This is a genomic window from Rhizorhapis sp. (assembly GCF_035276005.1).
Lineage (GTDB): Bacteria > Pseudomonadota > Alphaproteobacteria > Sphingomonadales > Sphingomonadaceae > Rhizorhapis.
This window is the reverse complement of record NZ_DATEMB010000053.1, coordinates 1-57,671: the sequence shown is the minus strand read 5'-3', so window position 1 is coordinate 57,671 and position 57,671 is coordinate 1. Positions and strand designations below refer to the sequence as shown.

The 57,671-nt window shown below is 60.1% G+C and carries 52 protein-coding genes and 1 pseudogene (1 of these 53 running past the window's edge); 22 read left to right on the top strand and 31 right to left on the bottom strand.

Annotation, left to right across the window (positions count from 1 at the left end):
• The 6 genes from VJS46_RS11470 to VJS46_RS11445 all read left to right on the top strand — a co-directional run.
• On the top strand, positions 1–604 hold the 3' portion of the coding sequence (locus VJS46_RS11470) for a xanthine dehydrogenase family protein subunit M (RefSeq protein WP_324060190.1). It extends 275 nt beyond the left edge of the window; 604 of the gene's 879 nt are visible here — the last part of the coding sequence; its start codon lies beyond the left edge, outside the window; the stop codon is at positions 602–604.
• On the top strand, positions 601–1,083 hold the full coding sequence (locus tag VJS46_RS11465) for a (2Fe-2S)-binding protein (RefSeq protein ID WP_324060189.1): 483 nt from the start codon (positions 601–603) through the stop codon (positions 1,081–1,083). Before VJS46_RS11470 ends, VJS46_RS11465 begins: the two co-directional genes overlap by 4 nt.
• On the top strand, positions 1,080–1,844 hold the full coding sequence (locus tag VJS46_RS11460; RefSeq protein WP_324060188.1) for an N-acyl homoserine lactonase family protein: 765 nt from the start codon (positions 1,080–1,082) through the stop codon (positions 1,842–1,844). The genes VJS46_RS11465 and VJS46_RS11460 overlap by 4 nt, the downstream gene beginning before the upstream one ends.
• On the top strand, positions 1,841–4,237 hold the full coding sequence (locus VJS46_RS11455) for a xanthine dehydrogenase family protein molybdopterin-binding subunit (RefSeq protein WP_324060187.1): 2,397 nt from the start codon (positions 1,841–1,843) through the stop codon (positions 4,235–4,237). Before VJS46_RS11460 ends, VJS46_RS11455 begins: the two co-directional genes overlap by 4 nt.
• On the top strand, positions 4,238–4,996 hold the full coding sequence (locus VJS46_RS11450; RefSeq protein WP_324060186.1) for an SDR family NAD(P)-dependent oxidoreductase: 759 nt from the start codon (positions 4,238–4,240) through the stop codon (positions 4,994–4,996).
• A gap of 69 nt (positions 4,997–5,065) precedes the next feature.
• Entirely contained in the window at positions 5,066–6,607 is a 1,542-nt protein-coding gene (locus VJS46_RS11445) for a class I adenylate-forming enzyme family protein (protein WP_324060185.1), read from the top strand.
• Between the two features lie 28 nt (positions 6,608–6,635).
• Here VJS46_RS11445 and VJS46_RS11440 read toward each other — a convergent pair whose 3' ends face one another.
• The 4 genes from VJS46_RS11440 to VJS46_RS11425 form a co-directional block, all read right to left on the bottom strand.
• Positions 6,636–8,135, bottom strand: a complete 1,500-nt coding sequence (locus tag VJS46_RS11440) for a solute symporter family protein (RefSeq protein WP_324060184.1) — start codon at positions 8,133–8,135, stop codon at positions 6,636–6,638.
• Complete coding sequence (locus VJS46_RS11435) at positions 8,132–8,332, bottom strand: hypothetical protein (RefSeq protein WP_324060183.1); 201 nt, start codon at positions 8,330–8,332, stop codon at positions 8,132–8,134. The genes VJS46_RS11440 and VJS46_RS11435 overlap by 4 nt, the downstream gene beginning before the upstream one ends.
• A gap of 3 nt (positions 8,333–8,335) precedes the next feature.
• Entirely contained in the window at positions 8,336–9,439 is a 1,104-nt protein-coding gene (locus VJS46_RS11430; protein WP_324060182.1) for a CaiB/BaiF CoA-transferase family protein, read from the bottom strand.
• A gap of 182 nt (positions 9,440–9,621) precedes the next feature.
• Positions 9,622–12,282, bottom strand: coding sequence for a LuxR C-terminal-related transcriptional regulator (locus VJS46_RS11425; RefSeq protein ID WP_324060181.1), 2,661 nt, complete (start codon positions 12,280–12,282; stop codon positions 9,622–9,624).
• 313 nt (positions 12,283–12,595) lie between these two features.
• Between VJS46_RS11425 and VJS46_RS11420 the strand changes: the two genes are divergently transcribed.
• The 4 genes from VJS46_RS11420 to VJS46_RS11405 all read left to right on the top strand — a co-directional run bounded on the left by VJS46_RS11420 (position 12,596) and on the right by VJS46_RS11405 (position 15,664).
• The gene (locus VJS46_RS11420) at positions 12,596–13,372 is read left to right on the top strand and encodes an SDR family oxidoreductase (RefSeq protein WP_324060180.1); all 777 of its coding nucleotides are present in this window, start codon (positions 12,596–12,598) and stop codon (positions 13,370–13,372) included.
• A gap of 101 nt (positions 13,373–13,473) precedes the next feature.
• Complete coding sequence (locus VJS46_RS11415; protein WP_324060179.1) at positions 13,474–14,313, top strand: nuclear transport factor 2 family protein; 840 nt, start codon at positions 13,474–13,476, stop codon at positions 14,311–14,313.
• Positions 14,264–14,872 carry a hypothetical protein gene (locus VJS46_RS11410; RefSeq protein WP_324060178.1) on the top strand — a complete coding sequence of 203 codons (609 nt, stop codon included), beginning with the start codon at positions 14,264–14,266 and terminating at the stop codon, positions 14,870–14,872. The genes VJS46_RS11415 and VJS46_RS11410 overlap by 50 nt, the downstream gene beginning before the upstream one ends.
• A 39-nt stretch (positions 14,873–14,911) precedes the next feature.
• Positions 14,912–15,664, top strand: a complete 753-nt coding sequence (locus tag VJS46_RS11405; protein ID WP_324060177.1) for a hypothetical protein — start codon at positions 14,912–14,914, stop codon at positions 15,662–15,664.
• 27 nt (positions 15,665–15,691) lie between these two features.
• On the opposite strand, the gene VJS46_RS11400 is transcribed toward VJS46_RS11405, so the two are convergent.
• From VJS46_RS11400 to VJS46_RS11360, 9 genes are all read right to left on the bottom strand, one after another.
• Positions 15,692–16,558 (bottom strand): tyrosine-protein phosphatase, encoded by an 867-nt coding sequence (locus tag VJS46_RS11400; RefSeq protein ID WP_324060176.1) that lies wholly within the window; start codon positions 16,556–16,558, stop codon positions 15,692–15,694.
• Between the two features lie 41 nt (positions 16,559–16,599).
• Complete coding sequence (locus VJS46_RS11395) at positions 16,600–17,547, bottom strand: SMP-30/gluconolactonase/LRE family protein (RefSeq protein WP_324060175.1); 948 nt, start codon at positions 17,545–17,547, stop codon at positions 16,600–16,602.
• A gap of 462 nt (positions 17,548–18,009) precedes the next feature.
• A complete protein-coding gene (locus VJS46_RS11390) occupies positions 18,010–18,531 on the bottom strand; it encodes a hypothetical protein (protein WP_324060173.1) in 522 nt (173 codons plus the stop codon).
• A gap of 82 nt (positions 18,532–18,613) precedes the next feature.
• Complete coding sequence (locus tag VJS46_RS11385; protein WP_324060172.1) at positions 18,614–19,489, bottom strand: MaoC family dehydratase; 876 nt, start codon at positions 19,487–19,489, stop codon at positions 18,614–18,616.
• 20 nt (positions 19,490–19,509) lie between these two features.
• Positions 19,510–20,277 (bottom strand): SDR family NAD(P)-dependent oxidoreductase, encoded by a 768-nt coding sequence (locus VJS46_RS11380; protein WP_324060171.1) that lies wholly within the window; start codon positions 20,275–20,277, stop codon positions 19,510–19,512.
• A 34-nt stretch (positions 20,278–20,311) separates the two neighbouring features.
• The gene (locus VJS46_RS11375) at positions 20,312–21,106 is read right to left on the bottom strand and encodes an enoyl-CoA hydratase/isomerase family protein (protein ID WP_324060170.1); all 795 of its coding nucleotides are present in this window, start codon (positions 21,104–21,106) and stop codon (positions 20,312–20,314) included.
• Between the two features lie 149 nt (positions 21,107–21,255).
• A complete protein-coding gene (locus VJS46_RS11370) occupies positions 21,256–22,464 on the bottom strand; it encodes a CoA transferase (RefSeq protein WP_324060169.1) in 1,209 nt (402 codons plus the stop codon).
• 48 nt (positions 22,465–22,512) lie between these two features.
• A complete protein-coding gene (locus tag VJS46_RS11365) occupies positions 22,513–23,784 on the bottom strand; it encodes an acetyl-CoA hydrolase/transferase family protein (protein WP_324060168.1) in 1,272 nt (423 codons plus the stop codon).
• Positions 23,785–23,829: 45 nt separating this feature from the next.
• Positions 23,830–24,873, bottom strand: coding sequence for an NADP-dependent oxidoreductase (locus VJS46_RS11360; protein WP_324060167.1), 1,044 nt, complete (start codon positions 24,871–24,873; stop codon positions 23,830–23,832).
• Positions 24,874–25,073: 200 nt separating this feature from the next.
• Between VJS46_RS11360 and VJS46_RS11355 the strand changes: the two genes are divergently transcribed.
• Positions 25,074–25,964: a CoA ester lyase gene (locus VJS46_RS11355; protein ID WP_324060166.1), complete on the top strand. Its 891-nt coding sequence runs from the start codon at positions 25,074–25,076 to the stop codon at positions 25,962–25,964.
• A 5-nt stretch (positions 25,965–25,969) separates the two neighbouring features.
• On the opposite strand, the gene VJS46_RS11350 is transcribed toward VJS46_RS11355, so the two are convergent.
• Positions 25,970–26,764, bottom strand: a complete 795-nt coding sequence (locus VJS46_RS11350; RefSeq protein WP_324060165.1) for an enoyl-CoA hydratase-related protein — start codon at positions 26,762–26,764, stop codon at positions 25,970–25,972.
• A 160-nt stretch (positions 26,765–26,924) separates the two neighbouring features.
• Here VJS46_RS11350 and VJS46_RS11345 point away from each other — a divergent pair, with 160 nt between their 5' ends.
• Complete coding sequence (locus tag VJS46_RS11345; protein WP_324060164.1) at positions 26,925–27,701, top strand: IclR family transcriptional regulator; 777 nt, start codon at positions 26,925–26,927, stop codon at positions 27,699–27,701.
• Here VJS46_RS11345 and VJS46_RS11340 read toward each other — a convergent pair.
• The 5 genes from VJS46_RS11340 to VJS46_RS11320 all read right to left on the bottom strand — a co-directional run bounded on the left by VJS46_RS11340 (position 27,698) and on the right by VJS46_RS11320 (position 32,786).
• Positions 27,698–28,078 carry a Zn-ribbon domain-containing OB-fold protein gene (locus tag VJS46_RS11340; protein WP_324060163.1) on the bottom strand — a complete coding sequence of 127 codons (381 nt, stop codon included), beginning with the start codon at positions 28,076–28,078 and terminating at the stop codon, positions 27,698–27,700. The genes VJS46_RS11345 and VJS46_RS11340 overlap by 4 nt on opposite strands.
• Positions 28,079–28,096: 18 nt before the next feature.
• On the bottom strand, positions 28,097–29,251 hold the full coding sequence (locus VJS46_RS11335; RefSeq protein ID WP_324060162.1) for a thiolase: 1,155 nt from the start codon (positions 29,249–29,251) through the stop codon (positions 28,097–28,099).
• A gap of 95 nt (positions 29,252–29,346) precedes the next feature.
• A complete protein-coding gene (locus VJS46_RS11330) occupies positions 29,347–30,390 on the bottom strand; it encodes a hypothetical protein (protein WP_324060161.1) in 1,044 nt (347 codons plus the stop codon).
• An 82-nt stretch (positions 30,391–30,472) separates the two neighbouring features.
• Positions 30,473–31,414 carry a DUF7065 domain-containing protein gene (locus VJS46_RS11325; RefSeq protein ID WP_324060160.1) on the bottom strand — a complete coding sequence of 314 codons (942 nt, stop codon included), beginning with the start codon at positions 31,412–31,414 and terminating at the stop codon, positions 30,473–30,475.
• 7 nt (positions 31,415–31,421) lie between these two features.
• Positions 31,422–32,786: a phosphotransferase gene (locus VJS46_RS11320; RefSeq protein ID WP_324060159.1), complete on the bottom strand. Its 1,365-nt coding sequence runs from the start codon at positions 32,784–32,786 to the stop codon at positions 31,422–31,424.
• A 317-nt stretch (positions 32,787–33,103) separates the two neighbouring features.
• Between VJS46_RS11320 and VJS46_RS11315 the strand changes: the two genes are divergently transcribed.
• The 3 genes from VJS46_RS11315 to VJS46_RS11305 all read left to right on the top strand — a co-directional run bounded on the left by VJS46_RS11315 (position 33,104) and on the right by VJS46_RS11305 (position 36,846).
• The gene (locus VJS46_RS11315) at positions 33,104–34,270 is read left to right on the top strand and encodes an acyl-CoA dehydrogenase family protein (RefSeq protein WP_324060158.1); all 1,167 of its coding nucleotides are present in this window, start codon (positions 33,104–33,106) and stop codon (positions 34,268–34,270) included.
• Between the two features lie 131 nt (positions 34,271–34,401).
• Positions 34,402–35,580, top strand: a complete 1,179-nt coding sequence (locus tag VJS46_RS11310; protein WP_324060157.1) for a CoA transferase — start codon at positions 34,402–34,404, stop codon at positions 35,578–35,580.
• A gap of 42 nt (positions 35,581–35,622) precedes the next feature.
• A complete protein-coding gene (locus VJS46_RS11305) occupies positions 35,623–36,846 on the top strand; it encodes a CaiB/BaiF CoA-transferase family protein (protein ID WP_324060156.1) in 1,224 nt (407 codons plus the stop codon).
• A 26-nt stretch (positions 36,847–36,872) separates the two neighbouring features.
• On the opposite strand, the gene VJS46_RS11300 is transcribed toward VJS46_RS11305, so the two are convergent.
• Genes VJS46_RS11300 through VJS46_RS11290 form a run of 3 tightly spaced genes read right to left on the bottom strand, consistent with a single transcriptional unit; the run spans position 36,873 to position 41,406 of the window.
• A complete protein-coding gene (locus tag VJS46_RS11300; protein WP_324060155.1) occupies positions 36,873–38,030 on the bottom strand; it encodes an acyl-CoA dehydrogenase family protein in 1,158 nt (385 codons plus the stop codon).
• Positions 38,027–40,180: a 3-hydroxyacyl-CoA dehydrogenase NAD-binding domain-containing protein gene (locus tag VJS46_RS11295; protein ID WP_324060154.1), complete on the bottom strand. Its 2,154-nt coding sequence runs from the start codon at positions 40,178–40,180 to the stop codon at positions 38,027–38,029. Before VJS46_RS11295 ends, VJS46_RS11300 begins: the two co-directional genes overlap by 4 nt.
• A 23-nt stretch (positions 40,181–40,203) precedes the next feature.
• A complete protein-coding gene (locus tag VJS46_RS11290) occupies positions 40,204–41,406 on the bottom strand; it encodes an acetyl-CoA C-acetyltransferase (RefSeq protein ID WP_324060153.1) in 1,203 nt (400 codons plus the stop codon).
• A gap of 252 nt (positions 41,407–41,658) precedes the next feature.
• Here VJS46_RS11290 and VJS46_RS11285 point away from each other — a divergent pair, with 252 nt between their 5' ends.
• From VJS46_RS11285 to VJS46_RS11275, 3 genes are read left to right on the top strand one after another with little or no spacing between them, the layout of a single operon-like run.
• Positions 41,659–42,834 (top strand): acyl-CoA dehydrogenase family protein, encoded by a 1,176-nt coding sequence (locus VJS46_RS11285; RefSeq protein WP_324060152.1) that lies wholly within the window; start codon positions 41,659–41,661, stop codon positions 42,832–42,834.
• Positions 42,835–42,845: 11 nt separating this feature from the next.
• A complete protein-coding gene (locus VJS46_RS11280) occupies positions 42,846–43,301 on the top strand; it encodes a hypothetical protein (protein WP_324060151.1) in 456 nt (151 codons plus the stop codon).
• Positions 43,298–43,687 carry a hypothetical protein gene (locus tag VJS46_RS11275; protein WP_324060150.1) on the top strand — a complete coding sequence of 130 codons (390 nt, stop codon included), beginning with the start codon at positions 43,298–43,300 and terminating at the stop codon, positions 43,685–43,687. The genes VJS46_RS11280 and VJS46_RS11275 overlap by 4 nt, the downstream gene beginning before the upstream one ends.
• A gap of 83 nt (positions 43,688–43,770) precedes the next feature.
• On the opposite strand, the gene VJS46_RS11270 is transcribed toward VJS46_RS11275, so the two are convergent.
• From VJS46_RS11270 to VJS46_RS11250, 5 genes are read right to left on the bottom strand one after another with little or no spacing between them, the layout of a single operon-like run.
• The gene (locus VJS46_RS11270) at positions 43,771–44,673 is read right to left on the bottom strand and encodes a hypothetical protein (protein WP_324060149.1); all 903 of its coding nucleotides are present in this window, start codon (positions 44,671–44,673) and stop codon (positions 43,771–43,773) included.
• Positions 44,674–44,698: 25 nt separating this feature from the next.
• A complete protein-coding gene (locus tag VJS46_RS11265) occupies positions 44,699–45,244 on the bottom strand; it encodes a cupin domain-containing protein (RefSeq protein ID WP_324060148.1) in 546 nt (181 codons plus the stop codon).
• A 46-nt stretch (positions 45,245–45,290) separates the two neighbouring features.
• Entirely contained in the window at positions 45,291–46,967 is a 1,677-nt protein-coding gene (locus VJS46_RS11260) for a class I adenylate-forming enzyme family protein (protein WP_324060147.1), read from the bottom strand.
• Between the two features lie 3 nt (positions 46,968–46,970).
• Complete coding sequence (locus tag VJS46_RS11255) at positions 46,971–47,393, bottom strand: nuclear transport factor 2 family protein (RefSeq protein WP_324060146.1); 423 nt, start codon at positions 47,391–47,393, stop codon at positions 46,971–46,973.
• A gap of 36 nt (positions 47,394–47,429) precedes the next feature.
• Entirely contained in the window at positions 47,430–48,185 is a 756-nt protein-coding gene (locus VJS46_RS11250) for an SDR family NAD(P)-dependent oxidoreductase (protein WP_324060145.1), read from the bottom strand.
• A 263-nt stretch (positions 48,186–48,448) separates the two neighbouring features.
• Between VJS46_RS11250 and VJS46_RS11245 the strand changes: the two genes are divergently transcribed.
• Positions 48,449–49,207, top strand: coding sequence for a hypothetical protein (locus VJS46_RS11245; RefSeq protein ID WP_324060144.1), 759 nt, complete (start codon positions 48,449–48,451; stop codon positions 49,205–49,207).
• Between the two features lie 211 nt (positions 49,208–49,418).
• Positions 49,419–49,726, top strand: a pseudogene (locus VJS46_RS11240) (transposase); the annotation flags it as partial.
• Between the two features lie 128 nt (positions 49,727–49,854).
• Here VJS46_RS11240 and VJS46_RS11235 read toward each other — a convergent pair.
• From VJS46_RS11235 to VJS46_RS11220, 4 genes are all read right to left on the bottom strand, one after another.
• Positions 49,855–52,677: a xanthine dehydrogenase family protein molybdopterin-binding subunit gene (locus VJS46_RS11235; protein ID WP_324060143.1), complete on the bottom strand. Its 2,823-nt coding sequence runs from the start codon at positions 52,675–52,677 to the stop codon at positions 49,855–49,857.
• Positions 52,674–53,234 carry a (2Fe-2S)-binding protein gene (locus VJS46_RS11230; protein WP_324060141.1) on the bottom strand — a complete coding sequence of 187 codons (561 nt, stop codon included), beginning with the start codon at positions 53,232–53,234 and terminating at the stop codon, positions 52,674–52,676. The genes VJS46_RS11235 and VJS46_RS11230 overlap by 4 nt, the downstream gene beginning before the upstream one ends.
• Positions 53,222–54,124, bottom strand: a complete 903-nt coding sequence (locus tag VJS46_RS11225) for an FAD binding domain-containing protein (RefSeq protein WP_324060139.1) — start codon at positions 54,122–54,124, stop codon at positions 53,222–53,224. Before VJS46_RS11225 ends, VJS46_RS11230 begins: the two co-directional genes overlap by 13 nt.
• Before the next feature lie 70 nt (positions 54,125–54,194).
• Positions 54,195–56,210 carry a PQQ-binding-like beta-propeller repeat protein gene (locus VJS46_RS11220; protein WP_324060138.1) on the bottom strand — a complete coding sequence of 672 codons (2,016 nt, stop codon included), beginning with the start codon at positions 56,208–56,210 and terminating at the stop codon, positions 54,195–54,197.
• 348 nt (positions 56,211–56,558) lie between these two features.
• Here VJS46_RS11220 and VJS46_RS11215 point away from each other — a divergent pair, with 348 nt between their 5' ends.
• Both VJS46_RS11215 and VJS46_RS11210 read left to right on the top strand, forming a co-directional pair.
• On the top strand, positions 56,559–57,371 hold the full coding sequence (locus tag VJS46_RS11215) for a MucR family transcriptional regulator (RefSeq protein ID WP_324060137.1): 813 nt from the start codon (positions 56,559–56,561) through the stop codon (positions 57,369–57,371).
• A gap of 106 nt (positions 57,372–57,477) precedes the next feature.
• On the top strand, positions 57,478–57,671 hold a 194-nt coding region (locus VJS46_RS11210), incomplete at its 3' end, for a DUF4863 family protein (protein ID WP_324060136.1).

The following is a 57,671-nucleotide window of genomic DNA, read 5'->3' as shown; positions in this document are numbered from 1 at the left end:
GGTGCTGCATGAAGCCATGAAGAATGTCGCGCATCTCACCGTGCGCAATCGCGGCACCTATTGCGGCAGCGTCTGTCATGCCGATCCGGCGGCCGAACTGCCGATGATGACGCTGCTGCTGAATGGAACCGTCCATATCGCGTCACCCTCTGGCGAGCGCACCCTGCCCGCCCGCGAATTCCTGCTGTCCTCCCTCACGACAGCGTTGCAGCCGGACGAACTGGTGACCGGAATCGCGATCGACAAATTGCCCGCCGATACGGGATGGGGTTTTGAGGAATTTGCGCGCCGCCACGGCGATTATGCGCTGGCCGCCGTGGTCGCCACGGTCGAGCGCAGGCAGGGACGTGCAAAGAATGTGCGGGTGGCGGTCATGGGCGTTGGCGATACCGCCATGCGGCTTCCCGCCGTTGAAGCAGCACTGGAAGGCAGCGAAATGGATACGCCCGTAATAGCCGAAGCGGTGGCGCGGCTGCGCGAAGACATAGAGCCTAATTCCGATCTCAATGGCTCGGCCGCCTATCGCCGCCATCTGGCAGGAGTGTTGGCGGGGCGCGTGTTGAAGGCGGCCTGGGAGCGTGCAGAGGAGGAACCGGCCGCATGAACGCAAAGGTCGACGTCAACCTGGTCGTCAACGGCGTTTCCCATAGCCGAAGCGTCGAGCCGCGCATGCTGCTCAGCGATTTCCTGCGCCACGAACTGGGGCTGACAGGCACCCATGTCGGCTGCGAACATGGCGTGTGCGGCGCCTGCACCGTGCTGCTGGACGGCCGGAGCGCCCGCTCCTGCCTCACACTTGCGGTTCAGGCGGATGGACTGCAGATCGAGACGATCGAGGGCCAGGGCAGCCGCGAACAGCTCGGCCGGATCCAGACTGCCTTTCGCGATCATCACGGCCTTCAGTGCGGTTTTTGCACGCCCGGCTTCGTCATGACCATCGCCGACATGCTGCAACATCATCCGCTGGAGAATGACGAGCAGATACGCGAGGCCCTGTCCGGCAACATCTGCCGCTGCACCGGCTATCAGCACATCGTCAACGCCGTACGAGAACTGGCGAAAGAAAGAGGACCGCTGCCATGAAGATGCACTTCCTTTCAGGCGGACGCCTGCGCATGCGCCGTTCGGTCTATTATCCTTCCGCCGCGCGCGAGGAGACATTCGAGCTGCCCGTACTGTGCACCCTGCTCAAGCACGATCAGGGCAATGTACTGTTCGACACCGGATGCAGCCCGGAAGCCGCCATCGATGCGGAGGCGCGCTGGGGCGGTATCGCGCGGGCCATGGTTCCGATCTACAGGCCAGAGGACACGGTGGTAAACCAGCTCGGCAAGACGGGGCTTTCGGCCGACGATATCGACGTCGTCATCTGCTCGCATTTCCACCCCGACCATTGCGGCTGCAACGAGCATTTCAAGCGCGCTACCATCATCTGCCACGCAGATGAACTGGCGGCCGCGCAAAGCGAGGGGGGCGTGGCGCAGGGCTATTTGCCGCAGGAATGGGACCATGCCCAGCGCGGCTTTGATACATTTGAGGGGCAGCGCGACCTGTTCGGCGACGGCCGCATCGTGCTGCTGCCGGTGCCGGGCCATACGCCCGGCATGACGGCGGCGCTGGTCGCGCTCGACGAAAGCGGCGAATTCCTGCTGGCGTCTGACGCAGTCGCCGTCGAGGCCAATCTGGTCGAAGCCTATGCCCCGAAAAACAGCTGGGACATGGACAAGGCCAATGCCGCCATCGCCGAACTCAAGGCGATCAGCGAGCGCGGCGCAAAGCTGATCTACGGCCATGACGAAGCGCAGTGGCAAGGATTGCGCAAGGGAGCCGAGCACTACGCATGAACAAGGCGGACCTTTCCGTCGAACGGCGGCCGGGCCTGGTCGGCAAGCGCGTCAAGCGCACCGAAGACCCGCGCCTGCTATCGGGATCGGGGCAATATGTCGATGATATCAAGCTGCCCGACATGGCCCATGTGGCGATATTGCGCAGCGATCAGCCGCATGCGCTGATCCGCGACATCCGCCTGGGCGCCGCGATCGACGTTCCGGGCCTTATCGGCATATTCGAGGCAGCCGACCTGGAAGGAGAGGTAAAGCCAGCCATCCCCAGCTCGCGGATGAAGGGCTATTACGCAACTCCCTATTGGCCGCTCGCCCGGAACAAGGTCCGCTATGTCGGCGAGCCGGTACTCGCGGTCGTCGCCGAAAGCCGCTACGCCGCCGAGGATGCGCTTGGCCTTATCGAGATCGATTATGAGCCGCTGCCTTTCGCCATTCGTCAGGTCGATGCCGTCAAGGACGATGCGCCGCTGATCCACGAGGATGCGGGCACCAATGTCATCATCTCACGCGAATTCGGACGCGGCGAGGTCGACGCGGTGTTCGAAACCGCCCCGGTCACGGTCGGCGCCCAGTTCCGCATGACGCGCAAGACGCCGACGTCAATGGAAAGCCGCTGTTACCTCGCCGACTATGACCGGCGGCGCATGGCGCTCACGCTCTGGACCTCCAGCAATATTCCGGGAATCGTGCGCGACTCGCTTGCCGAAAGCCTGTCGTTGCCGGGCAGCCGGATGCGGGTGATCGCCCCCGATGTGGGCGGCAGCTTCGGCGGCAAGGGTTCGCTTTATCATGAGGAAATGCTGGTCTGCTTGCTCGCTCGCAAGCTCGAGCGGCCGGTGAAGTTCACCGGCGACCGGCTGGAGGAACTCACTGCGTCAAGCCAGGCATTTGATGAGCTGATCGACGCGGAGCTGGCGGTCGATGAGGAAGGCCGCTTCCTTGGCCTTCGCGCCGAGGTAATCGGCGATATCGGAGCTTATTCCATCTATCCCTGGACTGCAGGGTTGGAACCTGTGCAGGTGGTGAGTTTTCTCCCTGGCCCTTACCGGATCGAACATTATCGCGGCCGCGTAAGGGGCGTGCTGACGCCCAAGCCGCCGACCGGCCCCTATCGCGGCGTCGGCCGGCCCTCATCGACATTCGCCATGGAGCGGCTGGTCGACATGGCGGCGCGCAAGCTTGGCATGGACGCAGCGGAAATCCGCCGCCGCAACCTCATCGCCGGGGATGAATTTCCCTATCGTACCGGATCGGGCATCATCTGGGACAAGTCGGCCTTCATGGAATGTCTGCAGGCGGCCTGCGGCCATGCCGACTATCCGAACTTGCTCGAACGGCAGCGGAAGGCCCGCGCCGAAGGGCGCTGGGTCGGCATCGGCCTTTCCTGCTATGCCGAGCTGACCGGGATCGGTTCGCGCATCGCCGTCGCGCCCGGCATGCCCATCAATACCGGCACGGAAACCTCGACCATCACCATCGACTCGACGGGCTCGGTCATTGCCGACTTTGGTATTGCCTCCCATGGCCAGGGCCTTGAAACCACACTGGCGCAAGTCATCTCCGATGAACTGGGTTGCGGCCTTGAGGATATAGAAATCCGGCAGGGCGACAGTTCGCTGGTGCCGATGAGCACGGGCACCTATGCCAGCCGGTCGGCGGTGCTTGCCGGCGGGGTGGCGACCAAGACCGCGCGCGTCGTGAAGAAGAAGGTGCTGCGCGCCGCATCGCTGCTGATGGAGGTGCCCGAGGAGGACCTTGAGGCTTCCAATGGGATCATTCGCGCCCGTTCGTCCAACGCGTCGATGACGTTCAAGGAACTGGCGAATGCGGTCTATATGCAGATGGGCCGCATTCCGCACGACAAACGCGAGGATCTGACGGGATCGGAGTCCTATGACCCCTATCTCGGCACGGCCTGCTCCTCTTGCCATCTTGCGGTTGTCGAGGTCGATCCCGAGACATTTGGCGTGCGCGTAACCGATTATGTGGTCGCGGAGGATTGTGGGCGGATCATCAATCCGATGATCGTCGATGGCCAAGTTCAGGGTGCGGTCGCTCAAGGCATTGGCGCTGCCCTGCTCGAGGAAATTCAATATGACGACGACGGACAATTGGTGACGGCGAGCCTTGCCGACTATCTGCTCCCGCTCGCCACGGACGTTCCCGATATAGGCATCGTTCATATCGAAGCAGACCTGCCAAACAATGTCGGCGGCTTCAGGGGCATGGGCGAAGGCGGAACAATCGGAGCTCCCGCTGCCATCGCCAACGCCATATCCGACGCGCTTTCGCCGCTCGGTATCGAAATCCAGACCCTGCCTGCCACTCCGGACCGGATTTTCCGCCTGATCGAGGGTAGCCGGGAAACATCGAAGGACAGAAGGGAAGACTGAATGACGGGATCACTTGCAGGAAAGGCCGCTCTGGTCACCGGGGCAGCGCGTGACGTGGGACGCGAGATCGCGCTCTCACTGGCAGCGGAGGGCGCCGCCGTTGCGGTCAATTATCAGTCGAGCGGCGAAGCTGCCGAGGCGGTGGTAAGGGATATTATCGCGGCAGGCGGCAAGGCCAAGGCGTGGAAGGCCGATGTGGGCAGTTCTTCCGACACAAAGGCCATGGTGGACGAGATTGTCGCCGAGTTCGGCGGTATCGACATCGTGGTCAATAATGCGGGCGTCGCCCAGCGCGCCCGCTTCCTTGAGACGACGGACGAACAGTGGCAGCGCCATATCGACATTGGCCTGCTTGCCACCGTTCATACGTCGCGCGCCGCGCTGCCCTATATGGTGGATGCGGGAAAGGGCGGCCGCATCATTTCGCTGGGTGGCGACAGTTCGCGCGTGGGCGAGGCCAATCTGTCCATGGCGGCCGCAGCACGCGCTGGTGCGATCGCCCTCATCAAGTCGCTTGCCAAGGAATTTGGCCGCTATGACATCACTTGCAACGCCATCACCTTAGGCATGATCCAGTCGGCGCATTCCGACCCGAAATGGCTGGAGGAGATGATGCCGAAGATGGTCAAGAATTACCCGCTGAAACGGATCGGACAGCCGGGCGATGTCGCTCCGATGGTCGCGTTTCTGGCGTCCGAGGGCGGGAGCTGGATCACCGGCCAGACCATCAGCATCAATGGCGGCTTTGCGATGGTTTGATCGACCCGCGGGCAAGAACAGCACAATCCAACGCTGCGGCCCGCGCGATAAGGCAGAATAGGAGAGGATATGCTTCGAACCGAACTCATCGCCCCACTGGCGATCCTGCTGGAGCGTCATGCGGCTCGCAACGGAGCGAAGATTGCATTCTGCGACGCGAGCAGCAGCGTGACCTATGCGGACCTTGCCCGGCGGACGGCGAATATCGCCAGCCATCTCGCCGACCTTGGCGTTGGACCAGGGGACCGCGTGGCAGTCTACCTGCCCAATTCGGTCGCCTGGGTGGAGGCTGTGCTGGGTATCGTCCGCGCCGGGGGCATCGCTGTTCCGATCAGCATAGACGCCAGCCAAAGCGAAGTGGCCTACCGCTTGTCGGACGCAGCCTGCCGTCTGGTGTTCACGCTGGCGGCCAAGGCGGACAGCGTCAATGGCCTGCGTGCCGAAGCGTTCAGCCTGGAGAAAATCATTCCGGTGGACCTGTCCACAGAGGGCCTCAGCTTTACTGAAATGGCGGAAACGGCGGGTTCGGCTCCCGCTCGGGACGGCCCGGACATCGATTGTGCGGCCTTCCTCGTCTATACTTCAGGCACTACGGGCAAGGCAAAAGGCGTGCTGCTGTCTTGCCGGGGCATGTTATGGGTGACGGCCGCCTGCTGGGCGCCCCTTCTTGGCCTTAGCGAGGACGACACCATTCTCTCGCCGCTGCCGCTATTCCATTCCTATGCCCTCAACCTTGCCGTGGTCTCGGTCGTGGCGACCGGCGCGTCCATTTATCTGATGGAACGCTATTCGACCAGCGAGACGCTGCGGCTGCTGCAAAGCGGGGAATTCAAGGTTCTTCCTGCCGTTCCCACCATCTTCCACTATCTCATGGAGGGTGCGAGGGAGCAGGGAAGCGTGGACCTTTCGCATCTGCGCGTCTGCGTGTCGGCGGGAGCGATCCTGCCGGCGACCCTCAATGAGGAGTTCGAAAAGCTCTTCGGCGTGCCGCTGCTCGATGGCTATGGCATCACCGAAACTTCGACCATGGTCACGATGAACGCGGCCCAGTCCGGGCGCGTGCCGGGGTCCTGCGGCCTGCCGCTCGCGGGTCTTGCGGTGCGGATCGTCGATCCGGCCACGCTGCGGGATTGTGATCCCGGTGAGGAGGGGGAACTGATCGTTCGGGGACCGAACGTCATGCTCGGCTATCTCAACAAGCCCGAAGAAACCGCCAAGGCCCTGCGCAATGGCTGGTATCATACCGGCGACCTTGCAAAGGCGGACCGCAACGGCTTCATAACAATCACGGGCAGGATCAAGGAGCTGATTATTCGCGGCGGGCAGAATATCGCGCCCGCGGAGATCGAGGAAGTCGTGCTGAAGCTCGCATGCGTGATGGACTGTGCGGTTGCAGGCTTGCCGGACGAGGGCCTGGGCGAAGTCCCCGGTCTGTTCGTGATCCCCCGCGACGCTTCCTTCAGCGAAGCCGTGGTGATCGAACATTGCCGCCAGCACCTCTCATCCTACAAGGTTCCTGCGGTCGTTCAGGTCGTTGACCAGATTCCCCGGACAGGCTCTGGCAAGATCATCCGCTTTCAATTGCGGGAGCTTGTCACGAAGCAGACCTGAAGGGCGCGGACGCTCGGCCCCGGATGCTTCACAGCGGAGCGGCTGATTTCACCCTGCTTGCGGGTTGCGCGGTCAGCAATGACACGATCCATGCAATGGCGAAGGTCGCTGGAACCATCACAAGCGCCGGATAATCGGTAGGGATGAGGGGCTCGGCATGTCCGAGCGCGTTCACCCATGCCGCGGGGCCGGCGATGATCCCGAGCAGGCTCGACACGAGCCCGAACAGGCCTGCCGATACCGCACCTGCAACCGTAAGGCCACGCCAGTAAATGGCCAGGATGAGCAGAGGAAATGTGGTGCTGGCCGCCACGGTTTGTGACATCACAATCAGAAAAGTGATGTTCTCGGCCTGAAACAGGATGGCCAGCGCGGTCGCAACCGCCGAGGTAATCAGGGCCGCCAGCCGGAAGAGGATCATCTCTGTCCTTTCCGGCAACGGCTTTCCGGTCAGAACGCCAAGGACCAGATCGTGTGAGGTCGCCGAGGAGATGGAGATCGTCAGACCCGCTACCACGGCAAGGATGGTCGACAGGGCAACCGCACTCATGAGGCCGAATAGCAGCTCGCCTCCCAGAAGGCGGGCAAGATGAATGGTGATCATGTTGCTGCCGCCGGCGATGGCTCCCGACGCATCGCGCAGCGTCTCCTCAGCGCCTACAAACGCAATGCCGGCGGGCCCGATGACCAGCAGCACGACCGCCATGGCCGTCCCAATGACCGTAGTGCCGATCACGAGCGATCGTCTCGCCGCTGCCTCATCGGGAACGGTGAAGAAGCGGATGAGAACATGGGGCATCCCCATCATCCCGACGGCAAGCGTAAGGACCAGGCTGGCCGCCCCGAACACGCCAAGGTGCAGGCCGCCAAAATGGAACATGTCCCGGCTGCGCGCGCTCATTTCAGCAAGATCGAACAGCCGGGCGTAACCGCCTGCCTGGACGATGCATAATATGGCGAGGGCCGCGATCATGCCGACCAGCAGCACCGCCTTTACGATCTGTACCCAGGTCGCTGCCAGCATGCCGCCAAAGGCGACGTAGATCGTCATCAGCGCCGCGATGATCATGACCGCCAGATTGAACGGGATGCCGAACACGATGGCTATGAGCCCCCCTGCCCCAACCAGTTGGGCGACGAGATAGATGAGAGAAATGACGACAGCGCATAGGCCGATGACGACCCTGATCTGGGCGGATTGAAGCCGATGCGCAATCACATCGCCAAGCGTATAGCGGCCAAGCCTGCGCAGCGGGCTCACAATGAACGCCAGCATAAGAAGCAGCCCGATCATCGGCCCTATCATGTAGGGCGCGGCGTCCATGCCAAATCCAAAGAACAGGCCGACAATGCCCAGGATGGTGCCGGCGGACAGGAAATCCCCTGCGATCGCAAGGCCATTTTGCGGCGCCGTTATCTTGCCTTCCGCGGCATAGAAGGAAGCGCGCCCGCTGTTGCGCCGTGCGGCCCAGAAAGTGATTGCGATGGTGACGGCTATCGTCGCAAGGAAATAGTAAATCTGGTTCATCGCGGTTCATTCCCGTCCACGGGTATCCAGGATGCAAGCGTCAGCGCCGCAAACCAGGCCATGACAAACCAGATTACAACCGGAACGCCCGCGAGGTCGTCGGTGAACCAGGCAGGTGTGAGTTCAGGGTAGCCTGGCAAGACGATCGAGGGCAGCGCGAGCGCGGTGATGAGCAAAACTCTCGTTTGGATGCGCAAGGATCAGTCCCCCTTCCACCGGGCTATGGCCTCCGCCACGGACGTTTCTCTCCAATCCCCGATGGCCGAAGGGGTAAGGGACATGCGCGGCGCCGGTGAGGGATGCAGGATGCCGTCCCGCTCAATATAGGCTCCGCGCAAAGTATTATGCGGATGAAGGCTTGCTTCAGCCATGGAAAGCACAGGGGTCACGCAGGCGTCGGTTCCGGCAAAATGCGCCGCCCACTCGTCGCGCGTGCGGCTTGCGAATGCTGCCTTGAAATCCGCCTCCATGGCAGGCCAGCCGTCCCGGTCATTCTGCAGATAGCCGCGGTCTTCCAGACCCAGGCCCTGGATCATCTGCGCAAAGAATTGGGGCTCGAGGCACCCGACCGCCACGTCCCTGCCGTCGGCGCAACGGTAGCAGCGGTAAAAGGGCGCGGCTCCATCGAGCAGGTTTGAAGCGGGTGCGTCCTGCCACAGGCCCTTTGCCGTCCAGGCGTGGAAAAGGCTCATGAGCGACGTTACGCCGTCGGTGATGCAGGCGTCCACCACCTGCCCTTTCCCCGTCCGCTGCGCCGAAAGAATCGCGGCCAGCAGACCGGCGATCAGGAACATTGTGCCGCCGCCATAGTCGCCGACAAGATTGAGCGGCACTAGCGGTGGCGAATCGGGCGAGCCCATGGCATGAAGCGCGCCCGTCAAGGAGATATAGTTGATGTCGTGACCCGCACGCATCGACAGCGGACCGGTCTGACCCCAGCCCGTCATCCGGCCAAAGACCAGACGCGGATTACGGGACAGACAGACCTCCGGCCCAACGCCGAGCCGCTCCATCACGCCCGGACGGAAGCCCTCAATGAGGGCGTCGGCATGCTCGACAAGATCGAGCAGGGATTCACGATCCCCCTGATCCTTGAGATTGAGATAGGCGACATCCCTGCTTCTGTGGAGGACGTCGCCTCCGACGTCGTCCCAGGCACCCGCAACCCCGCCTGCTGGGGGGCGAGCGACGCGGATCACATCCGCGCCCATGTCCGCCAGCAGCATGGCCGCAAGCGGAACCGGCCCGATTGCATCGATCTCAACGATCTTGAGACTGAGAAGGGGACCCGTGCAAGCAGTCATTGATGCACCTCCCCGATGCAGGCACGGCTGGCTCCAGCGCTCCAGCCAAATCGCTCCCAAAGGCCTGCCCTGTTGGTCATGCAAATCCTCACATACAGTCGGGCTGAGCAGGATGATGGAGAGTGACTGGGGGAGAACCTGCTGTTCGATAGGTTTTTCAACCTGAACGTTGCGGAAACCCCCTAGCCAAAAAGGCCGTATTGGCGCGCGCGAAGGACTGCCTGTGACCGGCGCCGGACACCCAGCTTGTCAAAGATTTGTTGCAGATACCATTTGACGGTGCCCTCCGTCAGCCCCAGCCTCTCGCCGATCTCGCGGTTGCGCAGACCACCGCCGACCATTGTCAATATCTCGATCTCACGATCCATCAGCCGCGAGATCGGGCAGGAGTCATCTTCATCGGCTTCGTCAACCTGCACGGCGGTTTCGCCGTTCAGCGCCGAAACGATGCGCGATGCAAAGACCTCCGCAGGGGTTTCCAACATGGGACCGGTGCCGTAGCTTTCGGCCAGCAGGGAGCAGATCACTTCGCCCTCGTCGAGGAAGATGCGGTTCCAGCCTGCGGTTTCGGCAATTTCGAGAGCTTCGCGGATCGCCCTTCGCGCCCGCGACCGATCGCCCTCCAGCACCGCTATTTCAGCCAGAAGCAACTGAAAAGTCACGATGGACCGTTTGGCCGAATTGCGCTTGACGAATTCGAGCCAGCGACTGGCGACTTTTTTCGCACGATCAAGGCGGTGACGCAGGATTTCGATGCGCAGCCAAGCGATCGCAATATGCTCATTCCTGCGCGTTGGCGTCAAAGTAGGCACCGGGAGTTCGTCGATGCAGATGTCTCCTGCCCGCAGCGCATCCTCGGCCGCGGCAATCTGCCCCGACCGGATGAGAATCCGCACTTGCTCGCACACGACAAGGGTGCGCAGCCTGTCCAATCCGCATTCGATGGCAATGAGATGGGCTTCCTCAAGGCCATCGAGCGCCTTGCTGACCTCGCCGCAGGCAAAGGTCAGGCGCGCACGCGTAATGAAGCCCGCCGCAACCTCGTCGACCATGCCCCATTGACGGACGACGGGCAGATATTGCTCGATCAGCTCCGCTGACCGGTCGAGTTCCCCCGTGTCGTAGAGGTTTTCGGCCAGCATCATTGCCGGAACAGCGGCGACGCTTGAACCGACCCCGCAGCGCGTTTCCGCCAGATCCAACGCTTCGTCGAGGAATCTTCGGGCCATGGCGGCCTTGCCGAGCGCCATGAGTGTTGGCGCCACGGTGGCCTTGAGCGCGATGGAGGCAAATTCCGAGCCCGGCCGTTCCAATGCGCGCCGCGTCTCTGCTTCCAGCTTCAAGATGTCCTGGAAGTGGAAGAGTTCCCGCCTTGCCGTCATAAGCTGACCGACAAGGGTGCAACTCAGATAGGGTTCCTCATCGCCCAGCTCCAGGAGCAGCTTTTCCGCCTCTGTTTCCACAAAGCGCAGATTGTCACGCGCTGCTTCAAGCAGAATCCGGCGATGCAGCAGGAGATAATTGAGCATCCGGTCGTCCGGACGCTCCTTGGCGATTTCCTCCGCAGCGGCGAAATAACGCTCGGCTGTTGCAAGCGAAAGCCGCCTGGTCTTGCGCCAGGCAAGAGCAAGCAGAAGTATCGGCCTCTTGCCGATGACAGCCCAGGGCAGCCCCGATGCCTGCTCTTCAATATGATAAAGATAACCCTGGTAGATCAGATCGTTCGCCAGATCATTGAGCTGGTCCGCCAGGAACTCCTCGTCGCCGCTCAGCCGGGCATGCTCGACGGCCGCCATGGCCTCTCCTGCCCCAGCGTAATAGCGGCTTGCGCGGCGATGACATTCGGCGGCCCGCGCGGGCGAGCGGTCGACCATCGCATCGTAGACCATCTTGCGGAAAAGTATATGATAGGAGTAGCCGTTCCTCTCGGTTTCGACCTTGCTCAAGAACAGCCCGAGGCGATGGACTTCTTCAAGGATCTCCCGCGCATTGTCGTCACCGAGAATCGCTGCGCAGGCGGACGGCGTGAGAATATCGAGAACGGACGTATCGATGAGGAACTGCTGGATATGAGGCTCCTGCCGCGTGAGAATTTCCTCCTGAAAATAGCTGGTCAGTTCCGCATAAAAAATTTCCGAAAGATTGCGTTGGCCGCCGAAACCATGCGCTGACCGCTTGCGAAGATACTCGCCGGCCATCACCAGGCCAGATGCCCAGCCATCCATTTCGCGAACAATCTGCTTCAGGAGGTTGCGGTCTATCGGTCTCTCAACGATGGAAGAAACGAGTTCGGCCGCCTCGGAGGGACTGAACTGCAGTTCGTTCAATCCAATTTCCACCAGGAAGCCAAGCGCCCGCATCCGGGCAATCGGAATGCCCACGGACCCGCGCGAAACGATGATCGTGGTCACTGCGTCGCGGGCAGCCGCTATATATTGGCCGATGAATTCCAGAACGTCGGCGGGCAATAGCTGCGCGTCTTCAATGACGATGACGGGGCGGCGATCATTATGCGTGGCCAGGTTCTTCAGCAAGGCATCGCCGTTCGGGTCGAGCCCTTCCCATGGCAGGCCGGCGGCAATGCCAGCCTCCGTCAACGCCAGCCGGAATGAAGCGAGATCCCGCACGCCTGCCCGAGTGGCGATCCAGAGGCCCGGCCGCCCTTCGGCGGTCATGCTGTCGAACCAGCAAAGCGCGGCTGTTGTCTTGCCGCTGCCCGCCGGACCGTCGATTATCGTCAGACGGGAAGCCGCGACCTCCTTGGTCAGCTGGTCGATGGCGGCGCGCCGGACAATGGCCGGCGTGCGACGCGGAGCCGTGATGACTGTTGGAACCAGACCCAACGTTCCTCTCCATTTTTTGCTTGAGGCACTTTCTTCGCGTGCATCATAGTTATGCAGATTCTGCACCTTCAATAATTCTTCCTTTCTAACGGTAGGTCGATAGGCTCGTCAATCTCCAGCCAAATTCTCCTTCCAGCGAAAAAACCGTGTGGTTCCGCCCACGCAAGCATTTTCCTTTTGGAACAATGGCGAATTTTATCCGATCTGACCCTATCACTGGATAGGTCCGGTTGCGGCGCACCTGCAGCAACCATCAGCAAGGCATGGCAACGGTCAGGAAGGTGCTGCGTGCCACTATTCTTATGGAGATGATGTGAGCGATTTATTCAGCCTGGGCGGCAAGTCGGCGCTGGTTACCGGAGGTGCGCAGGGACTGGGGCGTATGATCGCCGAAGGGCTGCTTCGCGCGGGTGCAACGGTGGCGATTACTTCGCGCAAGACGGAAATCTGTGAACAGGCCGCCGCCGAGATGGGATCTATCGGCCGCTGCATTCCCCTTCCGGCGGATTTGTCGACAGCGGAAGCAACGGTTGAACTTGCGCAACGCTATCGGGAGGTGGCGGGCCAGTGTAACATCCTCGTCAACAACGCAGGAAGAACCTGGGGCGGCCCGGTCGAGTCCTTTCCCGACAAGGCGTGGCCCGGCGTAATGGCCGTCAACGTCCAGACCCCGTTCACGCTGGTGCGCGAGCTGCTCCCCGAATTGGCGGCCGCCGGTACGGAACTGGATCCTGCGCGCGTCATCAATATCGGATCGGTTGCAGGCATCAAGCCGGAGAAGCTTCAGGCATATAGCTACGCCGCCTCCAAGGCCGCGCTCCACATGCTGACCCGCGATCTGGCAGGCGATCTGGCGGCTCGGAACATCACGGTAAATGCGGTCATTCCGGGCTATTTCCCCACGAAAATGACGGCCCATATGCGTGATGATGATGAAGTGGATTCTGCGCTTCTCGCCCATATTCCGCTGAAGCGCCTGGGGCGGCCCGACGACATTGCCGGACTTGTCATATTCCTCTGCTCGCGCGCGGGCAGTTACATCACCGGGGCGCAAATACCGGTCGATGGCGGAGTTGTCGGCTGCGGCTGACAGGCAGGGGCCAGAACTGCATTCGTCCCGCCCGGGCTTTGCCGCATAGCGGGATCATTAACTAATGAAGGGAAATTCAGGTGGATCCTCTCAGTCATCTTATGCAAAGATACTGCTTCGGCTATACGGCGACATATGACTTCACTGTGGCCGACCAGATCATGGCGGACGATTATACGTTCTACATGGGCGAGCATGTTTTCACCGGACGTGAGGAAGCGTACAAGCCTGCTGCCGACCGGCAGTTCAAGGCTTATCCCGGACTAGGGTTTACCGTTCACGACTTCTTTTCGAACGGTGACCGGTGCGCAATGTATTTCAGCGAATTCGGGCATTCGACCCAATATGATGCCGACACTGTATGGCATGGCGTCAGCCTTTACCGCTGGAATGGAGAGCGCCTTTCCGAATGCCGCATCGAGCAGGACTATTATGGGCGCCGCCGTCAACTCACGACCACGGTGCCGGACCCGATCGATCAACCGGCATTTGCCCCATGGACCGGTCCGGTTGAAGCGGCGGATGCGTCCAGCGAGCAACTGGTATCGGCCTGGCTGAAGAAAGGCGGGCTTCTGAAAAGCCGGCTCGGCAGCCTGGACGACGAAGCAGTCGCGCCCTCCATCGATCGGGTGCTGTTCGTGGACGAAAGCTCGGAAGTGCTCGATATCATGTCGGCCGGAAAGCGGGTCGCCTTTCAGATCAGGATCGATGGCAAATATGCTGGCGGACTGGACGAACTTGCCGGCCACGAAGGCGTAAGCGCCTCGTTATACGCGACCGGCATGGCCCGCATCGAAAATGGCGCGGTGGCCCATATACGGGCTGTGACCGACCGCTATACAATGGAACGTAGAATCCTTGCCGCGGTCGGGGCGCGAAAGGACAAGGGGCTTGGAAAAGACGATTTTTCTGTTTCGCCGCAAGGACGGTGTCAGCCGTGACGAATTTGCCCAGCATTATATTCAGGTGCATGCCCCTCTGGGGAAGCGCCTTACCCGGTGCCTGCTGGGTTACACGGTAAACCTGGTGCAAAACCGGGAAAGTCCCGACTCTGTCACTGAACATTGGGTCCCGGCCGCGATGGATATTCTGACGCCGTCCAAAGCCTATGCGTCAATGCAGGATTTTGAGCAGGTATTCACTGACGACCGGAGTTTCATTGGCGACATGGACCTGTATGTCGCCGGGAAAGAAGAGCATGTCGTGGCCGCCGAGCCGCTCGACGCTCCGCTTGGGCAGGAAACTGGCGAAGCGAAGGCCATCTGGTTCTATAAAGGCAGCGGCGATGTCCCGCCACCGCCGCCGGGTGCCCGGCGTGTCATCGACAATCATATCAGCCGGAAAATGGTCTATCGGAATGACGGCCATTGGGATTCGCTCGCTCCTGATATCAGCGTAATCCGCATGGCCTGGGCGCCGGATTTCGAGAGCTTCGGAGTGGATCTGACCGATGCGGTCAGGGTCAGGGAATACCGGTTCGTTCCGGCTCCCGATTGGTGAGGCAGGCGGCGATGCCGCATCAAGGCAGGGAAATCGGTCATGGCGATGTCGGATGGGGAAAATGCGGCAGAAAAAGCGGCTGAAAAGGACGGCTCCGCCCTTCAACGCGGACTTGATGCCCTCTTGCCCCCTGGGCACCTGAAGGTTGTCGGGTTCCTCATCCCATCCGAAAAGATGACGGACGAACTCATCGGCTGGTATGAGAATGAACATTCGGTGACGGCGCGTTTCCTGTGGCCGCACATGTGCCGTTACCAGCGCAATTTCATCATGAAGAGCGAATTGGGCGATCCCCCGCTTTACAAGGTGATCACCGAATTCGCGTGGAAAAGCGAGAAAGACAAGCAGGCGGCACGGGCGCTCTATTCCACCAGCGCGGCACAGGCAAGCGTGAACGAAGTGCTCCCGCCGTTTATAATTCAGCCCTTTCCGCGCAAAAGCTATTTCATGGTGCCGGTGGAAGAAAGGATAGTGAAAGCCAATCCCCATCCGTCGCGGCCCGATGAGCCGAGATCGCGTCAAATCATTCTGCTTCGCTGCGGCCTGGGTGAGTCATTGGCGACATTCGAGGAGGCCGCTCTTGCCTATGCCGGGGAACTCGCCGCGCTTGATCCTGGCGTGGGCGTCAGTGTCGATTTCCGGCGTGACGCCGCGACGACGCCCTCCCCCGCAGATGCGGTGATCTTCATCGACAATCCGCCAGACGGCCCATTGCCGCCGTCACAGGGCGACGCCTTCGAAATCGTCCACATCTTCGATGTAGAAGCGCTCAGGAGCCCGATCCCTGAATAGCTCTTTGGCCGTCCGGGGCTGAGCGCCCTATTCGGTGTACATGGCGCGCAGGCGGGCGATCTTTAACTGATCGAGGCCCAGCTTGTCCAGCAAATAGCCTTGCGCGCCGCCGGGATGCCGATCGACGATCCTGAAAATGGCTTCTATCGATGGCCGTGAGGAAGCCAGCATCTGTTCCTGCATCGCGGGTGGTATTTCGCCCCAGTTGCGTGCTGCCGGGCCCGCCTGGTCCAGATGGAAATAGCGGTTGGTCAGAAGATAGTCCTGGATCACGGTTTCACGCGGAACGCCAAGGGCGGTCAGGATCAGTGCGGCGGCAACGCCCGTGCGGTCCCTCCCCGCGGAGCAATTGAAGGCCAAAGGCACGCGTCCCGCCAGCAATTGTTCAAACAAGCGCCGGTACTGGCCGTTGAATTGGTCCAGAATGATGGGGTACATCGCAACCATCGCGGCGCGCATTTCATCTGGCTTCATGTCCTTCAGGCCCGTCATGTGACGAGCGAGCAGGCCGAAGTCATAGTCGACCGACAAGACGTTGGGTCCGCCTTCCGGCCAATTTACCGGCTCCGCGCTCCGTTCCTGCGTGGAACGAAAGTCAACCACCGTTCGGATGCCCAGCTTTTGAAGATAGGCAAAGTCGGTGGGAGTGAGCTTTTGCATGGACCCCGAGCGGAAAAGCAGACCCCAGCGGACATGGCGGCCGCCTACCGCCGGGTACCCGCCGAGCTCCCTGAAATTCTGCCCGCCTTCAAGGGGCAGCACCCGCTCATAAGTGTATTGAGCCGGTGGCTGGGGTAACTGGAGCGAAGACTCCTTGCCTGCGGCGATCTGCGGCGCCGCCAAAGGCGTGACGACGGCAAGCGCCCCGCAAGCGAGAAATTGAAATATTTTCATGGCAGGCCCCAGTGCGTCGAGTAAAATATTTGCTCGGCAATTCAGAAGTTATTTCCGCTCTCCTGCGCCTGACGAGGGCTCCGGGAACCAGCGGGAACGATGGGCCAGCGCCGATAAGCCAGCCTGTCGGCGAAGAAAGAGCTCATCCAGATATAGCCTCCCGCCGGCACCGCCGTGGCCGCGCCGGCATAACCGGCAAGTGGAGGGCTCGCCAACACGGCCTGGACTGTTCTTGTGCGCGGGGAAATGGCGGCCACGGCAAAACCGCGCACGCATCCCATAAGATCAACGGCACCGTTTTTGGTGCGCACCGGCCCTCCACATCCGGGCTCATCGTCCACCATTCCGGCAGTGTACAATTTGCCATCCGGTCCCCAGCGCAGATTGTCCGGCAAAAGGTTGCCGACATCGATTGCCCACAGCTTCCGCCAGTTCTTGCCACGCCTGAAGGCGACCACCTGCCGGGCGGCGGACGCGGCGACATAGACCGTCTTGCCGTCTTCAGAAAAGGCGATGCCATTATTGGCGGCTAGGCTCGTGCCCGCAATCTCACGAAAGGCGGGATAGCCCGGCCGCCACTCAAACACCGCGCCTGTCGCCTTCCCATCGAACGCGTCGGCCAGGCTTTTTCCGTGCAGGTGGAGCGCGGTCGCCAATATTGTTCCGTCCCGTGCCGCCGCGACACTGTTGAATTCCACATCTTTGGACGCTCGCAAACATCCTCGCCAGGTAAGTGCCGGCTCCGTTCCCTTGGCCTCAATGTCGAATATCTCAACAGCTTCGCGTTCCCCATGGCCAGTCACATAGAGCCGCGCTCTTCCTGCGCGACCCGGCACAAGCGCGAGGCCGTGGGCGATAAACTGTCCTGTTGCGGGCGGCTGCCTGCAATCTGGAAAACGCGGATCTGGCGTGCCGCTGAACGCCGCCGTCCAGCGCCGCCAGCGCTTGTTGCGGACATCGATAAGATGAAGGCCGCCATCTTTGGCCATCCCGCTCGCAATCAGCCAACGCTCTCCTGGCAGCACGGCGATGTCCTCTGGCCGCCGCGGGCCGCAAACGAAACTAAGTCCGCCCTCTGCTTTGCACGCTGCCTCCTGTGGCGCTGATCCGGAAGATGCCGGGGCAGCAGCGCCCAAAAAGACCAGGAGAGTTGCTATTATTATTTTCACGCCCGTCATTCATCGCTCCGTACGCCAAGGGTGTTGGACCGCTCCGGCCTGAATCAGAAGCGATATCCCGCCGCTCTTCGGCCTCAACCTATCTCTTGATTGCACGAAAATTTTGGTCCGGATTCATGGATCAACATCTGCCATTTTCCATATAGCCCAGGCGCTTGGGTCCCGGCTGACCCCGCCCCTTGAGCGCGGCTTTCACGCGGCCGCGCGCGTCGGTCGATGTAAATCGCGCCGGCCGGTATCATGCCGGGCGCGATCCACCAGTTTCATTTGGGTTCAGAACCGTTCGACGCCCGGCAACTTGAAGAAGTCCTCATCCAGGCCTTCCTCAAAAAATTCGCCCATTTCCTTGTCCATGTAGATGCGTTCGCCGGCCATCTTTCCATCCGCGAACGGGATGACGGCAATGCAATAGCCCCGGAAGGACGTACCGTCCTTCCGGGTGAACTTGCAGCTGAATTCATGTGTCAGCACGTTCTCGCTGGTGGTCGTCGAATAGAATTCGCGCGTATCGCCGCCAAAGTTCCGGGGATCGACCTGCTCGATCACAATCTTGTAGTTGAGTTCGTGATAACGGCGCAGGGCTTCCTTACCGGCCACGCGAATGCGGTTTGGGTAAAATTCCCACACGGCTTCATCAATAATGGAATGCTCCATGATACCATCGATGTCGCCCTCCATGAACTTCCGCCCATGCTCCAGGTTGAAATCGATCATTTCCTGAGCAGACATCTTGATATCGCTCGGGAACTGCTTCGAGAAGGCCGGGATTTCGATCTTAAAGCCAGTATCAGACATGCAAATTTCTCCTCGTCTTGAAATCAATCACAATTCAACATTTTGTTCTTATTCTTGTCTCACGCTTCGGTGGCGGCGCGTCTCAGTCGATGCGCGCCCATCCATCCTTGAGTACCGCCGTTTCCCTGGACCGCACACTCGCTTCGAAATTGACGATATTGTGCGACGTCCGCGTCATCTCCACCCGAATGTTTTCCCCGGGAAACACGGGCGCTGAAAAGCGGGCATAAATTTCTTTCAGGCGGCTCCTGTCATAGTCACAAAATGATGCCAGGACGGCCCGTGCTGCCATGCCATAGGTGCACAGGCCATGCAGGATAGGCCGCGGGAAACCTGCGGCCGTGGCGGCGGAGGGGCTGACGTGCAGCGGATTGAAATCGCCACTCAGCCGGTACAGCAGGGCGGCCTGCGGCAACGACTGGATTTCCACCACGGCGTCCGGTGCGCCGCTGCGGGGTGCTGCGCCAGCGGTCTCAGGCAACGGGTCACTGTGGCCGTCAGCCGCCGAAAACCCGCCGTCCCCGCGTGCGAGATAGGTCGATTCAATGACTGCGATGAGCTGTCCGTCCGACTGGTTGGACATTTCGCGGCGTTGCACAATAATCGCGCCTTTGCCTTCGCCCCGATCGGCAACGACGGCGTTATAGGTATTGCTTGTGATTGTGCCCGAACTGGCGAGCGGACCTTCCAGCCGCAACCGCTGGCTGACATGCACGAATTTTCGCCAGTCCAGCCCAAGCTGCGCCTCCTTGATCCAGAAACCGGGATGACAGAATACGACCGGCATCGTCGGGGCAACACACTGGTCCGCTTCGGTCACGTAACGGAGTTGGCGCTCGTCCAGCGGATCTTCGCCATAGCCCAGCGCCAGGGCATAAAGAATGGCGTCCTTTGAGCTATAGCTTGAAGGGTCCTTGCGGAACTGGAAATTCTTCACTTCGCCGTAGTTGAGCATCATGCCCTCTCTGTGGGCGACCGTCAGATCGCGATATGGTATCCGCCGTTCACCGAGATGCTCTGCCCGGTGATGTAGGACGCGCCGTTGGAAAACAGGTAACAAACCGCCGAAGAGGCTTCCTCGGGCTGTGACCAGCGGCCCATCGGAATCTGCGCGAGGATGCCATCGCGGAACTTCTCGCCCCGGACCACCTCGGTCATCGGCGTTTCGACGACGCCGAAGCAGACCGCATTGACCCGGATTTCGTGCTTGGCCCATTCGCGGGCCGCACTCATGGTCATTCCCAGCAGGCCCGCCTTGGCCGAGGCATAGTTGATCTGCCCTATCGATCCGCGCTTGCCAGCGTCAGAGGAAATATTGACGATTGACCCATGGCCACGCTCTCCGTTGCGAGCCCGCTCCAAAAGATGACGGCCGACCGCCTGCAAAAAGAGGAAGCAGCCGGTCAGGTTTACGTCCATGACCTTCTGCCACTGCTCAATGGTCATTTTGTCGATCATCGCTGGCCGGGAAACCCCGGCATTGTTTGCCAGGCAATCGATCCCGCCCCAGGTGACGGCTACCTGTTCCACCACGTTCGACGCAAAGGCATGATCGGATACGTCGCCAGCAATACGCAGGATGCGATCTTCCGGAGCCTCGATGGCCGCAAGGCCGTCGGCGTTGAGGTCAACTGCAGCCACTTGGGCGCCCAAATCGAGCGCGCGTTTGACGATTCCAAGTCCGATGCCCTGGGCCGAGCCGGTCACAATGATCCGCCTGCCTTCCAGACTGTTGAGCCTATCCAATTCCTATCTCCAATAATATGCTACGATGCGGCGATCACCGGCCCTTGAATTCGGGGCGCCGCTTTTCAGCGAAGGCACGGCGGCCTTCATTATGGTCCTCAGACAAGACCATGCGATCCTGAGCCGCACTTTCCGCCGCCAGAAAGGCGGAGAAGGACGAGAATTCGGCCGCAAGAAGCGTCTTGGTTTCTGCAATGGTCAGCGGAGCAACGGACGTGTAGCTACGCGCTCTCTCCTTGGCCGCGGCGAGCGCTTCGCCATGGCCGACAAGCTGGTCCGCCAATCCCATGTCAAACGCCTCGCGGCCCGTGATCGAACGGCCGCCGAACATGAAGTCCTTGGTTCGCGCCTCGCCAATCCGCTTGGGCATTGTCCAGAGCAGGCCGCAATCGCCGATCAGGCCCACCCGCCCGAAGGCGGCGCCTAATTTGGCGGTCTCCGCGATGACGAGAAAGTCGCATGCCGATGCCAGCGACAGGCCGGCGCCCATTGCATATCCTTCGACCGCCGCCATTACGGGCTTGCCGCCTTGGCAGATCAACTTCACCGCATCATGCAGCACGGAATACCGCATACGAACGCGGTCCATGTCGACCGAATCCCCGCTCTGCATCTGGTCGACGTCGGCGCCCGACGAGAAGACGCCCTCCGCACCTGTGAGTATGATTGCGCGGCAAGCCTGATCAGCCAGCGTTTCGCGCAGAGCCTCCCGCAATGCAATCCGCATCTCGGTAGAGATCGCATTTCGCCGCGCCGGCGCATTCAGCGTCAGGATCGCCAGCTCGTTCTCGCGGGTGAGGATCACCGGTGCGGGTTGGGGGGTTTCCACTCCTGAACTCCAATCCAAAAGACCCATGGCGGGCTTCGCAGGGTCCGTTCAATTTGACCCATTCGTAAACGATGTACACTTATTAGAACATATTTTGAATTTTATGCAAGGCGATGTGTCGTGCGCCCGCTATTTCAGGAGAGCTCCATTCAGATCGCACCGGACGCCCGCAGAGCGACGATGCGATCCCTGTCATATCCGAGCAGATCGGCCAGGACCTCGTCGGTATGCTGTCCAAGCAAGGGCGCGGCGACATGCTCGCGAGGTGGAATTGCTGAGAATCGCATCGGATTTTCGACAATGGGCGTCGTTCCGCCCGCGAGGTGTGGCAGCTCTAAAATGGAACCGCGTGCCTTGATTTGGGCATCGGCGGGAATGTCCGCGAACTGATAGACCGGCGCCGCGACCAGTCCCGCCGCACCCAATTTTTCGACCCATGCCGAAACCGGCGCCGTCCGCAAGACATCGCTCACCAGGGCGACAATCGCGTCTTCGTTCTCGTCACGCGCCGGGCGAGTCGAAAAGCGGGGATCGTCCTTCCATTCGGCCCGGCTCAGGACGTCACAGAATCTGGCAAAATCCCGGTCGGGTCCGGAAACCAGATAGATCTGGCCGTCCGCGCAATCAAAGACGCCGCTTGGCACCCAATGCCGGCTGCGCGATCCGGTTCGGTCCGGTTGCTTGCCATCGAGCAGCGACGGGATCAGCGAGAAAGCCATCATCGCCAATCCGCAGTCGACGAGGGAAAGATCGAGATGCTGTCCTTCCCCGGTATCGCGGCGCTGATAAAGCGCAGTGACAATGGCCAGCGCGGCGAGCACGCCGGTCGCGAAGTCCATGATATTGACCGTAGTTCTCAGCGGAGGCGCGTCCGCCTCGCCATTGACGCTCATATAGCCGCTCATGGCCTGGGCCACCGGATCAAGGCCCGCGCGCGCGCGATAGGGCCCGGTCTGGCCAAAGCCTGTGATCGACCCGTAAATGATTGCGGGATTGATCGCCTTGATCGAAGGATAGTCCAGGCCGCGCCGCGCAAGGTCGCCGACCTTGTAGTTCTCAACGAAAACGTCAGCCTTGCCCGCAAGATTGCGGACGATCTCCTGCCCCTCCGGGGTGGTGATATCGGCCGTAATGGAGCGCTTGTTGCGGTTGAGTGCCTGGAACTTGCCGCTATTGGCAGTTTCATTTCCCTGCGCGTCCCGGACAAAACCCGGTCCCGCGCTGCGCATCATGTCGCCGCCGCGCGGATCCTCGATCTTGATCACGTCCGCCCCCAGATCAGCAAGCAGCTGGCAGGCCAGGGGCGCTGCGAAGACGCGGCCCAGCTCGATGATCCGGATTTTTTCGAAGGGGCGCATTAACATCTCTCCCTGATGGCCTCTCGCACTAATCTCGTATCCGTCAGTTTAGCGGGCGTGAACAGCGCCGGCGACAAATGCCTCGCGCTCCAGCTGTTCGCGATGGGACGGATGCGCAATGGCGATGAGGGCCTTGATCCTTTCCCCAAAGCTTTTGGCGCGAAGTTCCGCCACGCCATATTCGGTTATGACAAGGTCCGCATCGCTTCGCGGCGTGGTCACAGGTCCGCTCAATGCCGCGACGATCCGGCTCTTCCCGTCAGCAGTTGCGCTGGGCAAGGCGATGATTGAGCGACCACCGGGCGAACGAAGCGCCGCCCGCCCGTAATCGAGCTGTCCACCAACCGCTCCAAGATAGGATTTCCCCGCAGCCTCCGCATTGATCTGCCCCGACAGGTCGACTTCGACGGCCGAATTGAGCGAGATGAAATTTGAGAGCGATGATACCATAGCGATGTCATGCGTGTGCGAAACCGGAGCCAATCTTATACGCGGATTCCGGTCGCAGAAATCATATAGCTTGCGCGTGCCCAGAAGCGCACCGGTGATCGTGACGCCCTTGTCGATTTCCTTGAATTCGTTCGTCACGGCCCCGGACTCGATCAGGTCGACGAGGCTGTCCCCGATCATGCCGGAATGGATGCCCAACCCCTTATGATCCTTGAGCATGGGCACCAGAGCGTCGGGAACGGATCCTATGCCCACCTGCACGACAGCCCGGTCGGGGATGAATTCCAGAGCATGGCGCGCGATGGCATGGTCGGTTTCGCCCGGTACGACGGACTTGACTTCCAATAGTGGACGATCGGTATCGACACGAATATCGATGTCGGCCTCTGTCAGCGGCTCGGTGCAGGTAGTTTGCGGTACTTGCGCATTGACCTCGGCAACGACCACTCGCGCATGTTTGACGGCGGTGCGAATCCAGTCGCTCGTCAGGCCGATACTGTATCGTCCCTCGTCATCGGGCGGCGAGACCTGCACAAGCACCACATCGCACTGAAGCCACCCATTCTCGATCGCGCGGTCGCAGGCGGTAATGTGAAAGGGGATGATGTCGACCACCCCCGCCTTCGCAAGCTGGCGAACGGTGCCCACCGCGCCGGTTCCAACAAAATCGATGTGATCGGCGTGCTCGGCACTGAAGGTGCTGGAGAAATTGGCGCCGATCAGCCCGCGGATGCGGGACATTTTCGCCCGCTGCCTGACCAGCGCTTCCGTGAGAGTGAGCGGCTCCGCGCAGGCCTGACCCCAGACCACCGTGTCGCCCGGCCTTATGAACTCCGAAAGGTCCAGCCGCTCTTCTTCAACTATGCGCATATACCCTCCTCGGCGGGAACCCTTCAATTTGAACTGCTTCGCCTTTCAGGGGCCGGTTATGTCGATGATTTTCTTGCCGGTGTTTGCGCCGGCATATATTTCGGCGATTGCGCCAGGCGCGCGATCCAATCCCACGGAAATATCCTCATCATAGGTGATTGATCCATCGCGATGCCATTGGGTCAGCTTCGCTGCGGCCTCTGGAAAGCTCTCCAGGTGATCGAATATGACAAAGCCGCCCCACTGCAGGCGGCGGGTCAAAATCTCCCGCTCGTTGCGCGGGCCCTGCGGCGGAGGGTTCCAGCTGGAGATGGCAGCCGTGCCGCACTGAACAACGCGGCTTCCTGTGGTCATTTGGCGTAGCGCGACATCAAGTATGTGGCCGCCCGTATTGTCAAAGTAGATGTTGGCACCTGCTGACAGCACCTGCCGCAACTGTTCTTCCCAATCTCTATCCTTGTAATTGATCGCGGCATCATAACGGTAGGATTGCTTGCATCGCGCCACTTTCCCGTCGCTGCCGGTCAGCCCGACGGTCGTGCAGCCGAGCAGCTTGCCGATCTGGCCTACAAAGCTGCCCACCGCGCCGGCCGCTGTCGAAACAAGCAACGTGTCGCCGCTGCATGGCCTGCCGATGCCGGTGAGCGCCAGATAGGCGGTGAGGCCGTTGATGCCGAGCAAGCCGAGATAAGCGGTCAACGGGACGTCATAATGGCCGCGCAACAGGATATCGCCAGGCCCGCCAACGCAATATTGTTGCCATCCGAACCAGCCGTAAAGCACATCGCCTTTGGCTACGCCGTCACAATTGGAAGACAGGACCACGCCAACCGCCAGGGCCCGCATTGGCGAACCCAGCGGCACCGGGGTCGAATAGTTCGCAACATCCGCGGCCCATCCCCGCTGGGCAGGATCGACGGAAAGATAGAGGTTTCGTACCAGGAACTGGCAATCGCCCGGTTCTGTTATTTGGCCGGACGTCAGTTCAAAATCGCTGGCCTGGGGGATGCCTTCGGCACGGCGCACCAGCACCGCCGCCCGATTTTCAGACGGAAGGCTGTAAGGAGGAAGTTCGGGTTTTCTTGTCACGAAGGATATCCACCAGTCGCAGGTCAGCATTGACCGTCGGAGAGCAAACTAATTGACTCCGGGTGCGTTTACAAGTGAGAACATCGAATGTATATGCGACCGAACGGCTCCAGCGCAGCCTTGCCTTCGGCGGATGTGCGCCTGGCGAGATTGGGAGCCGCGGGCGATCGCCACAACCTGGATGCGGAGTCTTAAGGAACATGAGATCGATGTTGTTTGTGCCGGGCGACAGCGCCCGCAAACAGGAAAAGTGCCTGGAGTCCAGAGCGGATGCCTTGATCATGGACCTTGAGGATTCGGTCGCCCTGTCGGAAAAGCCAAAAGCACGTGAGATGACGCTTGCGTTCCTTGAACGGCAGGTGCCGCTCGAAGCGCGGCCGTTGCTCTATGTTCGTGTGAATTCGCTGGATACCGGCCTGACGGATGAGGATCTTGCGGCGGTCATGGCGGGGAAACCCGATGGAATCCTGATCCCGAAGGCGGTAGGGGGCAGGGACATGGCGGACATTTGCGCCCGTCTGTCGGTGCATGAGGCGCGCAATGGCATTACTGATGGCACGACGAAGGTTCTGCCGGTGGCGACCGAGACTGCCGCGGCGGTCCTGGCCCTGCCAACGATTCCGAGTTCGACCAAGCGCATGAGCGGCCTTACCTGGGGCGGTGAGGATCTGGCCGCAGACATTGGCGCGGAGGCAAATCATGACGAGAGCGGCGCGTACACCCCGACTTATGTGATGACCCGGTCGATGGCTTTACTTACCGCCGTGGCGTCGGGAGTCGAGCCGATAGAAACTGCCTTTACCAATTATCGCGACATTGATGGGTTCAGGGCAAACTGCCTCTGCGCACGCCGCGACGGCTTTACGGGGCGCATTGCCATTCATCCTGATCAGGTGGACATCATAAATGAGGTCTTCACCCCCTCCCCAGCGGCGGTGAAGCGCGCGACGCTTATCGTCGAGGCATTCGCGGCTAATCGGGGCATGGGTGTCGTCGGCATTGAAGGCGAGATGATCGACATGCCCCATTTGCGGCAATCGGAACGCATCCTGCGCAGGCATGAGTCCATTCTCGCCATGACGCGACGCTGAAAAGATCAGGACGGCGGCGCGTCCGTCCAGGCGGGCTTGCGCTTCTCCTGGAATGAACGAAATCCTTCGCTGGCATCATCGGTGCTCGTCAGGACCGGCAGCATGGCCTGGGCATATTCCAGCGCCTGCTCCATCGTCATGCCTCCCATCGCCGAAAGCGCGATCTTGCCGATACGAATACCGGTCGGGGAACTGAGCGCGACACGCGCGGCGAGCCATTCGACCTTGGAATCCAATTCGGCCGCGGGCACCACATAGTTGAGTATGCCATATTGGCGCGCCTGCTCGGCATCGATCTGCTCGCCCGTAATGCACATTTCCATAAGGTGCCGTTTGGGAATGACGCGCAGCATGTGCGGCAGGATCATCATCGGAAATATCCCGATCCGGCTCTCCGGCGTCCCGAAGCGCGCGGTATCGACGGACACCGCCATGTCGCAGGCGCAAAGCAGGCCGAACCCCCCGGCAAGGGCGTGCCCATTGACGCGCGCGATGATGGGCAGCCGGCAATCATTCATGCGTTTCAGCAGCTTGACCACGAAATTGCGGGGGTTGGAAAAATCGACTTCAAAGGGCGTGCCGCTCTTGTCCTTGCCGAGATCGCCGCCCGCGCAAAATGCGCGATCACCCGCTCCGGTAAGGATGATCGAGCGGCACTCTGGATCAGCTTCCGCCTTTTCGATCCCGGCGGAGATCCCGGCGGCAACGCCCTCATTGAGTGCATTGCGCCGTTCGGCGCGATTGATCGTGATTACCGCCGAGTTGTTCCGCCGTTGAAACAGCACGAGCTCGTCATTCACCGCGTTTCACTCCCTTGCAAATTGCGCAGTACCGGCCGCGAAGAAGGAATCTTCCATCTGATCCAAATATTCTGTAGGGCGTTCCGATATGTAACCGATCTACATCTTCGCCGCTAGTTTATCAAGGTGAATGCTGTTCACATATTAGGACAGATGAAAAATGACTCAAAACGCCTCCCGCCGCGAAAATCCGAGATCAGCAGTCCGCATATTGCAGATTCTGGACAAGCTGAGCGATGATAGCCAGGAATGGACGCTGTCCTCGCTCGGGCGGGAACTGAACAGCCCGAAGAGCAGCCTTCTGGCCCTACTCCGTGCCTTGATTGACATGGGCCATATTCATCAGGCCGGCGGTATCTACAAGCTTGATGGAGAGGCGTTCCGCCTTGCCAGCCATATCCTTTTAAACCGGCACTTTCCCGAAGTCGCAAGGCCAATTCTGCGTGAGATAGTGGAGAAGACGGGCGAAACCGCCGTCATCGGTGTGCTTTCGGAGGATGGGCAATCGACAATCTATGTCGACAAGGTGGAATCCCCCAGCGCGCTTCGTTTCTCGGCAAAGATCGGTGACCGGCGGCCGCTCTATTCTTCAGCCAGCGGCCATGTCATCCTGGCTTTCGGCGACCGCGAGATGGCCGCCGCCTATATGAAGAAGATCAAGGTTCAGCCGCTCACCCCCAGCGGCATCGCCAGCAAGGCCGAGCTGAAGGAGGCGATTGACCTCGCCCGCGCCCGCGGCATTGCCGTGACGCGGAACCAATCGACCGAGGGTGTCACTGGATTTGGCGCCCCCATCCTTGGTGAAACCGGCGAACTGATCGGCAGCCTTGTCCTTGCGGCCCCCACCTCGCGTATCGAGGTTCGGATGGACGAAATGAGCCAACTGGCAAAGCAGACGGCTGTCAGGATTTCCGAAATAATGGGCTACAACGACTAACGGCCGCCCGCTTCACCGGCAGGTTCGAAAACGACCAGCGGAGCTTCGTCGTCAATGACGATCTTCGCTTTGACGCCCATGCCGATCCGCACATCATCGGGCGCGATGCCGATCACCCGGCTCATCATGCGCGGTCCTTCGGCAAGCTCAATGATCGATACATTGTAAGACTCACCCGGATCGCGCTTGCGCACGATGGTGCTTGAATAGACTGTTCCCAGGCCAGAGGCCGGGACCCATTCAAGGTCGGTATTCCCGGTCACCGGTTCCGCAACGCGGGGATAGAAGACGTAATTGCCGCTGGATGCGCTCCGCTGAAGCATGAAGCGTCCCTCTTCCAGGAAGCGGCGAAAGTCGGCTTCGGGATGAATTTCCATTTCTTTCTCCACCCCCCGTCAGAGGGTTTCTGTCGTTCCGAGCACTATGGTCGCCTGGCTGGACAGAACCAGGCCATTGCCATGGGCAACGCCAAGATTGGCATTTGCGCGCTGCCGTTCGCCTGCGGTTCCCTGAAGTTGCCTGACGCATTCGGAGATCGCGAAAAGGCCGTACATTCCGGGATGAACGCAGGACAATCCCCCGCCATTCGTGTTCACAGCCAGCCGCCCGCCCGGCGCGATCCCGCCGCGCTCGACGAAGCGCCCGCCCTCCCCCTTCGGACAAAAGCCCAGATCCTCAAGGAAGAGGATCGTGTTGATTGTGAACGCGTCATAGAACTGGACGACGTCCATGTCGCTTGGTCCATAACCCGATTGGGCAAAGGCGCGGGCGCCGGACTCCTTGGCGGCCGTCGTGGTAAGATCGGGCATGGACGTAATTTCATTGTGCCATGCTGCTGCTGCCCCGCCCAGAACATAGGCCGGTCGGGAGACAAGGTCCCGGGCCCGGTCCGCCCTGGTCATGACGATCGCCGCGGCGCCATCGGTGACAAGGCAGCAATCGCGAACGGTGAGCGGGTCGGACACCATACGGGCCGACAGGCAATCTTCAATCGTCAGCGGACCCCTGGCAAAAGCCTCCGGGTTCAGATTTGCCCAAGCGCGCGCAGCGACAGCCACTTCGGCGAGCTGTTCGCGCGTGGTGCCATATTCGTACATGTGGCGGGCCGCCGCGAGGGCATAGCCGGAGACCGGATAGAACGGCTTGTAAGGCGTTTCATAGGGCGCCGAGCGGGGCGTTGCCACAAGCTTGCCCGCGCCGCTGCGCTGATTGCTGCCATACATGATAAGTGCGGCGTTGCAGGCGCCGGCCTCAAGTGCATGGGCGGCTTGCACGACATGCGTCATGAAAGAAGAGCCGCCGGGCCGGTTGCCGCTGGTCAGCCGCGGCTTGATGCCGAGATACTCCGCTGCGGCAAGGCCGAACATGTCGGAGGGCAGCGCAGTGAAGGTCGCGTCGATATCAGTGAGTTTGAGGCCGCAGGCAGCGACCGCGTCCACGGCGGCCTTTGCCGCAAGATCGAGCGAGGAATAGCCTGGCGCTTCGCCTATGCCGAATGTGGCGGCGCTGACAATCGCCGTCTTGCCACGGGGGAATGACTCTACTTCCATCAACCTCCAGCTCCGTTCCTGAGGCTATATCTCGAATAACCGCCCAGCATTCCGAGCGGGCGCTTCATTCGTATATACGAACCATGTGCGCATAATTATTCTCTAAGGCCACTTTTCGGGACTGTAAAGCCATTGCTCAATTGGGATGACGCGAAGGGCTCGATGGCTGGGGGAGGCGGTTCTTCGCCCTTAAAATAGCGTCGCGGGTTTGCGGTGAGCAGTGCCTCGATCACCGGCGCTTCAATGCCGCTCTCCCTCAGCCTGGGCGCGATTTCCCGGACGAAATGCATGGGCCTGACCACTGGCGGTATATCGTCCCTGCCGACCAGCGGACCCCGAAGGTTGAAGGTGCAATCATGTGAAATGATAACACTGGGCGCATAGCCGGATTTCATCAGCGCCGAGAGATTGGCCACCCGATTCTCGTCGCTGTTGAATTGCAGCAGCCCGAATCTGTCAAAGCCGATATACGCTCCGTGGCGGCAGATATCCTGATGATATTGTCGGTCATTCGATCCGCAGCAATGGCCAATTATGATGCGATGGGCAGGAACGCCGCGACCGCTAAGCAATTGAAGCTGCCTGTCACCATCGATCCCCGCCGTATGCGTGGTGATCGGTGTTCCGGTGGCGACAGCCGCCGTGGCGGCCGCCTGGATCGCGATGGTTTCGAAATGCGAAAAGGGGCCCCTGCCGGTGGCTACTTTAATGATTGCCGGTTTGCTCCCCGCGTCACCGATCCCCTTCTCGATTTCGCGAATATACATGTCGGCGATATAGTTTTCGGCATCGGGATCGCGGGCTGCCTTGATCTTCCAATAGGAGCCCCCCATCAATTCATCGTAGAGGCCCGTCGCGAACAGAATGTTGAAGCCGGTCCTGCTTGCGACCTCCCCCATCAGATCAACGTCCCGGCCGATATCGTTCGGGCATGGATCGAGCAGGCTGTTGAAGCCATTGTCCTGCAGTTCCTGGATCAGGTCGACGCACCGGGCCACCATATCGCGCCTGTGCCGATGGTCCGCCAGCGTATCGCTTTCCCAGCCCGGCAATCCAATGGTCAGATGCTCGTGCATCAGGGTTTTGCCTAGGGCATCGAGCGCGATCGGACCATTGATGGTGTTTATCCGATCTCCCATCACCTGTTTCCTTCAGCGGCTGCATCCGAGGTGGAAGCAGGAAAAAACGGCGCCGCTTGCCATCATGGGCAATTGCGCGGGATCACCCCCGCGCCCTGCGGCGATCAGCGGCCCAATCATGAACGAGCCATAGGTCCTGATCCTCGCCATGGCCCCGATCGCCGTCAATATCCCATTCTATCAGGCCATTGCTGTCGATGAAAGTATGGCGGTTGATGATGATGCCGCTCAGCCGCCGTCCGGTGGCGCGCAGCGTGCGGCCATCTTCGTCCACTGCCTCTATAGCAATCTCTGTCGCCCAGCCATTGACGGGGTTTCTTCTGGTCTTGCGCATCCCGCTTACCAGGTCGCGGGTCTTTCCGTCCCTCGTCAGGAAGCCGTAGCTGATATTTTCCTTGTCCGGTCCCGCGCTTGTCACGGCAAGGAAGGCATGGCCGGGCGATGCAATGCCAGTGACATAGGCGCTTGTCTTGGGGCGATGCTCAGGGCGGGGCCCCCAACTGCGATCGCGCATGGCGAGGCAGTCGACAGCAATTTCTTCGGCGTTAAGAACAAGGGTGCCGGTCACCCGTCCGAACTGGTCGAAATGATTGAGATTGCCAAAGACGGAGCCCTTGCTTCGGAGCGGGCGCGGCGGCATGACAGCCTCGAACTGGAGCTTGACGTCGAGCCGTTCATCATCCTGGTAGGTCAGCTGGTATCGCGTGAGCGGCTCGATTACCTTGATCCCTACGCCCGTTGGCAGGACGCAGTCATCGAGGTTCGTTCCGGCACGCAGTCGCATCGCGGTGTAGTTGGTGGAATAGAGCACCTCCCACGGAAGATGCGCACTGTCGTCCCATATCCAGGCCCCGCCAGCGACATTGCCGATATTCGGCCTGATATGCGCGTAAAGCCAGCCCCCAAGGCGCCGCTCCGGCACGCAGAAGGAAAACCATGCGGTTTCGGTTTCCCACCACCTGTCACTCATCTGATCGGTGTGGAGCCGGTCATCCTTGGGTCCGAATGGCGAACTGTTTTCCACGAATATCTCAATCTGTCAGTGGGGAGTAATGACGAGTGGCAAGCCTGCCCATCGCACCGAAAGCGAGTTCAGTTTCCAATGTTGCCGACAGGCGGAAGAAGCGAAGGGCCTCCTCTGTATCCACTGAACCGGAGCGGATCTGCTTTGCAAGCTCTGATCGCCCGGCCTCAAGCGATGTTGGCATTCCGCCCAGCAAGGCAGCAATCGCATCAATCTCGCGCCGCTCCACTTCAGGGCCAATATTGTAAAGCTGTCGCATGAATTTGACGGCCTTGGCAACGTCCTTGGCCTTTTCCACCGCATCTTCCCGGTTGCAGCCCGGAACCACCACGGTCCGGATGTCCTCCAGCACCTGCTCGAAAAGCCGGTCATATTCGCGCGGCTTGAAATTCATGGCTTCGCGAGAACCGGCAGGTTTGCCTGCGAAATCATCAATTGCCTCAATCAGGAGTCTGCGGTTGAGCGCGCGGTTAATCACGGAGGCACCCGCGCGCCCGCTCGCATTGCAATGCCGGATGACGCAAATGCGCCAGGACACGAAAACACGATGATAACGCACGCGGCCAAAGTCTACCGCCTGACCGCTCGCCTGTTCATAGGCTTCAATACATGAGGGGAAGCGCGGAACGGGCTCCAGCACGGAACGCAGCGACATCCACGCGACATCCTCCATCGGATCGCCGAGATGCGCGAGCTCCCAGTCGATCAGTGCCGTCAGCTTTCCCTGTTCGAACATGAAATTGCCGGGCCCCGCATCGCCATGAACAAGCGCAGCAGGTCCGTTCATCTCTGGCAAATTATCTTCCAGCCAGGCCCTGCCGAACTCGATTAAGGCGTCCTCGCGCCCGGTGAGGCGGTACATCTCGTACCAGTTGCTCAGTTCCGCCCGAAGCGCCTCATGAATGGTAGGATATCCGCCAAAAGCCGGCATGTGGAGCCGGGAGGCGTCGACCTTATGCAGCGCCGCCAGCGCCGCCGCACATTGCCGCGCCAGCGAATCCTTTTCGCTTTCATCCTTGAGGGCCCGATAAGCGGCGTTGCCCGCGGCCTTCTGCGTCAACATGGCCTGATATTGCGGATGCACGCCGGCAAAGCCGGGGATGCACACTCCCGTTCCCTGCAGAGCGCTATAGATTTCCGCTTCGCGCCGGATCGTGTAGGGGCCGCCGCTGGCGTCGTTGAATTGCTGATAACGCAGGAAAAGCGGAATCAATGCGCCATCGGCACGCTGCACGTCGAGGGCCCAGCCAACGCAGCGATTCCCTCCGGAGGCGAGCGTGGCGTTTACGACCTTGCCGCAGGCGACCTCTTCAACCCACTGCATCAGATCTTCGCGCCGAAGGGTAACCGTTTCCTCCACCACCTTATTCATCCTATCCTCTCCTGGCGAAGCGGAATTCTCCGTTCCGCCAGCCGACGCCGCGTAGACCAGCAATATTCTCATATACAAACATTGTTCCAATATGTAACGGTCCATCTGGTTTTGCAACCGAATTGCTGCCTGCGGCCCGCCATGCGGATCATTCCAGCGTTTGCGATGATGTTTTGTCAACTGCTGACGTGCTGGGTTATTTGCAAATGTGAATAATGAGCGTATATGAGACCAAATGGCGACCTGGAATTCCTTCCGCTGATGGACCGGCAGTCATGCATTTTTCGATCAATGTCCCGGCAAGGAGAGGGTTAAGAATGGACATCAGCCTCACCGAGGATCAGCAAGCCATAGACGAAAGCGTCCGCCGTCTGTGCAGCCAGTTCAGCGATGAATACTGGACAGAGTGCGAGGAAAACACTCGTTTTCCAGAGCAATATTATCAGGCAATGGCATCGGCTGGCTGGCTGGGCATCACCATGCCGGTGGAGCTTGGCGGCGCGGGCCTCGGCGTGACCGAAGCAGCCATCATGATGCATGCGGCAACGTCGAGCAATGGCGGCTATTCGGCCGCCACGGCGATTCACGTCAACCTTTTTGGTCCGCACTCCATCGTCGTGCATGGCACGCCCGAGCAGAAGCAACGCATCCTCGTTCCCCTCATGAGGGGCGAAAAGAAGGTCTGTTTCGGCATAACCGAACCTGATGCCGGTCTCGACACGACCAGCATCTCCACATTCGCCACGCGCGTTGACGGCGGTTATCGCATCACGGGACGCAAGATGTGGACGTCCACCGCACAGGTGGCCGACAAAATCATGATTCTGGCCCGTACGAGCCCCAAGGAACCGGGCCAAAACCCGACCAAGGGCATGACGTTGTTCTGCACCGATCTCGACCGGTCGAAAATCCAGGTCAACCGTATCAAGAAGCTCGGCCGAAACGCCGTCGATTCCAACGCCGTCTTCATTGACGATCTGTTTGTGCCCGACGAAGACCGGATCGGTGAAGAGGGCTCGGGCTTCCGCTATTTGCTCGACAGCCTCAATCCCGAACGCATCCTGGTCGCCATCGAGGCGATCGGTCTTGGCCGCGATGCCCTGCGCCGTGCCAGCGCTTATGCCAGGGATCGCAAGATTTTCGGCCGTCCCATTGGCCAGAACCAGGGCATCCAGCACCCGCTTGCAACCAACTGGATCCATCTGGAATCGGCCTACTGGATGTGTCTGCGCGCCGCTTCCCTTTACGATCAGGGGAAGCCTTGCGGTGCCGAAGCCAATGCCGCGAAATTCCTGGGCGCGCGCGCCGCGTTCGAAGCCGCCACAACGGCGGTGCTTACCCATGGCGGGATGGGTTATGCCAAGGAATTCCAAGTCGAACGCCTGTTCCGCGAATCCATTCTCACCCGCATCGCGCCGATCACCGAACAGCTTATCCTGTCGTTCATCGGCGAGAAGGTGCTCGAATTACCGAAATCCTATTGAGGATGCGTCCGGCGAACAGCTTCGAACAGGAGTGACATTTGGATATGCAGGCAAAGCAATCGGAAGCCGGGAACACTGGCCCCGCAACGGGGAGGAAGGCCGTTTCCGCAGGTCCAAGACCCTTGGACGGCGTGCGCATAATCGATCTGACGTCGGTCGTCATGGGCCCCTATGCCACGCAGATCATGGCCGATTTCGGCGCCGACGTGATCAAGGTGGAGAACGCCCATGGCGACACCACCCGCTTCATGCCGGGATGCCACGAGCATGGAATGGGGGGCACCTTCCTCAACCTGAACCGCGGCAAGCGGAGCATCGTTCTGGATTTGAAGTCGCCCGCCGGCAGGGACGCGCTCCTGAAGATGGTGCGAGAGGCGGATGTGTTTGTGCATTCCATGCGCTCGGCCGCGATTGCGCGCCTGAACCTGCGCTATGAGGATATCGCCGAAGCCAATCCGAACATCATTTACTGCAATATGTACGGCTTTGGCCGGAATGGCAGATATCGCGATCTGGCCGCCTATGACGATGTCATCCAGGCCGCATGCGGATCCTCCATGCTGCAGGGGATGCAAAACGGAACGCCTGCTTACGTGACGACGGCGATCGCCGATAAAGTCACCGCTCTTACCGGCCTTTCTGCGATCATGATGGCGCTTTTCCATCGTGCACGCACAGGTGAAGGGCAGGAAATCGAAGTTCCGATGTTCGAAACGATGGTATCGTTCAATCTGGTCGAACATATTGGCGGCGCCTTGTTCAGACCACCCGTCACACGGCCCTATTATGATCGCGTCGTATCCAGGCTGCGCCGGCCCTATCGCACCCGGGACGGCTATATCTCTGCGCTCGTCTATAATGACAAACAATGGCGTGCCTTTGTCGAGGTCGCAGGCCTTCCCGAAAATCGGGACGCTGGCGAGCTCGATACGCTTGCCAAGCGGCTGCAGAATATCGACTGTGTTTACCAGCATGTCGAAACCGCCATGGCGACCCGAACCACCAAGGAGTGGCTGAAACTGTTCGACCGGATCGGAATTCCCGCCATGCCGCTGCTGTCGCTGGAAGACCTGCTGGAGGATGAACATCTGACGGATGTGGACTTTTTCGACGAACGCGACACCAAGCATGGCAGGGTGCGATTTCCAGGTATTCCGACGTGGTTTTCCAAGACTCCGGGGCGGATCAGCGATATTGGTCCTGCCCTGGGAGAGCATACGGAGGAAGTGTTGAAGGAATATGGGTTCAGCGCTGAGGAAGTGGAGGCCCTGATCCAAACGCCTCTGGATGGCGACCAGTCACTGGAATAGGACGGCATAGGTTCGAAAAGTTTTTTGGGAGTGAATGACGAAATGACGGGCGCTTTGTCGCACTTGAAGGTTTTGGACCTTTCCCGGATTCTGGCGGGGCCGATCGCGACCCAGAATTTGGCCGATCTTGGCGCGACGGTGATCAAGGTGGAGCGTCCCGAAACAGGTGACGACACGCGCAGCTGGGGCCCGCCTTTTCTGAAAGACGCTGAGGGCAATCCAACCTTTGATTCCTCCTATTTCCTGAGCGCAAACCGGGGCAAGAAATCGATCACGGTCGATTTCTCCAAGCCCGAGGGACGGGAGCTTATCCGCAAGCTGGCGGCCCAGGCGGACATATTGGTCGAAAATTACAAGGTGGGTACGCTCGCATCCTATGGCCTGTCCTATGAGGACCTGAAACCGCTCAATCCTCGTCTCATCTATTGCTCGATCACCGGTTTCGGCCAGGATGGACCATATTCGCATCTGCCCGGCTATGACTTCATATTCCAGGGCATGGGCGGCCTGATGGGCATCACCGGACATGCCGACGATCAGCCCGGCGGCGGACCGATGAAGGTCGGGATCGCGGCGGGAGATATTCTGACCGGCATGTATGCCACAATCGCCATTCTTGCCGCTGTCGAATACCGGCGCGAAACAGATCTTGGCCAGTACATCGACATGTCGCTGCTCGATTGCGTGGTGGCAACCAATTCCTACCAGGCATTGAATTATTTCATTTCCGGCAGGATTCCGCAAAGGCAGGGTAATGCCCATCCCAATATGGTACCCTATCAGATGTTTAAGTGCCGGGACGGGATCATCATACTTGCAGTGGGGAATGACGGCCAGTTCCGCCGCTTCGCCAAGGCCATCGGACATGAGGAATGGTCCGCCGACCCCCGCTTTGCGACGAACCCCGAACGTATTCGTAACCGCGAACTGCTGGTCGGGGAAATCGCGACGGTCATGCTCCAGCATGATATGAAAGATCTTGTGGTCACGCTGGAAGCCGTCAATGTCCCTTGCGGCCCGATTTACCGGATGGATCAGGTTTTTGAAGATCCCCATGTCAAGCACCGGAGAATGCGCATCGACCTGCCCCATGGTGCGGGCGTGAACGCGCCCAATGTGGCAAGCCCGATCCGCCTTTCGGAATCCCCCGTCCAGTACCGCCGCGCTGCGCCAATGCTAGGCGAGCACACGGATGAAATCTTTTCCGAGGAGTTGGGACTGTCCGCCGGGGAAATTGAAAGCCTGCGGCAAAAGTCGGTTCTTTGAAGCCCAAAAAAGAACGGGCTACGGCTCTAAATCAGCTTGCGTTCATCAAGGCCCAGCGAGCGGCCGATAATTTCCCGCATGATTTCGGACGTGCCGGCGAATATCCGGCTGATCCTCGCGTCGGTGTACATGCGGCAGATGCGATATTCGTTCATATAGCCGGCTCCGCCATGAAGCTGGACGCACTCGTCCATGACCCTGCCTTCAAGTTCGCTGGTGAGCAGCTTGGCGGCGGATGAATCCTCGGCTGTCAGTTCACCGGCGTTGAGAAGCAGCACGCATTGATCCACATAGGTCTGCGCCATGTCGAGTTCAGCGCGCATGGAGGCCATCTTGAAGCGGGTGTTCTGGAATGCCCCGATCGGCTTTCCAAAGGCCCGCCGTTCCTTCACATAATCGAGCGTCAGGTCGAATGCGGTCTGCGCGGTCGCCATGAAGCCGATGGCCGCGACAAGCCGTTCCTGCGCCAGGAAACGGGCCAGATAGGCAAAGCCCTGTTTCGGATCGCCCAGTACATTCTCCTTGGGCACCTTCACGCCATTGAAGAATAGTTCGGCGGTATCCTGGGACTTGAGCCCCATCTTGTCGAGCTTGCGGCCGCGCTCGAACCCTTCCATGCCACGCTCCACGACGAAAAGGCCAAGGCCGGACCGGCTTTCGGGATCGGTGCGCGCGGCAACGACGACCAGGTCCGACAGAATGCCGTTGGAGATATAGGTTTTCGCACCGTTCAGAAGCCAATGATCACCCTTGTCTTCCGCCCGCGTGCGAATGCCTGCAAGGTCTGAGCCTGTGGACGGTTCCGTCATCGCGACGGCAAGAATTTTCTCGCCGCTGACGATGCCTGGCATCCAGCGATCCTTCTGCCCCGCGGTGCCAAGCTTGGCGATATAGGGCGCGACAAGATCGCTGTGCAGGTTGATGTAGAAGCCGATATCGCCGTGGCGCATATTCTCTTCGATGATGATCTGCTCGAAGCGGAAATCATCAATACCCGCGCCGCCATATTTCTCGTCAGCCCAGGTGCAGAGCAGCCCCTGCTCGCCCGCCTTCAGGAAGAGTTCGGGGTCCACCATTCCCTGTTCACGGAATCTCTCGGCATGGGGTGCGACTTCCGCCTGCATGAACTTCACGACGCTGTCGCGGAACTGCTCATGCTCGATCTGGAAGGTCAGGCGTCTCATGCGGCCTCAAGCTTCCCGGCTGGCGCTTCATCATAGAATGCCTGCCCCTTCGCGGCCCGTTCCCGCAGCCAGACCGAGGGAAGGAAGCGGGGGCCATATTTCTGCGCGAACCTGTCCGCCTCTGCCACGAAAGTTTCAATACCGACAGTGTCGATGTAGCTGATCGTGCCACCGGTCCAGAGCGGGAAGCCCCAGCCATAAACGGCGCCAAGATCGGCGTCCTGCGGCGTTTCGAGCACGCCCTCTTCCAGGCAGCGGGCGGTCTCCATTGCCTGAGCATAGAGGTAGCGCTTCTTCAGTTCCTCAACATCATAATCGGCCGTGACGGGGAAATGTTCAGCCAGCCCCTTCCAGAGGTGCTTCTGTCCGCCTTCCGGATAGTCATAAAACCCCCCGCCCGATTTGCGACCCGAACGGCCCAATTCATCGCGCATCTTGCGCAAAGCCGGAACGCCCGCGGGCGGGGTATATTTGTCGCCTTCCTCAGCAATCGCCTGGTCGACAATCTTGAGCGGCAGGTCAAAGGTCAACTCGTCGAGCAGCGCGAGTGGACCGGTCGGCATGCCGGCCGCCTTGGCCGCATTCTCGATCACTGCGGGCGGTACGCCTTCCATCAGCATCGCCCCGCCCTCATGAATGAAAGTCTGGAACACGCGGCTGGTGTAGAAGCCGCGGCTGTCGTTCACGACAATCGGCGTCTTGCGGAGCTGGGCGATATAATCCAGCGCCTTGGCCAGGGTTTCCTGCGATGTCTGCTTGCCCATGATCACTTCGACCAGGCCCATTCGGTCCACTGGAGAGAAGAAGTGGATGCCGATGAACTGGTCAGGCCGTTGGGACGCCTGCGCGAGCTGACTGATCGGCAAGGTCGATGTGTTGGATGCAAAGACCGCATTCTGGGGAATGACCGCTTCGGCCTTGCGGGTCGTGTCGGCCTTGATCGCCGGATCCTCGAACACCGCTTCCACAACCAGGTCGCACCCTTCGAGCAGCGCATAATCGTCGGTCGCCGTGATACGCGCCCGGACAGCATCCGCCTTGTCCTGCGTCAGCTTGCCCTTCTCGATCAGCTTCGACTGGACCTTGCTGCTATACGCCTTGCCCTTTTCGGCGGTCGGGTTGTCGCGATCGAGCAAAATCACCTCGATACCGGCATTGGCCGACACATAAGCGATACCCGCGCCCATCATGCCCGCACCCAGAACGCCGACCTTCCTTACCTCTGATTTGGGCACGCCTGCCGGACGGCGCGCGCCCTTTTCGGCGGCCTGCTTGGAGATAAAGCTTGTCCGGATGATATTGCCCGCGACCGGGTCGCTCAGCAATTTGGCGAAATATTTGCCCTCGACAGCAAGCGCCTTGTCAAAGGGAAGCTGCATCCCTTCGAAAACCGTCGCCAGGATGGCGAGCGGAGCAGGCGTGTTGTAACCCTTCTTGGCGATTGCCGCGGCGGCCATCGTGTAAGCCAATGAATCCTCAGGCACGGTCAGGCCCTTTTTCTGCGGAGGCACCCACCCCTTCTTGTCCCAGGGACGGAGCGGATCGGGACCGGTGGCGAGCCAGGTGCGGGCGCGGTCCATTGCTTCTAAAGCAGGAACAACTTCGTCGACGATCTTCAACTTGAGAGCCTCGGCAGGTTCCACCGAGCGGCCGGAAAGCAACAAATCAAGAGCCGTCTTCATGCCCGCAAAAATGCCAAGGCGAACGGTTCCGCCCGATCCGGGCAGCAAGCCGACATTGACCTCGGGCAGGCCGACAAGGGCCTTGGGATCGTCTACCAGAATCCGGTAATGGCAGGCCAGGGCGAGCTCGAAGCCGCCGCCCAGCGCCAGCCCATTGATAACCGCTACCCAGGGCTTGCCGGAAGTCTCCATTGCGCGATGCATCTGCGTGGCGCGCTGCGAAAAAGCATACGCCTCATGCTTGTCGTAGCGGCGCACAAGTCGCTTCAGGTCGGCCCCCGCCATGAAGGCGGGCTTTGCGCTGGTAAGAATTACGCCCTTGACGCTTTCATCTTCGGCGAGCGCCTTCGTCGCCTCCTCCATGTCGGCGATGAACTCCTCATTGACGATGTTCATCGACTCCTGGGCATTGTCGAGGATGAGGGTAGCAAAGCCGTCAGCCGCTTTTTCGATCTTCATATGTCGCATGGTGTCTTGCTTTCCGCTGGCGCTCAGACGCGCTCGATTATGCAGGCAGTGCCAAGGCCGTTGGCCGCGCAAAGGGAAATAGCCCCAGTGTTAAGGTCGCGCCGCTCAAGCTCGTCGAGAACGGTTCCCACAAGCATCGCGCCTGTCGCCCCCAGCGGATGCCCCATGGCGATCGCGCCGCCGTTGACGTTCATTCTGTCATGCGGCACATCCATCTCGTTCATGAAGCGCATGACAACGCTGGCGAACGCCTCGTTGAGTTCCCACAGGTCGATGTCGTTCTTGGACATGCCGGCGGCCTTGAGCGCCTTTTGACAGACTGCCGTTGGAGCTGTTAGCATGATTGTCGGTTCAGAACCGGTATTGGCATAGGCGCGAACCCTGGCGCGGGGTTTGAGGCCCGCTTTCTCCCCGAACGCCTTCGATCCGACAAGGACGAGCCCCGCGCCATCGACGATACCGGAGCTGTTGCCGCCATGGTGAACGTAATTCAGCTCCTCGATCTCAGGATAGCGGTCCTTCACGACTGGCTCAAAGCCCGCTTTACCGAAGCCCTCGAAGGAAGGCTTGAGCTTGCCGAGACTTTCGAGGGTGGTGCCGGGGCGCATATGCTCGTCATGATCTAGAATGACGTCGCCGAGCACGTCCTTCACCGGGACTATGGCGCCCTTGAAATATCCCTCCTGCCACGCCCGGGCCGCGCGCGCTTGGCTTTCCACCGCGAAAGCGTCCACGTCCTCGCGGCTGAAGCCATCCAGAGTCGCGATCAAGTCGGCGCCGATGCCTTGGGGGGCATAGTGGTTATGGTAGGCAATCGTCGGATCGGACGTCCACGCGCCACTGTCATAACCCATCACCGTGCGGCTCATGGACTCGACGCCGCCGCCGATTCCCGCCTCAATCATGCCGGAATGGACCTGCGCCGCTATCAGGCTGACGGCATCAAGGCCGGTGGCGCAGAAACGGTGGATCTGCTGCCCGCTGACGGTCTGCGCATAGCCTGCTTCCAGCACCGCGGCGCGGGCCAGCACGCCGCCCTGCTCACCGACCGGCTGCGCCATGCCGATGATGACATCGTCGAGAAGCGATGTGTCGAGATTGCTGCGGTCACGCACCGCCTCAAGCAGCTGGGTCGCCAGCCGGACTGAGGAAATCTCGTGAAGCGCTCCGTCGGGACGGCCCTTGCCGCGCGGCGTGCGCACATGATCGTAGATATAAGCTTCCATCTAACTTCCTGCGAACCTTGTTGCGTTGGGAACCAGTGCCATCTGAAGTCAGCCTAGTGGCCGGCAAGCACACCTATCGAACGGAGGGTCGATCCGCCCGCGGCAATGCTCCTGGCCTGAAAAAAGCGCCGAAATTACCGGTCCAGGACCCTTGCCGATTTTCTTTCGACCGGAATCCCGCATTTAACTCACCCGACTTCAGATAGGTTGCTGAAATGCGGATTGCGCCGAGAAAGCATCAAACGAAAGGACATGTGGACGACGATGGATTTTTCGCTGACAGAAGAACAGGAAGCATTTCGCGATGTCGTACGGCGTTGGGTTGATGCTGAGGCGCCGAAGGATCTCATGCGCAAGCTTGAGGCGGATGAGGAGAATTATCCTTTCCCGCTGTGGGACAAGCTCAAGGAACAGGGATTTTTCGGGATTGGCATTCCGGAGGAATTTGGCGGCCTGGGCGGCGACGTGATGACGCAGATGATCTTCGCGCGCGAACTTGCCCGGACGGCGGGCGGGCTGATCTGGACCTGGGGTGTAACCTCCTTTGCCGGGGCCAAGTCGGTCGGACTATATGGTACGCCCGAGCAGAAGGAACGCTGGCTGCGGCCCATGGCGGAGGGCAATCTGCGCATCGCGATCTCGGTCACCGAGCCCGATGGCGGCACCGACGTGCTGGGCGCGATGAAGACCTTTGCAGAGAAGGTTGACGGAGGCTGGAAAGTCAACGGCGCGAAGATGTGGACCACCGGCGCCAAGGTCGCCGACCGTTTCCTCCTGCTCGCCAGGACCGACAAGAATGTTGAAAAGCGCCAGCAGGGCCTGACGCTGTTCTTTGCGGACGCGAAGTCGCCGGGGATTATGGCCTCCCTCCTCCCCAAATTGGGCATGCGCGCCATGGGCTCATGCTCTGTTACGTTCGACGACGTGTTCATCCCCGACGAGGACGTGCTCGGCGAACCCGGCAATGCCTGGTACATGATGCTGCCCACGCTCAATAACGAGCGGATCATGGTGGGCGCCCAATGCCTGGGCGCGCTGGACGGAATTCTGGAAGACGCGCTGGCCTATGTGAAGCAACGCAAGGCCTTTGGCGACATTATCGGCCGGTTCCAGATATTGCAGCACTATATCGCCGACATCGCCACCTGGCAGAAGACGACCGAGCTGCTGCTCTATTATGTCGCCAGCCTTCAGGCCGCCGGCAAGCCATGCGGGGTGGAAGCGAATATGCTGAAGATGGTCGCCACCGAAAATGCAGTGAAGGCGGCCGATCTGGGAATCCAGATATTGGGCGGCATGGGCTATTCGGCGGAAACCGATATGCAGCGATATTGGCGCGACCACCGCATCCTGCGCATGACGCCGATTTCGAACGAAATGGTTCGCAATACGATAGCCGAGAGCCTTGGCCTTCCGCGCTCCTTCTGAAGGATCACGCATTGTCCGATACAGACGATCTGCCCTCTCCCCCTGATGTTGCCGGAATTCTCCTGGACGGCGTCAGCCCCTATGTCATCTCCAGGCATGAAAATCGCAATCTCTGCCATTCGACACAGATTGAGCCTGGAGAAGACGGGATGGCGCATCCGATTTACTATTATGTCGCAACGCAGGTCGCGATGGGAAAGACGGTGGCCGAACTATGCGCGGCCTGTGACTTCAATGTCGAGGATGGGCCGATGATGGGCAGCAGTGAGGTGCAATTTTCCACGCCCCTTAGAACCGAGGTTCCCTATATGGTTTCGGGCGAAATTCTGAGCCTGGTACGCAAGCGCAGCCGAAAACTGGGCGTCATGGACGTCCTTACTTACCGGCTGCGGCTCCACGGTCCCGACGGCGCGATGGCGCTGGAAACCGACAATGTCTGGATACTCCCGAGGAGGGAGCTGGCATGAGCTACGCCGTGGGAGACGAACTGCCGCCCTTTGTGATCGAAAACGTGAGCCCGGAGGCAATGAAACAATGGGCTGTCTTTCTGGCAGACCCCAATCCCATTCATCTCGACGTGAAGGCGGTGAAGGCCAGGGGGCTGGGCGACAAGGTGATCAACCAGGGCCCGATCAATGTGGCCTATATGATGAACTGCCTGCTCAAGGCGTTTCCCGGCGGCCGCATCGCGTCCATGACCTCACGCTTCCTCGACAATATTTATGGCGAGGAAAAAATCGTGGCCAAGGGCTGGATAGAAGCCGTCGACGGCAACCGGATCACCTGTTCGGTTATCCTGGAAAGCGAAGAGCGGGGGACAGTCAATTCGGCCATGGCCACCGTCATCCTCTAGGCCCAAGGCGCGGTAGAACGAAAAACCCCCGACACGTCCTGGTGCCGGGGGTTTCCCTTTTTTTTGGATCGCGGCGGCAGCTGTCAATCCCAGTTTTCAAGGATGTCGCCAATGGCTTCGTCAACGATATACATTCCGTCGATACCGGCCATATAACCAGTGCCGAGCGTCAAGGCGTTAACCACATGGTCGCGCGTCATGCCCCAGGCCTTGCCGAGTAGGGTCGCTTCTCTGATGCCGTCGCGAAAACCGCGATTCATATTATAGTGGATGAGGATATAGGGGACCATTTGCTTGGGCAGCGCGCCGGTTGCAAGGGCACCCTCGAACTTGGCCCGATGCTGCTTCACGAAGCTGGGATTATATTTGGCAAGGGTCGCCACCGACCGGGGAACATAGCCGATCGTATTGGCATACCATTTGTCCAGCATCTCCCTTTCCGCCTTGGTCAACTCCGGATTGTCGAAGTCCAGGCCGCTCCGGAAGGCGCCGGCATCGGGCGCCCAGCCTTGCGGCCACGCGATGGAGTGGTCCGGCTCCTTGTAACTGGCCATATAGTCAAAGGCCTGAAGATAGACCTCGTTGAAGCCGCAGGGCCCCGAATGCATGAAGGCAAGTCCGAAAATCTCGTTCACCTGCGCCTTGCTGGCGCCCATTTCCTGCGAACCCATGACTTCGTGCAGGACCCCGCCCGGTACGCGGTTGCAGGCATACCAATGCAGCATCGTCAGCATGGTGATGGCCATTGGAATCTCGCCATTGGCGGGCACCGCATGCAGGAACTGCATCTGCCGCATATGGTATTTCAGCATGTCCGGCCGGTTCTGGATCAGAAAGCTGTAGGCGGTCAGCGGATAAGCCATCTTGCCAGGACGCCAGGTCATTTTGTCGGCCCAGAACTCCGCCTTTTCCTGCTCGGTGGTCTGGCTCACATCCGTGAGGTTCAGGCCCCGGGTATATGCAAATCCATAGCCTTTCTCAGACATTGTCTTCTCCTATTTCAGCAGGGCCTCAAGCGTTCGCGTTGCGGGACGTTCCAAGGACCACAAAGCAAATCACGCAAGGCTCGTTTCCGCGGTTCTCCCAGGCATGTTTGGCTCCATTCTGAACCATCACGTCCCCTGGCCTCAGCGTGACCTCGCTGCCGTCGCCCTGGATGAGCGTGATCTCTCCCGAGAACACGAAACCCAGGTCAACCGAGTCCGTAGAGTGCATTCCGACGTCGAAATCATGCTCGCCCCCTGAAGTCACAGCAGCCTGCAGTCGCTGATATTCGGGATCAGGAGCGATGGGGGGAAACGCCATACCCTTGACGCCAAAGCCGGGTGGGAAGGTCACCATATTGGCGCGCATCCCGCCTGCTTCGGGGAAGATGCTGCGGGGAACAAAGGGGCCTTCCGGACTATGAGGCAAGGAGGGCAGCTTTTCCCAGCCCCACATACCATACCATTTGGCGCCGCCGCCCATTTCCAGCGGCTCGACCTCCTCGACATGCGTATAAACATGCCGGTCGTCCGGCGTCTGGCCCGTTACCACGCGTCTCACTATCGGCAGCATTTTCGACATCCTCTCCATCCTATTTTGACGCCAGCGCAATGCGGGGTCAGCCGCTCCTGGTGGCCTTGCCCATGAAGGCCGCCACGTCGATCTTGTTCTCCGGAACGAAAGTTTCGACGAGCTTGAATTTCTGGATCTTTGTTGCGCTCATCGGCCATTTGGTCACGAAACGCACATAGCGGGGTACCTTGTAACTGGCGATATTCCCTGCACAATATTGGATTACTTCCTCGGCCGACATGGTCTCGCCGGAATTCAGCTCGATAAAGGCTGCGACAACTTCGACCAGCCGGTCGTCTGGGGCCGAAATGACCTGCACCATCTTGATCTTGGGATGCCGGGACAAGAAACTCTCCACCTCCACGGCGGCCACATTTTCTCCGCCGATCTTGAGCATGTCCTTGATCCGGCCCGTATAGGCGAGCTGGCTGTCCTCATCGATCCAGCCCAGATCGCCACTGTGGAGCCAGCCGCCCTCCAGCATGACCTTGGCGGTCTGCGCTTCATCCTTGAGATAGCCGGAAAAGATGGGACCCCTTATGAGTATTTCACCGACCTGGCCCGCCGGCATATCGTCAAGCGTACCGGGATCCACAATGCGGATGCTGAACCCGCGCAAGGGCTTGCCCGCCTTTGCGATGCGCTGCTCCAGCGTGTCTTGAGGGCTCGACATGGTGGCGATGCCGCCGCATTCGGTGAGGCCATAGCAGCAGATCTGGGTCGCGTTCGGAATGGCGTCCGCAAATTTGCGCAATTGCTCGGGCGCGCCGATATTCAGTTGCAGGCGCAGCTTCGACAGATTGCGGGTCTTGAAATCGGGATGGTCGATGAACGCGGCGGTAAGGGCCGGAAAGGCCGGGTAGAAGACAGTTGCGCCGACCCGCTCCATTTCCGCCAGTGCGGACGCCGGCTCGAAATGACTCTGGCTCACAAAAGTGGCGCCCACCTGCCGGCAGGCGTTGAGTGGCAGGTGAGAGGAGAGATGATATAGCGGCAACGGGTCCCAGAACACATCATTCGCAGTGAGTTCCAGACGCTCGGTAAGCGCACCGGCGACCTGCGTCACAGATCCGTGGCTGATCATGCAGGCCTTGGGCTGGGCCGTGGTGCCCGAGGAAAAGATAATAAGGGCCGTGTCCTCCGGTCGCACGTCAGCAATCCGCTCTGCCAGTTGCGCGTCGCCGACCGTTCTTCCGCCAGCATCGAAATCCGCCTCGGTTGGCCAGCAGCTTTCGTCCGGTGCATCAAAGTGAAACACCTTGCTCAGCATAGGCGCACCGGCCACCCGCAACGGCTCTGTCTTGCGCCACCCGGCGAGCTCGGGAAAGCTGGTGACAAGCAATTTACGCAGGTCCAGATGCGGGCGAGCCGCCCCCGTAATGAAGAGGACCCTGATTTCCGCATGCCGGACGACATAATGGAGGTCCTCGCCACGATAGCGCGCATTGAGCACGACGGCGCTCGCACCGATCATGTTGATGGCTCCGGAGAGGATGGCATAGTCCCAGCAGTTCGGCATCAATATGCCGACATGATCGCCCGGTTGGATACCCTGCGCGAGCAGGCGGCGCGCACAGAAAACCGTCTGTCGAGTGAATTCCGCATAGTCGGCCTGCTTCTCGCCCAGAATGAAGGCCGGGCGGTCAGGCCAGCGCCGCGCGGCCTCCAGGATGGAATAGCCAATAGTATCGGGCCTTGCCTGAAGACCCCGAACAAAGGACATGCGTTACTCCTTGGCAGCGAAGATCGTGTCGCGGAAACCGATCTTCCATTCGCCATCCTCGACGACGAACTTGTCGACATATTTCGCCACCACATAAGGCGCCTCCAGCTTGGGCAGCCCCGTCGCATTCTCACGATAGCTGCGATAGACCGTGACATAGGAGGTAGCCTCGGCGGTTTCGGGGCCAGTCACGGTGACCAGCAGGTTGCTCGCCGCATGGATCAGCGGATCGGTCGTCAGCTTATCGAAAAAGGCCTTGATTGCGGCATGACCCCTGATTTCGCCAGTGTCGCTGCGGTTGAGGACTCCGTCCCTGGCAAAAAGCGCAACCAGCCTTTCAAACTGCCGCGTGTCCACATATTCGCAATATTCCAGCATCAGCCGCTTGCAGGCGCGTTCGGCTAACAACGCCGTCAGATCAGTCATGAATCCTTCCCTTCATTTCAGTTATGCCGCCGCCAGTCAGAGCGACAGTCCGCCATCCGCTATGATAGTCTGGCCGGTGATGAAACCGGCTTCCGAAGAACATAGGAACGCTGCAGCGCCGGCGATGTCCTCGCCAGTGCCGAACCGGCGCAGCGGCGTGCGTTTCTTTTGCTCCGCCCATATTTCGCCGTTATAGATCGTCTCCATCAGATTTCCGCCAATTCCCACCTCCATGATACCGGGAGCCACGGTATTGGCGCGGATGCCGTAGCGCCCTTCCTCCTTGGCGACGGCCCGGCACAAGGCTTCAGTGCCCGCCTTGGGGATCGATGAAAGCGCGTCTCCGATGACGTACCAATGAGGAGCGACCGACCCGATATTGACAATACAGCCCTGCGTGCGCCGAAGCACCGGAATGGCCTGACGCACCAGGGCGACGAAGCCCATCAGTTCGGTATTGATGACTTCTTCCCATTGGCGCGGTTCGATCTGCGAGACATAGGGCTGCTGGATGCTGACACCTGATGCATAGACCACAGCCCGCAAACCGCCGCTGCGCCTGTCTGCGGCCGCCAATACTTCCGCGAGCTTCTCTTCATCGCTGATGTCGAGGGAGTGCATGGCGAGCGACGCAGCCTCCTGCACCTCGTTCATCAGCGCTTCCGCCTTTGCCGCATTTGAGCGGTAGGTGAAATCGACATATTCCCAGTCCGCGGCGAGCCGCCGGACGATCGCGCTGCCAAGCCCCCCGGAGCCACCTACAACCAACGCCCCGCCTTTTTCTACAATCATGGTAACTCCTACGGCACTCCAGCGGCCCTCTTCGCGGCTGTCACTTGCCATGCGACGGAACGATGAGGCAAACTATCCGCCAGGAGCCGTACGCCACCTATCTAAAGTCGAGTCCCTGGAGGATGGCCACCATCGCTGGCGTCAACGGCATAAACAAAAAATATCTCGGCACTCAGTTTGCGGCTCTCGCCGTTCGGGACGGCCCATCTTTTGGCAGGACAGCAGCAATTCCGGAATTTGTACCGTGTGGCCCTCGTTGAGAGGTGGACATGACAACCAAAGCAGACCCCAAATCCCGTCAGGGAAAAGTCGCCCCGCCGGGCCTCACCTTGCAGGAAATCGCAGCGTCCGTCCTGCCTTTGCCCGAGCGAGAAAGCCTCAGCGAAAAAGAGCGGGAAGCGTTCGATTATATCGTGAAGCGGTCAAAAATCTGGTTCGAATCCACGCCGGAAAACAAGGGGCAGGAATATCGGATGTCCCCGCTGTACGTCGGCTTGCTGCAAACCCCCGAGGTGGCCGATCTCTGGATTCGCCTGACCGACATGCTCGGCACATCCGAGAGTCGCGGCAGTTTCAGTGCGCGGGACCGCGATTGGATCCGCCTGACCGTCCCTGTGAGATTGAAAACGCTGATCCAAGGCCTTCAGATCGCTGATGCTGTCGCGTCGGGCATAGACCCCAGGGACATCAAGTCCTTGCTGGATAACCACCTGGAGGATTTGACACCCGAAGACCGTCAAATTGTCGAATATGTCCAGGCGACGATGGACGGCGAAGTGACCCGCGAGCTCTATGAAGGGATGGAAGCGCGCATGGGCGCCAAGGGCGCGGTGGAATTCACCACCTCAGTTCTCTTCGTCATGGCCATCCGGCGTCTGATCCAGGCGATTTGGGCGATGCAAGGCTACGAACTTCCCGATCGCTCGACCGATTACGACATTATACAATCCTTTATCGACGGGAGTGCACCGGTGCACGGCTATGACCGCCTCAACGATGTCGTGAAAAAGGCAGGTGCTTAGCGCATTTTTCGAGCGCAATGAATTGAGAGGGATTTCCAAGAGTTCGATTTTCTGATTCAGAATCCATGCTGGTGAAGGAGGAGGCTGGCATGAATGGCTCAAGCTTTATCGATGGATTTGCGTGTCCGGCTTCTGGCTGCGGTTGATGGTGGGATGAGTTGCCGTGCGGCGGCGGCCCGTTTTGGGGTCGCGCCATCGACGGCGATCCGCTGTCACTCAGGTGCTCGTGCCCGAGTTGCGACCCGGCGACGTCGTCATCATGGACAACCTGTCGAGCCACAAGCGTGCCTCGGTGCGTGAGCGGATCGAGGCGGCAGGCGCAACCCTGCGCTTCCTCCCGCCTACAGCCCCGACTTCAACCCCATCGGGAAGGCGTTCTCACGCCTCAAGGCCATGCTGCGAAAAGCAGGTGAGCGAACCGTCTCAGGCCTATGGAACCTCATCGGCAAACTCGTCGACATCTTCCAGCCCAACGAATGCGCCAACTACTTCAGTTCGTGCGGATATGATCCAGACTGATCGAAAAAAATGCTCCAATTGAATATGCTTCGCGCGAGACGTGGTGCTCTGCATTTCGAGCCGGGCTGGAGGGGAATGACCTGTTAAAAATGGCTGGGCCGCACTGGCGGCCTCACCCCTTCCATTGGTCAGCTTCTCGCGTCGCCGGCCGTATGGCTGAGGACAACCAAGAGTAAGCTGTGGGACTCAAACGCCGGAAAGATATAATCCAGATAGGCATGATTGCTGGTCGGCCGAGGCAGGGCTTCCAACCGCTCCCAGGCCGCGGTCAGCTCCGGTGAAGCCTCGTTGAAGACATATTCTTCCCCTCCGTCGAACATCTTTGCCATGAATTCAACGATCTGAGGGTCGGATGCCACCCGATCGAGAGCCTGCCCAAAGTCATTGAGCCAGGTGCGAATCTCGACCGCATAGGGATGCCAGCCCGGCTGCAACGAAAGCTGAATACCGTCATAGAAACGGTACATCTCCATAAGCAGATCATAGCCTTCTCCCTCGCCGTCGAAGGCGCGGGGGACCGGTTCCATCCAGTCGGCCTCTTCCGCCACCTCTTCGATATTCAAGGCCTTGGCGATGGCCGAGCGAATCCGTTCCGGCCGGAGTGGCAGATCGGTTATCTTGATGTTGAACGAAGCCAGCGCGTCTTCGATGGCATTGGCAATCGTTGCGGGCACGGGTCCGGGAGCGCCTTCGCCCTTGCCGCGTGTCCCGAGCGGTGTGTAAGGCGTTGGAATATTATGCTCGCGGTGTTCGACATGCGGAACGTCAGCCGCCGAGGGCATGAGATAGCCTTCCAGCGTGACGTTCTGTAATTCGCCCTTGTCGCTATATATGAATTCTTCGAAAATCGCGTTGCCGATCCCCATGACGACGCCGCCTTGGCTCTGCCCTTCGACCACCAGGGGATTGATGGCCTTGCCGCTGTCATCGACCACGACATAACGCTGGATCGTGAATTCGCCCGATTCCGGGTTCACTTCGACGATGGCAGCATGGAAATTGGACCCATACATGGCCGGAACATCAGCGGGCGGCTCATAATACGCCGTATGTTCAAGTCCAGCCTCTATGCCCGGCGGGAAATTGAGCGGCGTCACGATTAGGTGCTTGGCAACCGCCTTGAACGATATCCGGACGGCGGCATCCTTGTCCCAGATGATCTCGCCGCCTGCGAATGTGAATTCCTCGGGCGCCGCCTCGATGCCCAAATCGTGCGCAGCGACCCTCGCCATCTTCTCCTTGAGAACCCTGGCAGCCTTGACCGCGGCGCTTGAGGTATAGGCGGCCATCCGGTTGCCGACGGCGCCCATGCTATATGGCGTGGAAAGCGTATCGCCATATTCGAGTTGCACATCGTCGGGCGTCAGGCCGAACTCGTCGGCCATCACCTGGGCAATGACCGTCTCATGGCTTTGGCCGGCGGGCGGGTCCCCGTCCAGGACGAGGACGGTTCCGCCCGCGGAAATCCGGACGGTCGCAGCGCCATAGCCGGGCTTGTTCATCAACTGCACATAGGCGCAGGACGATACGCCGGACATTTCGGCTTCGCCGCCGAAACCGACACCGATATAGCGGCCCTGTTCCCGCAGCTTAAGCTGCTCCTTACGGAAGCCCTCAACGTCGATCGTGGCGACAAGCTTGTCGAAGCCGCCGATATAATCGCCGCTGTCCAGGAAATTATATGTTCCAGTGACGTGCGGAAACTTGTCGACCAGATTCTTGCGGCGCACCGCGACGGGATCAAGTCCCAGTTCCCGCGCCAGGCGATCAATCGACCGGTCCATCGCGAAGCGCGCGGGCAAGCTGCCGAACGAGCGGGATGGCGTCAGGCAAGGCTTGTTGGTCGCAACGCAGATCAGCTCGATCTCGACCTGGGGGATGTCATATACGCTCGGCATCCAGAAGCAGCCAGACTTCGGGAAGACCAGGCCCATGAACATCGGCTGGTTGCCATCGCCCACGTCGCCGATGCAACGGTCGCGCAATCCCAGAATCTTACCTTCATTGGTGGCGGCGATCTGAAGATAATGGATCTGGCCTCGCTCCTGGCCATAACCGGCCCGGAAATGCTCCTCGCGGGTTTCGATCCAGCGCAACGGGCGCTTCACCAGCTTTGCAACCAGGGCGAGGGCGAAATCCTCGCGCCCCAGCGGCGCCTTGGTGCCAAAAGCACCGCCCTGATCCTTGGGCGTGACCACACGCACCAGATGATCCGGAATATCGAGCACCTCGGAAAGAGCCGTGCGCAGCAGGTGCGGGCGCTGTGTGGTCGAAACGTGCTTCAGACCGGAATTATCATCCCATTCCACCAGAATGCCGCGGGGTTCCAGCGGACTGCAGCCGGTACGGGGAACCTCATATCGTTCCTCGATGACAATGTCGGCCTTTTCAAACGCGTCCGTGATGCCGTTACCGAGTTTTTCGCGGTACAGGACATTGTCCGGCCATTCGTCGAAAACCCGCGGCGCGCCGGGTTCAAGCGCGCGCTCGGCGTCGGTGACGAAGGGCAGGATTTCATAATGGACCCGTACCAGTTCCGCCGCGTCCTCAAGTGCGTAGCGGTCTTCGGCCAGCAATATCGCGATCGGTTCGCCGTGGAACACGGTCTTGTCCACGGCCAGCGGCAGGGAGCGCGGCATGCGTAGTTCCGCGCCAAGCACCAGGACGGGAAGCAGCGAGGGAATGAGAACTTCGCGCATTCCTTTCTCAAGAAGGTCGGCCCCTGTAAAGCCCGCCACCACGCCGGGCACTTTGACCGCTTCGCCAAGTTCGATCTCGAGCAATTTAGCATGGGCATGCTTGCTGCGGATGAAATGCACATGCAGCATGCCCGGCAGCTTCATGTCGCCGATATAGTGGCCCTGCCCACGCAGCAGCCGGGCATCTTCCTTGCGCTTGAGCGGGCGCCCGACCCAGTTGGAGCCGCTCACGCCTTCCTGTCTCACGCTCACGGGTTCGTCCTCCCGGGCTCAAGACTTCCAAAATAGGCCTGCCGTTCTTCGGCCGGCATTTCCCGCAGACGCTCCGCCGCCATCTGTACGGCCTCGACAATATGGCTGTAGCCAGTGCACCGGCAGATATTGCCAATCAGGGATCGCCGGATCTCCGTATCGGTGAGTTCCGCGCTGTCCTCATAGGAATGGGACTTGAGCAGATCAAAGATCGTCATCAGCATGCCCGGCGTGCAATAGCCGCATTGCAGCCCGTGCCGTTCCCAGAAGGCATCCTGGATGGGGTGCAGCTCGCCCTCCTTTCCCGAAAGCGCCTCAAGACCCTCGACCGTCAAGAGGGCGCGGCCATCGGCCTGGACGGCAAGCATCATGCAGGATTTTACGGAATCGCCATCGAGCACGACGGTGCAGGCTCCGCAGCGGCCTTCATAGGTGCAGCCTACATGCGTGCCCGTCAGCCCCAGTTCGTCGCGCAGAAAATCGACCAGCAGCATCCGCAGCGGCACTGTCCGGTCATATTTACGGCCATTGACCGTGACGGAGACTAGCTGTTCCATCTTGAAAGATCCTCCTGCGCCCTCTCAAACGCCAATTCCAAAACCTGCCTGCCATAGACGCGGACGAGTTGCCGGCGGTATGCGGACGTCGCGCGCGAGTCCGACTGGGGCTTTATCTCTTCGGCGGCGGCATCGGCCGCAGCGGCGATGCCCTGGGTATCCACCTTTTTGCCGATCAGCGACTGCGCGGCATATTTGGCAATGTTGGGACATGGCACCAGCCCGCCCACGACAATCCGCGCATCCGCGCACAGCCCGGCTTCATCCAGCGTCACGGCAGCGGCAACACCAATAACCGGGCGTCCGTTGGCGGTAATACCATATTTCCGGTACGCGCTCCCGCCCCCCTTGCCCGCGGGAGGAAAGCAGACAGCCTTGAGCAACTCGCCCGGTTGCAGCAGCATGCGCTCGGCATCGGCGAAGAGTTCGAGCGCGCCAACCTTCCGCTCGCCTTCTGGACCTGCAATGTGCAATTCGGCGTCGAGGCACATCGCGACCTGCTTCATGTCGGTGATCACCGTACCGAACGCCAGGTTGCCCCCAATGGTCCCGCGGTTCTGGATCTGCCGGTCACCGACACCGGCAGCAGCGTCCGCCAACGCCGGCCACCCCCCTGCGACGGCAGGATCGCTCCACAATTCCCGATGCCGGCACATAGCCCCAACGAGAAGCGATCCATCCGCATCAAGCACGTCCAGCCCATGCAGTTCACCGACATGCACGAGGTCCAGCAAAGCCTCCGGCCGCAACCCGCGCGTCTTCAGCAGGGGCATCACGCTTTGACCACCGGCAATCACGATAAGCCGGCTGCCCTCCTTGGCCATGATCTGCAGGCATTCATCCAAACTGGTTGGCGCATGATATGCCTTTAATGGCGCCATCTGTGTCATAAGCTGTCCTTCTACCCCGCCTTATGGGCGGGCGCTCGCGGGCTGTCACAAGAAGTGGTTCACGTCATGCCTACATGTCCAGGGCAAAGACCCAAAGAGCCGCCCGTCCAACCGAAGGTTCGATTTCCGGCGTCAGGTGACTGACCAACCCATCATAATATGTGCCGCCCCCGGTCACGACCGCGACATATTGCTTGCCGCCCGCCGTAAAGGTGATCGGGAAAGAATTTGGCGTATCGCTCAGGCGGACCTGCCAAAGCGTCTTGCCGGTGCTGCTGTCGAGCGCCCGGAACCAGCGGTCCCGCGATCCTTCGAAAACAAGGCCGCCTGCAGTCGCCAACACGGCGGAGGCTTGGGGCGCCCGCCGACTGATATCCCAGACCGCCTTTCCGGTCCGCAGATCCACGGCAGCAATCCGGCCCAGCTTGTTATCAGAACCCGGACGCGGCTTCACCTTCCATACCGATTGCTCGATCAGCGATTTGTCCACCTGCACCTCCATGCAGGCATCCAGAACCGGGATGAACAGCAGGGAATTTTCCGGATCATAGGCGGTTGACGGCCAGTTGCGGACGCCACCGGCGAAGGGGCAGGCATTGGTTACCTTGCCTTCGCCGGGGATTTTGGTGTCATCGATCGTTTTGGCACCGGTGCGGGGATCTATGTTCGTTATGATGTCCTGAATACCGAAATCGGCCGACCATTTATATTGTCCAGTTTTCAAATCGAGCGCGTCGAGAATCCCCAGCTTTCCCATCGACAAGACGACCGGTTCATTACCGCGCGGATCCTTGACGATCATGCGCTCGAACGCCCAGTCCTCATCCCAGACATCGCCGGGAAAATGCTGGAAGTACCAGGCCGGTTTGCCAGTTTTGGCGTTCAGCTTTAGCGTCGTATTTGTATAAAGTGCCGGAGCCGGCTTTTTGGGATCCTTGGCCAGAAGCGTATTGACCGCATAGGTGTTGCCGGTTCCGAAAATGACCTGGTTGCTGGTATAATCATAGCTTGGTCCGGCCCATATGCCGCCTCCGCCGCGCTCCGATGCGGGTGCTTCGTTCCAGCTGTCGGCGCCCGGATCTCCGTCCCCGGGAATGGTGTAGAACCGCCACAATAACTTGCCTGTTTTTGCGTCTAGCGCAGCCATGGAGCAGCGCATGCCCTTGGCGAAACAGACCGCCGTCCCCTGAAAAACTCTTCCCTGTGCCACTAGCGGTGCGGCGGTGGTCGCCGATTGATCGCCAACGACCTGTTGCCAGAGCAGTGCTCCGCTGCGGGCGTCCAGCGCCATGACCCGGTTGTCCACCGTGGAGGCATAGAGGGCATTGCCATAGAGCGCCACGCCGCGCGGCTGACTGATGCCACGGGGAGCTGTTTTGTCTTCCCGCTTCCAGATCGTGTCGCCGCTGGTCCCCTCGATCGCGGTGATGTTGCCGCCGCCGCTCAGAAAGATCACACCGTCATGCGCGAGCGGCGCGATGCCATTGGTTCCAGGCCCAAGGCTTTTGCTCCAGACGAGCCGCAGCTTGCCGACATTTGAGCGCGTGATCTGCTGGAGCGAACTGTAACCCAGCGACGCTGAACTGCCGCGCCAGGCCAGCCAGTCTTCCTTGGGGAGTTTCTGAAGCATGGCGTCGGTGACGGGCGTCAATTTGTCCGCCACGGCCTTCAGGCGTGCCTCCGCCTCCTGCCAGATGGCGTCCTGAACCTTGGGAGGGGCCGCTTGCTGTGTCTCACCGGATACAGCATTGTTCTGCTGCAAAATATAACTGGCGAGCTGCTGCGCTGTCACCGAATCAAGCGGTTCGGGGGCCCCGGGCGGCATGGAGCGGGCAATATAGTCTGCCAGAGCGGCTTCCCCCGCGTCTACCCATTTCGACTGAAAGGTTGCGCCCTTCAACGTCGGGGCGCCACCGCCTTCCAGCGATGCGCCATGACAGGACGCGCATTTGGAGCCGTAGACCGATGCCACAACAATCGAGGCAGGGCGGTTGGAGGGTTCCGCAAGCGCTGCCCCAGCCAAAAACACAGCGAAAGGCAACAGCACTGCGACGCACTGTCCTGCCAAAGCCCTTCTCTTAATCATTCGCTCTCCTAGCGCCCAGTTCCAGCCGTTGAAGGCAGTGCCGCTTAGGTCTGGCGATCCAGGTCATGCCAGCGGCATGGAAACGCCCTTGGACCGCCTCGCCTCAAATCGGATATGGCGTTATTGATCGATGGCAATCACACCCGATCGCACACCTATCTAAAGACCGGCGGGCACCATTTGCGCCTCGTCGCGAATGAGCCTTGTCGGAGGCCTTTTTCCAGTGCTCTCATTGACCAAAACCGGCGATTGACTTGCCCTATGACCTTTCTGCTATAAGCCTGGACCGTTTCGAGCCGAAAACGACACGGCTCGACAACTTTGAAGTCAGGCCAAGGGACTACTCTAATGGAAGAATTCGATGCACGGCGAGCCGCGATGGAACTCGTCACTGCCTTTGTGAACAACCATCCGCTCACCGCTACCGAATTGCCGAAACTGCTCACCGATGTTTTCAGCACTGTTTCTGCTTTCGGTCCCAATCCGAACCCAGCCGCAAGCGCCGCCCTGGCCACGCCCGAACCGGCAGAGGCGGCGGAGCCTGCCGAGGCGATTTCTCCTCCGGCACCGCCTGCAGAGGCGGCGCCCGTATCAGCGGTCAGCATCGAGGAGTCCATCAGCAATCCGGATTACATCATTTCGCTCATCAACGGCGAAAAGTTCAAGACGCTGAAGCGCCACTTGCGGGCCAACGGCCTGACCGAAGCTGAATATCGCGAGCGGTATAATCTTCCGAGCGACTATCCATTCGTTGCGCCTTCCTATTCTCAATTGCGGCGCGGCGTGGCCCACAAAATGGGATTTGGACAAAGGCGCGGCCCAGATTCGGACGGAACGGCAGGTTCAGAACCTTCGTCCGCGCCAACCCCTCCAGCGGCCGAGGCGCCGGCCGCGATTTCCAGGCCCAGCCGCAGCAAGGCAAAGCCTGCGAAAGCAAAGACAACCGGGAGCAAGGCCGCCTCCACACCACAAGAAGACGCAAATTTGGGTGCGGTGCCGGCAAAGCGAACGAAGGCATCCACCAAATCAAAAGCCCCGGCAGCGTCTGTGAAGGCCAGAACCAAGGGGCAAACTGCCACTTCCGAAGCTCCCGCCACCAATCGCGATGGCAAGGCGGCGGAGCGTCCGAAACGCACCAAATTGTCGCCCATATTCGGATAACAGGGTGGGTGTGATCGCCAGTCATGGCGGTCGTCGAACCTGTACCCATTCCGCTTATATCGAACCGTCCGTGTCGAGCGAAGTCGAGATGCGCCTGCCCTGGCGAATGTCAATCGACTCCGCTCGAGACGAACGAATTGAGTCCGTCAAACCAAAACGTCACAGCCATCCCAATGGCGAGATCGATCTCATCATGCCGATCGATGCGGCAGCACAGTTCGATGGGCGCGGCGCTGGCTGGAAAGTGTATCGTCCGGGCTCAGCGCACCATCCGACCGTATCCGGCGGCAAAGCCCTGGT

Coding starts and splice junctions, on each gene's coding strand:
- VJS46_RS11220 (WP_324060138.1), bottom strand. CDS start 56,210: ATGATTAAGAGAAGGGCTTTGGCAGGACAGTGCGTCGCAGTGCTGTTG.
- VJS46_RS11345 (WP_324060164.1), top strand. CDS start 26,925: ATGACTCAAAACGCCTCCCGCCGCGAAAATCCGAGATCAGCAGTCCGC.
- VJS46_RS11465 (WP_324060189.1), top strand. CDS start 601: ATGAACGCAAAGGTCGACGTCAACCTGGTCGTCAACGGCGTTTCCCAT.
- VJS46_RS11315 (WP_324060158.1), top strand. CDS start 33,104: ATGGACATCAGCCTCACCGAGGATCAGCAAGCCATAGACGAAAGCGTC.
- VJS46_RS11400 (WP_324060176.1), bottom strand. CDS start 16,558: ATGAAAATATTTCAATTTCTCGCTTGCGGGGCGCTTGCCGTCGTCACG.
- VJS46_RS11300 (WP_324060155.1), bottom strand. CDS start 38,030: ATGAGACGCCTGACCTTCCAGATCGAGCATGAGCAGTTCCGCGACAGC.
- VJS46_RS11290 (WP_324060153.1), bottom strand. CDS start 41,406: ATGGAAGCTTATATCTACGATCATGTGCGCACGCCGCGCGGCAAGGGC.
- VJS46_RS11330 (WP_324060161.1), bottom strand. CDS start 30,390: ATGGGAGATCGGATAAACACCATCAATGGTCCGATCGCGCTCGATGCC.
- VJS46_RS11430 (WP_324060182.1), bottom strand. CDS start 9,439: ATGACTGCTTGCACGGGTCCCCTTCTCAGTCTCAAGATCGTTGAGATC.
- VJS46_RS11385 (WP_324060172.1), bottom strand. CDS start 19,489: ATGATGCTCAACTACGGCGAAGTGAAGAATTTCCAGTTCCGCAAGGAC.
- VJS46_RS11230 (WP_324060141.1), bottom strand. CDS start 53,234: ATGGAACAGCTAGTCTCCGTCACGGTCAATGGCCGTAAATATGACCGG.
- VJS46_RS11320 (WP_324060159.1), bottom strand. CDS start 32,786: ATGAATAAGGTGGTGGAGGAAACGGTTACCCTTCGGCGCGAAGATCTG.
- VJS46_RS11445 (WP_324060185.1), top strand. CDS start 5,066: ATGCTTCGAACCGAACTCATCGCCCCACTGGCGATCCTGCTGGAGCGT.
- VJS46_RS11405 (WP_324060177.1), top strand. CDS start 14,912: ATGGCGATGTCGGATGGGGAAAATGCGGCAGAAAAAGCGGCTGAAAAG.
- VJS46_RS11260 (WP_324060147.1), bottom strand. CDS start 46,967: ATGTCCTTTGTTCGGGGTCTTCAGGCAAGGCCCGATACTATTGGCTAT.
- VJS46_RS11395 (WP_324060175.1), bottom strand. CDS start 17,547: ATGGCCAAAGATGGCGGCCTTCATCTTATCGATGTCCGCAACAAGCGC.
- VJS46_RS11355 (WP_324060166.1), top strand. CDS start 25,074: ATGAGATCGATGTTGTTTGTGCCGGGCGACAGCGCCCGCAAACAGGAA.
- VJS46_RS11335 (WP_324060162.1), bottom strand. CDS start 29,251: ATGGAAGTAGAGTCATTCCCCCGTGGCAAGACGGCGATTGTCAGCGCC.
- VJS46_RS11215 (WP_324060137.1), top strand. CDS start 56,559: ATGGAAGAATTCGATGCACGGCGAGCCGCGATGGAACTCGTCACTGCC.
- VJS46_RS11255 (WP_324060146.1), bottom strand. CDS start 47,393: ATGACTGATCTGACGGCGTTGTTAGCCGAACGCGCCTGCAAGCGGCTG.
- VJS46_RS11295 (WP_324060154.1), bottom strand. CDS start 40,180: ATGCGACATATGAAGATCGAAAAAGCGGCTGACGGCTTTGCTACCCTC.
- VJS46_RS11270 (WP_324060149.1), bottom strand. CDS start 44,673: ATGTCTGAGAAAGGCTATGGATTTGCATATACCCGGGGCCTGAACCTC.
- VJS46_RS11450 (WP_324060186.1), top strand. CDS start 4,238: ATGACGGGATCACTTGCAGGAAAGGCCGCTCTGGTCACCGGGGCAGCG.
- VJS46_RS11305 (WP_324060156.1), top strand. CDS start 35,623: ATGACGGGCGCTTTGTCGCACTTGAAGGTTTTGGACCTTTCCCGGATT.
- VJS46_RS11340 (WP_324060163.1), bottom strand. CDS start 28,078: ATGGAAATTCATCCCGAAGCCGACTTTCGCCGCTTCCTGGAAGAGGGA.
- VJS46_RS11365 (WP_324060168.1), bottom strand. CDS start 23,784: ATGCGCATAGTTGAAGAAGAGCGGCTGGACCTTTCGGAGTTCATAAGG.
- VJS46_RS11285 (WP_324060152.1), top strand. CDS start 41,659: ATGTGGACGACGATGGATTTTTCGCTGACAGAAGAACAGGAAGCATTT.
- VJS46_RS11390 (WP_324060173.1), bottom strand. CDS start 18,531: ATGTCTGATACTGGCTTTAAGATCGAAATCCCGGCCTTCTCGAAGCAG.
- VJS46_RS11275 (WP_324060150.1), top strand. CDS start 43,298: ATGAGCTACGCCGTGGGAGACGAACTGCCGCCCTTTGTGATCGAAAAC.
- VJS46_RS11370 (WP_324060169.1), bottom strand. CDS start 22,464: ATGCGCCCCTTCGAAAAAATCCGGATCATCGAGCTGGGCCGCGTCTTC.
- VJS46_RS11250 (WP_324060145.1), bottom strand. CDS start 48,185: ATGATTGTAGAAAAAGGCGGGGCGTTGGTTGTAGGTGGCTCCGGGGGG.
- VJS46_RS11455 (WP_324060187.1), top strand. CDS start 1,841: ATGAACAAGGCGGACCTTTCCGTCGAACGGCGGCCGGGCCTGGTCGGC.
- VJS46_RS11460 (WP_324060188.1), top strand. CDS start 1,080: ATGAAGATGCACTTCCTTTCAGGCGGACGCCTGCGCATGCGCCGTTCG.
- VJS46_RS11440 (WP_324060184.1), bottom strand. CDS start 8,135: ATGAACCAGATTTACTATTTCCTTGCGACGATAGCCGTCACCATCGCA.
- VJS46_RS11265 (WP_324060148.1), bottom strand. CDS start 45,244: ATGCTGCCGATAGTGAGACGCGTGGTAACGGGCCAGACGCCGGACGAC.
- VJS46_RS11415 (WP_324060179.1), top strand. CDS start 13,474: ATGCAAAGATACTGCTTCGGCTATACGGCGACATATGACTTCACTGTG.
- VJS46_RS11225 (WP_324060139.1), bottom strand. CDS start 54,124: ATGACACAGATGGCGCCATTAAAGGCATATCATGCGCCAACCAGTTTG.